Annotated in this window: 36 protein-coding genes (1 of these 36 running past the window's edge); 22 read left to right on the top strand and 14 right to left on the bottom strand. The window is 35.9% G+C overall.

The window, feature by feature from the left end; all coding sequences use genetic code 11:
- The 10 genes from EGI22_RS08275 to EGI22_RS08230 form a co-directional block, all read left to right on the top strand.
- Positions 1 to 899: the 3' portion of a toll/interleukin-1 receptor domain-containing protein gene (locus tag EGI22_RS08275; RefSeq protein ID WP_255067695.1), read on the top strand. 268 nt of this gene lie to the left of the window's left edge; the window shows 899 of its 1,167 coding nt (coding positions 269-1,167); the start codon falls outside the window, past its left edge; it ends in the stop codon at positions 897 to 899.
- Positions 881 to 1,471 carry a hypothetical protein gene (locus EGI22_RS08270; protein ID WP_255067694.1) on the top strand — a complete coding sequence of 197 codons (591 nt, stop codon included), beginning with the start codon at positions 881 to 883 and terminating at the stop codon, positions 1,469 to 1,471. The genes EGI22_RS08275 and EGI22_RS08270 overlap by 19 nt, the downstream gene beginning before the upstream one ends.
- 2 nt (positions 1,472 to 1,473) lie before the next feature.
- On the top strand, positions 1,474 to 2,181 hold the full coding sequence (locus EGI22_RS08265) for a TIR domain-containing protein (RefSeq protein WP_255067693.1): 708 nt from the start codon (positions 1,474 to 1,476) through the stop codon (positions 2,179 to 2,181).
- Positions 2,182 to 2,183: 2 nt separating this feature from the next.
- A complete protein-coding gene (locus EGI22_RS08260; RefSeq protein ID WP_255067691.1) occupies positions 2,184 to 2,756 on the top strand; it encodes a toll/interleukin-1 receptor domain-containing protein in 573 nt (190 codons plus the stop codon).
- 365 nt (positions 2,757 to 3,121) lie between these two features.
- Positions 3,122 to 3,844 (top strand): DUF6088 family protein, encoded by a 723-nt coding sequence (locus EGI22_RS08255; protein WP_255067690.1) that lies wholly within the window; start codon positions 3,122 to 3,124, stop codon positions 3,842 to 3,844.
- Positions 3,841 to 4,824 (top strand): nucleotidyl transferase AbiEii/AbiGii toxin family protein, encoded by a 984-nt coding sequence (locus EGI22_RS08250; RefSeq protein ID WP_255067689.1) that lies wholly within the window; start codon positions 3,841 to 3,843, stop codon positions 4,822 to 4,824. The genes EGI22_RS08255 and EGI22_RS08250 overlap by 4 nt, the downstream gene beginning before the upstream one ends.
- A gap of 2 nt (positions 4,825 to 4,826) precedes the next feature.
- Positions 4,827 to 8,030 (top strand): type I restriction endonuclease subunit R, encoded by a 3,204-nt coding sequence (locus EGI22_RS08245; RefSeq protein WP_255067688.1) that lies wholly within the window; start codon positions 4,827 to 4,829, stop codon positions 8,028 to 8,030.
- A gap of 39 nt (positions 8,031 to 8,069) precedes the next feature.
- The gene (locus EGI22_RS08240) at positions 8,070 to 8,330 is read left to right on the top strand and encodes a hypothetical protein (RefSeq protein WP_255067687.1); all 261 of its coding nucleotides are present in this window, start codon (positions 8,070 to 8,072) and stop codon (positions 8,328 to 8,330) included.
- A 77-nt stretch (positions 8,331 to 8,407) separates the two neighbouring features.
- The gene (locus EGI22_RS08235) at positions 8,408 to 10,168 is read left to right on the top strand and encodes a hypothetical protein (protein WP_255067685.1); all 1,761 of its coding nucleotides are present in this window, start codon (positions 8,408 to 8,410) and stop codon (positions 10,166 to 10,168) included.
- A 619-nt stretch (positions 10,169 to 10,787) separates the two neighbouring features.
- Entirely contained in the window at positions 10,788 to 11,384 is a 597-nt protein-coding gene (locus tag EGI22_RS08230; RefSeq protein WP_255067684.1) for a hypothetical protein, read from the top strand.
- Positions 11,385 to 11,470: 86 nt separating this feature from the next.
- Here EGI22_RS08230 and EGI22_RS08225 read toward each other — a convergent pair whose 3' ends face one another.
- From EGI22_RS08225 to EGI22_RS08200, 6 genes are all read right to left on the bottom strand, one after another.
- Positions 11,471 to 14,455 (bottom strand): CARDB domain-containing protein, encoded by a 2,985-nt coding sequence (locus EGI22_RS08225; protein ID WP_255067683.1) that lies wholly within the window; start codon positions 14,453 to 14,455, stop codon positions 11,471 to 11,473.
- A gap of 11 nt (positions 14,456 to 14,466) precedes the next feature.
- On the bottom strand, positions 14,467 to 16,758 hold the full coding sequence (locus EGI22_RS08220) for a 3-coathanger stack domain-containing protein (RefSeq protein WP_255067681.1): 2,292 nt from the start codon (positions 16,756 to 16,758) through the stop codon (positions 14,467 to 14,469).
- Positions 16,755 to 19,835, bottom strand: coding sequence for a glycosyl hydrolase family 18 protein (locus tag EGI22_RS08215; RefSeq protein WP_255067680.1), 3,081 nt, complete (start codon positions 19,833 to 19,835; stop codon positions 16,755 to 16,757). The genes EGI22_RS08220 and EGI22_RS08215 overlap by 4 nt, the downstream gene beginning before the upstream one ends.
- Before the next feature lie 18 nt (positions 19,836 to 19,853).
- The gene (locus EGI22_RS08210) at positions 19,854 to 21,458 is read right to left on the bottom strand and encodes a hypothetical protein (protein WP_255067679.1); all 1,605 of its coding nucleotides are present in this window, start codon (positions 21,456 to 21,458) and stop codon (positions 19,854 to 19,856) included.
- A gap of 96 nt (positions 21,459 to 21,554) precedes the next feature.
- The gene (locus EGI22_RS08205) at positions 21,555 to 28,562 is read right to left on the bottom strand and encodes an RHS repeat-associated core domain-containing protein (protein WP_255067678.1); all 7,008 of its coding nucleotides are present in this window, start codon (positions 28,560 to 28,562) and stop codon (positions 21,555 to 21,557) included.
- A gap of 128 nt (positions 28,563 to 28,690) precedes the next feature.
- Complete coding sequence (locus tag EGI22_RS08200; RefSeq protein ID WP_255067677.1) at positions 28,691 to 28,957, bottom strand: LytTR family DNA-binding domain-containing protein; 267 nt, start codon at positions 28,955 to 28,957, stop codon at positions 28,691 to 28,693.
- Positions 28,958 to 29,041: 84 nt separating this feature from the next.
- On the opposite strand from EGI22_RS08200, the gene EGI22_RS08195 reads away from it, so the two are divergent.
- On the top strand, positions 29,042 to 29,869 hold the full coding sequence (locus EGI22_RS08195) for a hypothetical protein (protein ID WP_255067676.1): 828 nt from the start codon (positions 29,042 to 29,044) through the stop codon (positions 29,867 to 29,869).
- Between the two features lie 4 nt (positions 29,870 to 29,873).
- Here EGI22_RS08195 and EGI22_RS08190 read toward each other — a convergent pair whose 3' ends face one another.
- From EGI22_RS08190 to EGI22_RS08175, 4 genes are all read right to left on the bottom strand, one after another.
- Entirely contained in the window at positions 29,874 to 31,100 is a 1,227-nt protein-coding gene (locus tag EGI22_RS08190) for a site-specific integrase (protein WP_255067675.1), read from the bottom strand.
- Between the two features lie 469 nt (positions 31,101 to 31,569).
- Complete coding sequence (locus tag EGI22_RS08185) at positions 31,570 to 32,085, bottom strand: hypothetical protein (RefSeq protein ID WP_255067674.1); 516 nt, start codon at positions 32,083 to 32,085, stop codon at positions 31,570 to 31,572.
- Positions 32,086 to 32,368: 283 nt separating this feature from the next.
- Positions 32,369 to 35,236 carry a PVC-type heme-binding CxxCH protein gene (locus EGI22_RS08180; protein WP_255067673.1) on the bottom strand — a complete coding sequence of 956 codons (2,868 nt, stop codon included), beginning with the start codon at positions 35,234 to 35,236 and terminating at the stop codon, positions 32,369 to 32,371.
- A 104-nt stretch (positions 35,237 to 35,340) separates the two neighbouring features.
- Positions 35,341 to 35,970 carry a DUF1080 domain-containing protein gene (locus EGI22_RS08175; RefSeq protein WP_255067672.1) on the bottom strand — a complete coding sequence of 210 codons (630 nt, stop codon included), beginning with the start codon at positions 35,968 to 35,970 and terminating at the stop codon, positions 35,341 to 35,343.
- Between the two features lie 303 nt (positions 35,971 to 36,273).
- Here EGI22_RS08175 and EGI22_RS08170 point away from each other — a divergent pair, with 303 nt between their 5' ends.
- Entirely contained in the window at positions 36,274 to 37,554 is a 1,281-nt protein-coding gene (locus tag EGI22_RS08170) for an Hsp70 family protein (protein WP_255067670.1), read from the top strand.
- Between the two features lie 40 nt (positions 37,555 to 37,594).
- Here EGI22_RS08170 and can read toward each other — a convergent pair whose 3' ends face one another.
- The 4 genes from can to EGI22_RS08150 form a co-directional block, all read right to left on the bottom strand.
- The gene (gene can / locus EGI22_RS08165) at positions 37,595 to 38,242 is read right to left on the bottom strand and encodes a carbonate dehydratase (protein ID WP_255067669.1); all 648 of its coding nucleotides are present in this window, start codon (positions 38,240 to 38,242) and stop codon (positions 37,595 to 37,597) included.
- Complete coding sequence (locus EGI22_RS08160; RefSeq protein WP_255067668.1) at positions 38,208 to 39,773, bottom strand: SulP family inorganic anion transporter; 1,566 nt, start codon at positions 39,771 to 39,773, stop codon at positions 38,208 to 38,210. The genes can and EGI22_RS08160 overlap by 35 nt, the downstream gene beginning before the upstream one ends.
- Before the next feature lie 97 nt (positions 39,774 to 39,870).
- Positions 39,871 to 40,170, bottom strand: a complete 300-nt coding sequence (locus EGI22_RS08155; RefSeq protein ID WP_255067666.1) for a hypothetical protein — start codon at positions 40,168 to 40,170, stop codon at positions 39,871 to 39,873.
- 103 nt (positions 40,171 to 40,273) lie between these two features.
- The gene (locus EGI22_RS08150; protein ID WP_255067665.1) at positions 40,274 to 41,806 is read right to left on the bottom strand and encodes a peptidase; all 1,533 of its coding nucleotides are present in this window, start codon (positions 41,804 to 41,806) and stop codon (positions 40,274 to 40,276) included.
- Between the two features lie 389 nt (positions 41,807 to 42,195).
- Between EGI22_RS08150 and EGI22_RS08145 the strand changes: the two genes are divergently transcribed.
- The 10 genes from EGI22_RS08145 to EGI22_RS08100 form a co-directional block, all read left to right on the top strand.
- Entirely contained in the window at positions 42,196 to 42,774 is a 579-nt protein-coding gene (locus tag EGI22_RS08145) for a hypothetical protein (protein WP_255067664.1), read from the top strand.
- 62 nt (positions 42,775 to 42,836) lie between these two features.
- Positions 42,837 to 43,622 carry a hypothetical protein gene (locus EGI22_RS08140; protein ID WP_255067663.1) on the top strand — a complete coding sequence of 262 codons (786 nt, stop codon included), beginning with the start codon at positions 42,837 to 42,839 and terminating at the stop codon, positions 43,620 to 43,622.
- 3 nt (positions 43,623 to 43,625) lie between these two features.
- Positions 43,626 to 46,310: a collagen binding domain-containing protein gene (locus EGI22_RS08135; RefSeq protein WP_255067662.1), complete on the top strand. Its 2,685-nt coding sequence runs from the start codon at positions 43,626 to 43,628 to the stop codon at positions 46,308 to 46,310.
- Positions 46,307 to 46,849 (top strand): hypothetical protein, encoded by a 543-nt coding sequence (locus tag EGI22_RS08130; RefSeq protein WP_255067661.1) that lies wholly within the window; start codon positions 46,307 to 46,309, stop codon positions 46,847 to 46,849. Before EGI22_RS08135 ends, EGI22_RS08130 begins: the two co-directional genes overlap by 4 nt.
- 2 nt (positions 46,850 to 46,851) lie before the next feature.
- Positions 46,852 to 47,340, top strand: a complete 489-nt coding sequence (locus EGI22_RS08125) for a hypothetical protein (protein WP_255067660.1) — start codon at positions 46,852 to 46,854, stop codon at positions 47,338 to 47,340.
- Positions 47,341 to 47,710: 370 nt separating this feature from the next.
- On the top strand, positions 47,711 to 50,794 hold the full coding sequence (gene ccsA, locus EGI22_RS08120; RefSeq protein ID WP_255067656.1) for a cytochrome c biogenesis protein: 3,084 nt from the start codon (positions 47,711 to 47,713) through the stop codon (positions 50,792 to 50,794).
- Positions 50,795 to 50,899: 105 nt separating this feature from the next.
- Positions 50,900 to 51,745, top strand: a complete 846-nt coding sequence (locus tag EGI22_RS08115; protein WP_255067654.1) for a hypothetical protein — start codon at positions 50,900 to 50,902, stop codon at positions 51,743 to 51,745.
- A gap of 7 nt (positions 51,746 to 51,752) precedes the next feature.
- Positions 51,753 to 53,078 carry an NAD(P)-binding domain-containing protein gene (locus EGI22_RS08110; protein ID WP_255067652.1) on the top strand — a complete coding sequence of 442 codons (1,326 nt, stop codon included), beginning with the start codon at positions 51,753 to 51,755 and terminating at the stop codon, positions 53,076 to 53,078.
- Positions 53,075 to 54,994, top strand: coding sequence for a cytochrome c family protein (locus EGI22_RS08105; protein WP_255067651.1), 1,920 nt, complete (start codon positions 53,075 to 53,077; stop codon positions 54,992 to 54,994). The genes EGI22_RS08110 and EGI22_RS08105 overlap by 4 nt, the downstream gene beginning before the upstream one ends.
- Positions 54,970 to 57,671: hypothetical protein (locus tag EGI22_RS08100; RefSeq protein WP_255067650.1), on the top strand; the 2,702-nt coding region annotated here is incomplete at its 3' end. The genes EGI22_RS08105 and EGI22_RS08100, both read left to right, overlap by 25 nt.

Below are 57,671 nucleotides of genomic sequence, written 5' to 3'. Positions count from 1 at the left end.
ATTCATTTAGTAAAGAAATTCCCAAGTCCTTAGAAAACCAAAATGGGCTGCTGTATGATTCAACTAAGAACGCTAAAATCGTTAATTTAGCTTTGGAATCTTTTGGGAAACTAAGAAATACACGAAAAGTGTTTATTAGTTACAAAAGAGATGAATCTTCATCGGTGGCAATTCAATTATTTGAAGCATTAGAAAAAAATAATTTTGATGTTTTCTTAGATACCCATTCTATCAAACAAGGGGAACCATTTCAACAAGAGCTGTGGCATCGAATGGCAGATTGTGATGTAATTGTACTGTTGAATACCCCTGGCTTTTTAACAAGTAGATGGTGTAAAGAAGAGATTGCAGAAGCAAGTGCCACCCAAATTGGAGTTATTCATCTTATATGGCCCAATCATAAACTCGAAAATACCTCTGAGGTTTGTTTTCCGATTCTATTGAAGGAATTAGACTTTGAACCAAATACATTTATAAATAAAGATATATCCAAATTAGTATCAGGTATAGTTAATCAAATAGTTGAAGAAGTTGAATCTGTAAGAGCAAGAAACTTAGCAGCAAGGCAAGATAATTTGATAACAGAATTTATAAGCATTGCTCAAAAACACAAAAAAACACTTAATCTACAACCAGAAAGATTTATTACGGAGGATTTAGATAATGATACCCGACGAATATTCTTCCCTTTAGTTGGTATTCCTCAGTCAATAGATTGTAATCAATCAGCAAATTTAAAACATGAAATTACGGAGTTTAATGTTGAAGAAGTTTACCTGATTTATGATGATGTTAGAATAAGAGAAAAATGGGTAAAACATTTAGATTGGTTGAATGAATATTTAGTCGTTAAAACAATAAAAAAACAAGAATTTGACAAATGGCTACAAATGAATTGAAAAACATATTTCTTTCAGCAAGCATTCCACTTCAAGAAAGAAATCCTAAATACTACGGCTCTGCCGATGTAATCGCCATAAGAGATGCTGTTATTGCTTTGACAACAGCCGTTTTACCGTATCATCGAATTGTGTGGGGTGGGCATCCATCTATTACACCATTGATTAATTATGTGATGCAAAAGATTAGTTTAAATATTCAAGAACATGTAACAATTTATCAATCTAGGCTTTTTGAAAAGCATTTTCCTGAAGATAATAATAAGTTTGAAAATGTGATTCTCACGCCAAATATTGCAAATGATAGAGAAATGAGCTTAAATGTTATGCGTAACGAAATGCTTAGTTCATGCAGTTTTAGTGCTGGAATATTTATTGGAGGAATGGAAGGTGTTGAAGACGAGTTCGAGATTTTTAACGCAAAGTTTCCAAATGCTGTTATTATTCCATTGGCAAGCACGGGTGCAGCATCTAAGATAATCTATGATAGATTAGATGAAAAAAATGAAGCATTTTTAACGGACTACGCTTATATGTCAGTTTTTCAGAAATATTTATTAGATAAAATATAATTATGGGGAAGAATATTTTTGTCTCTTACAAGTATAAAGACACTTTAGTAAATGACTTGAATAAGAAAAAAATAGTTTATGAAGGTGGTCAATTTCGTACGGTTTCAAGGCAAACATTAGTGAGAGACTATGTAGATGAACTCCAAAAAATCATAGACAATGAAGACCACATTAACTTGGGCGAAAAGGACGGTGAAAGTTTGAAAGACTTCTCTGATGGCTATATCGAATCCAGTTTGAAGAACAAAATATTTCGAAGTAGTATAACAATTGTTATGATTTCTAAAGGAATGAAAGTTTCATATTTGCCAGAAAAAGACCAATGGATTCCATGGGAAATTGCTTACTCATTGAGAGAGGTAACAAGGGAAGACCGAACAAGTAGAATGAATGCTATTTTGGGTATTGTATTACCTGATGAGAATAACTCTTATGAGTGGTATTTTACACTGGATTCGGTTTGTAATTGTACAAACCATAAAACAGGTCAATTATTTGAAATTTTGAAAGGCAATATGTTTAATTTGAAAAATCCAGTGAAAACTTATTGTGGAACAATGGAAATTCATAATGGTGAATTTTCATATATAAAAACAGTAAAATGGGATGATTTTAAAAATTATTCAAATTCTCCAAGTTTTTATTTAAACGCTGCGATAGAAATCAGAAAATATCATGAACACTACAACATTAAGAAAAACGTAAATTAAAAATGAGTATAATAACCGAGGCACAATTAAGGCAGTTTCAACGACCATTTAAAAAAGGATTACAGGAAAGTTTAATTGAGTATAGAAACCAAGAAAAGTACCTTAAAACAACAATATTTTTGTCTCATAAACATAATGAGCTTGAATTTTTAGCTAATACAGTAGAATTATTGAAATCACTGAATACAAATATTTACGTTGATTGGTTGGATGAAGGGATGCCAAAAAATACTAGTGGAGAAACTGCTAAAAGGATTAAAAAGAAGATAGTTGAATGTGATAAGTTCATTCTTTTGGCCACAGAAGCAGCTATAAGTTCAAAATGGTGTAATTGGGAGTTAGGATTAGGTGATGCAGCAAAATTTGATAAAAACATAGCAATATTTCCTATTAGAAAAGAAGGCCAAACATTCACTGGTTCAGAGTATTTCCAGATATACCCTTCCATTCAATATGAAAATGGATTAACTAAATATTTTAACGGCAATTATATTCCAGAAGGATATTATGTTGAGAGATACAATAATGATAATACCAAATCAATCGAGCCTCTAGGTCTTTGGCTTTTCAAATAAAATTATTCGATTCAAAAGAAGTAAAATAACACACTCAATGAATCTTTAGCAGCTAGTCTGCTAAATTTTTAAACAGAAATCGTTTTATCTACCTTCTTTTGTTGTTCTAAATATAAACCATTGGTGAAGAGCTCTTTGTTAAACTATTGAATATTACAAAACCATAGATGCCGAAAGGCTGAGTTTTATTGGAATGAATATGATAAAGAAGAGGAATGAAATGAAGTTTTATATTAGCGATTATTGAATACCTTCCACTTAAAAGCAATCAGGACAGCTATTTAGTATATGTTGGAGCAGGTTAAAATGTCAAGTTTTTTACACCAAAAACTTGACATTTGTGTAAAAAAAACTACCTTTGTAATATGAAAGTAGCAGAGCAAATACGCAAAACCATAGTAGAGCTACCCGAAGACAAAACCTTTGGGTATGCTGATTTACCTATAGCCAAAGGCGATTATCAAACTGCTGCCAAAGCCTTGGAGCGAATGCAAGTCAAGGGGCTTATAAAAAAAATGTCGAAGGGTATTTTTTATAAACCTGTAAAAACAATATTTGGTGAATTGTTACCTAACGATAGCGAGCAGATTAAGCCCTATTTGTTTAAAAATGGTAAGCGTGTAGCCTATATAACTGGTGAATCGCTTTACAACCAAATGAATCTTACAACTCAAATGGCATTTAGAATAAAGATAGCCAGCAACAAAAGAATAAAAATAGACAAAGGAGCTATTAAAGCAAGATCTGTAAAAAGTTATGCCGAAGTAACGGAAGCCAATTATCAGTTATTGGGATTTTTAGATGCCATAAAAGATATTAAAATAATACCAGATTGTACTGTGGCAAACGCAGTTAAAATTTTAAGCAAGAAAATAGCATCATTTGATGATAAATCAGTAGGCGACTTAATAAAATATGCTCTTTTGTATCCACCAAGAGTCAGGGCATTATTGGGGGCTATGTTGCAAAATATAGATAAAAGTATTAATACGGAAAAGTTAAAAGAAAGTCTAAACCCAATAACAACATTTGAATTAGGCCTAAAAGAAAACGATTTGCCAACAATTAAAAACTGGTTTATCGTATGAAATTGCACCTAAATAAAGAGCTTTTTGTAAACTATATTAGGATTACAGCACAGCAAATGGCAATCCCTGCCATCTACGTAGAAAAAGACTATTGGCTTACCTATGCTTTGTTTACCATTTTTAATAATGAAATTGGCAAAGACACCATATTTAAAGGCGGAACGGCCCTGTCTAAGTGTTATAATATGATAGAACGCTTTTCCGAAGATATTGATTTGGTAGTATTGAGGCGAAAAGGAGAAACAGACAGCAAGTTAAAATCAAAATTAAAAGCAGTAAGCACAATCGTAGAAACCGTATTGCCCGAAGTAACTATTGAAGGAATTTCTCACAAGATGGGTATGAACCGAAAAACGGCACACACCTACAACAAAGAATTCAATGGTGATTTTGGACAAGTAAGAGATGTGATAATATTGGAATCAACTTGGTTGGGATACTACGAACCATATACTACTAAAAGTATAGTTTCCTTTGTTGGTAAAATGATGCTGGATAATAAACAGTTTGATATAGCCAAAGAAACCGGACTACTTCCTTTTGACTTGTTGGCATTAGAACCCATTAGAACCATTTGCGAAAAGATAATGAGCTTGGTGCGTTTTTCTTATACCAATGACCCTATTGGCGATCTAAAGAATAAGATTAGGCATCTGTATGATTTGCACCAGTTACTACTTCAGGAAGAGTATGCCCAATTTTTTAATTCGAAAGCGTTCGATGAAATGCTCCTAAAAGTAGCAAACGATGACATCGAGAGTTTTAAAAATAATAACGCTTGGCTCAAATACCATCCATTGGAAGCATTGATATTTAGAAATGCAGATAAGGTTTGGCTTGAGTTGTCTCCAATCTATTCAGGCCAATTTAAAAATCTGGTTTATGGTGAATTTCCGATGGAGGGAGCTATATTTGAAACGTTGAACAAGATAAAGGAAAGGTTACAGACCATAACCTGGACCATAAAACTAGATTCTTAATCATGAAATTCACAGAAGCAAAACTTGAGCAAGTATTTCAGGAACTATTAGCCAGTGAAGGGTTTTCGCATCAATTGGGCATTACGCTCATACGTAAACCCGAGGAAGTATTGATTGAGGAAGATTTGGCTTCATTTTTATTATCACACTATGCTTCCGACGGTATCACTCCTTCAGAAGTCAAGTCCATCATTCTACAACTAAAGTCACTCCCTTCATCAGACATTTATGAAAGCAACAAAACCTTCTTAAAAATGCTTTCGGATGGTTTTATACTAAAGCGAGAAGACCGTAGCAAAAAGGACATTTATATAGAGCTGATAGACTACAAAGGCCTTAATAAACACAAGCAACCCAAGGAAGAACACCTGCTGACAATTGTAGCTGAAGAAGAACAAGAATATGGTAAGGATAGCAATATTTACAAATTTGTAACACAGCTCGAAATATTGGGAACCGAGAAACGGATTCCTGATGGGATAGTTTATATCAATGGCATGCCTTTGGTGGTTTTGGAATTTAAAAGTGCCATAAGAGAAGAAGCCACAATACATGATGCATTTAAGCAACTGAGCATTAGGTACCGTAGGGATATTCCTGAGCTTTTTAAATACAATGCTTTTTGTGTCATTAGCGATGGGGTCAATAATAGGGCAGGGTCTTTCTTTGCACCCTACGATTTTTTCTATGCATGGCGGAGAGTAGCTGGTTTGGCCAGAGACGTTGATGGTATAGATAGCATGTACACGCTTATTCAAGGCATGTTCAATAAAAACCGTTTACGTGATATCATTCGCAACTTCATATACATACCAGATTCCTCGAAGAAAAACGAGAAAATAGTGTGCCGATATCCACAATACTATGCCGCAAGGGCATTGTTTGACAACATAAAAAAAGCCCAAAAACCTAATGGTGATGGCAAAGGCGGCACATACTTTGGGGCCACAGGCTGTGGTAAAAGCTTTACGATGCTGTACCTCACTAGGTTACTGATGAAAAGCGAATATTTTGAAAGCCCGACCATTGTCCTTATTACAGATAGAACCGACTTGGACGACCAACTTTCTGGTCAGTTTACCAATGCAAAGAAGTTTATTGGTGACGATACCATAGTAAGTGTAGAAAGCAGGGCAGATCTACGAGCATTGATACAAGGCAGGCAAAGTGGGGGTGTTTTCTTGACAACCATTCACAAGTTTACGGAGGATACCCAACTATTGAGCAACAGAACCAATGTGATTTGTATTTCAGATGAAGCACATAGAAGCCAGACAAACTTAGACCAAAAGATAAAAATTACGGAAGAGGGGGTTTCTAAAACCTTTGGATTCGCCAAATATCTGCACGATTCTTTGCCCAATGCCACTTTTGTTGGTTTCACTGGTACGCCCATAGATGCTACGCTTGATGTTTTTGGAAAAGTTGTAGATGCCTATACCATGACTGAATCCGTAAAAGATGAAATCACGGTCAGGATTGTTTATGAAGGTAGAGCGGCCAAAGTGGTATTGAACAATAGCGAATTAGAAAAAATAGAAAAATACTATCAAAAAGTAGCTGAAGAGGGAGCAAACGAATATCAAGTAGAACAAAGCAAGGAAGAGTCTGCCAAGATGAATACTATTTTGGCAGATCCACAGGTATTAAAAGATTTAGCCTTAGACTTTGTAAACCATTATGAAAACAGAATTTCGGAAGGAGCAACTGTAAAAGGAAAAGCCTTGTTTGTATGCAGTACCAGAGGAATCGCTTATGAATTCTATAAAAATGTTATCGACCTACGGCCTGAATGGAATGAAATAAAAGTAGCGGCTGACAATGAGATCCTAAGCGAAGAAGAGCAGAAGCAAATAAAACCTATGGAAAGAATCAAGATGATTATGACCAGAGGAAAGGATGACGACGAAATGCTTTATAAGCTTTTAGGAACCTCCGATTACAGAAAAATGCTTGACACTGAATTTAAGAACGAGAAATCTAACTTTAAGATTGCCATTGTAGTAGACATGTGGCTTACGGGTTTTGATGTTCCTTTTTTAGATAGTATCTATATTTATAAACCTATCCAGCAACATAATTTAATTCAGACCATTTCTAGGGTAAACCGCAAGTTTGAAGGCAAAAACAAGGGTTTGGTGGTCGATTACATAGGCATTAAGAAGCAAATGAACTTGGCCTTGGCCAAGTATAACAAAGGTGATGAAAACAACTTTGAAGATATAGCCGAGTCCTTGATTATTGTTAGGAATCATCTGGATTTATTGGCTAAGCTTTTCCATGGTTTTGATAGTTCAAAATATTTTAAAGGAACCACCATAGAGGCTTTGAATACTTTGAATCTGGCATCAGAATATGTCCAAAAAACTAAAGAATTCGAAACCCGATTTATGGGTATGGTAAAACGCTTAAAGGCTGCTTATGATATCTGTGCAGGAAGCGAAAAATTGAGCCAAAGCGAAAGAGATTACACGCATTTTTATCTCGCAGTGCGTTCGATAGTATTTAAGCTAACCAAAGGAGAAGCCCCAGATACTGCCCAAATGAATGCTAAAGTAAAAGAAATGATAAAAAATGCTTTAGAAAGTGACGGTGTTCAGGAGATTTTTAAAATGGGAGAAGAAACAGAGCATGACCTTTTTGATGAAGATTATTTGGCCAAGATAGATAAGATAAAACTGCCCAACACCAAGATAAAATTGTTGCAACTACTGCTCGCCAAAGTAATAGGAGAAATCAAGAAAGTCAACAAAGTAAAAGGCATTGATTTCTCTAAAAAAATGCAGGCATTGGTTGAAAAGTACAATCAGCGAGATGAAAACGATGTATTAAGGAGCGAAGTATATGAAGAAATGGCTGAGCATCTAACCAATTTAATTTGGGAAGTTCATAAGGAATTTAGAGCAGGAGATATTTTAGGAATCGACTTTGAGGAAAAGGCTTTTTATGACATACTGAAAGAGCTGTGTGCAAAATATGACTTCAACTACCCTGACGAAAAACTAATAGAACTTGCCAAAGCCGTTAAGGACGTGGTCGATACCCAAGCCAAATTTCCTGACTGGAACAAACGTGACGATATAAAATCCGCATTGAAAGTGGAACTTATCCTGCTTTTAGATGAGTTTGGTTATCCACCTGTAGAACGTGATGAAGTATATGTCGAGATTTTTGAGCAGGCAGAGAATTTTAAGAAGAATAGGTAGATATTTATGTTTTGAGAATATACAATTCTGTTACAAAAGATGGTTCTAAAGAAAAAATCAAGTTTAAAGTCAAGAAAAAACGAGCCTATTACTTGGAAAAAAAAATGGCATCATTCCCAAACCAATCACTTGGAATTAGAGGATTCCACTTCCATGACCTTTTCTCTGAGAGTAATTCCAAATCGTGAATTCTGGGCCAAAGTTATGGAGCATGTTGAGGATATCGGAATCCTGGAGCCTGAGTGGATGGTGAAGGAGTTTAGGGAAAGGGTTAGTAGGGTTTGGGAGAAGCTTGGCTAGAATATTTAGAATATATCTTGATCAGACATTTCCTTCTGAGATTGGAAATACTTAATTTAGAGAAAAATACAGTTGATATGAGATTGATATTCTTTATTTTTCTTTCATTTCTTAATGCAAGTTTCGTTTTTGGACAAACAACTTATTACCTTTCTCCCGTTGGTAATGATAATTCATTATTCCCAAACAATATAAATACTCCTTGGAAATCTTTTAAAAAAGCATGTGATAATGCACAACCTGGTGATTTGATATATTTTAGAGGGAATGCAGGAGTTTATTCCGAGAAGAATATAAATTGTTCATGCAACGGTTCTACTACCTCTCCTATAGTTTTTAAAGCCTACAATAATGAGATTCCAATTTTTAATGGGGGAGGTGTAACCCCAGAAGGTAGCTACTTTTTGTCGATTAATGGCAGTTCAAATGTTAGATTGGAGGGCTTACGATTTGAGAATATGATTAATAAGAAAGGATTTGCCTTGAAAATCACTGGGGAGTCAACAAATATTGTGTTATCCCAGTTAAGTTTAGAAAACTTATTTTTCAGTCCTATTGCAAACGATACTCCTAATGTTTTTAGTGATACTTTTAACCCTCTCGTGGTTTTTGGTAATTCATTAAATTCTCCCATTACTGGTATAGAAATTAGCAATTGCGAAATCAAAAATTGCAGGACTGGCCAAAGTGAAGCTATATCTGTGGTTGGAAATGTTCAAAATTACAGCATTGTTGGAAATCACATAAATAATACAGGAAACATAGGAATAGTTGCGGTTGGCTATTACAATTGGGGAATTCCTAACTTAGAGAATTTTCAAACTAGTAATGGATTAATCAAAGGAAACCTAGTTGAATATTGTAAAAGTAAAAAGGCTCTTGCAGCAGGCATTTACATAGATGGTGCACGAGATGTAATAGTTGAGGGAAATACTTGCAGATATGGACAAAGAGGGTTTGCCGTAAATTGTGAAAACCATTTATCTGTTAATGGAGCAGCAGCTATTGGAAATATAATTAGAAATAATCAAGCCTATGGCAATTCCAGAGGGGGCTTTAGTATTGGGGCTTGCAAAGGTCAAGCTTGGTGTACGAATGGCAACGTAATCAATACAACTTTGATAAATAATACATCAGTAAATAATTGGGATCCAATTGTTTTTGAGCCAGGAGAAACCAGTGTACACCAAGATTTTGGGGAGCTTACATTGGATAAGTCAGAAAATACCAATATCCGAAATAATATATTTTTTTCTAGCATTGATTCAAGATATAAATTACTTGGAAGTTATCAATTACAAATTCCATTTGTTTCGAATCTGAGTTCTGACTGGAACATCTGGTTTAATTCATTTACTCCACTATCAGTATTTCAGTTAAATAATGATTTTAAAAACGGTCTTGGACTTTTCAAACAAGATTTTAATCAAGACCCAAATTCTGTTGATTCTAATCCAAATTTTAAAAATGTATTAAATAATGACTATCAGTTGAACAATTTACAATCTGTGGGTATTGGTTTAAGTGATCCTTCCATAACTTTTGTAGAATTAGCGGGAGCCAAAGACTTTAACAATCGAGATAGATTAGTAAATCAAAAGATAGATGCTGGTGCGTTTGAATACGGCTGTGTTAGCAATGATTTAAACTTAAATGCTCCATTGCAGTATAGTAACCAAACGTTTCAAACAAAGGGTACTATCAACTTACAGAATTCGATTTTAGCCCCAAACAGACTTATATTAAATTCGGAAAAGGCAATAATTCTCGAACCTACCTCCAATTTGACATTGGGATCTAATGTATTGATTGAGGTAAGAGTTTGCCCTGATAACTAATGTTTATTTTTCTTAATTTCTGCTAATATAATTTACTCTTTTCTTTAGGTTTAAATTAAATAGTAGAAAAAAGATTTGGATAACTCAAAATAACCAAGGTTTACGATGATTAATTTGGGTTAATTTGAATTAATTGTTTCGGAATGTTTTTCCATTATCAATGTGTGTTCTTATATTTATTTATATTAAAACTATTTTTAAGCTTCGGTAATAAACACTAAAACAACCTTCTAAAACATATAAATATTCCAAGAAAACAATCTAAATTTTCTTAAAGCCATTGTCAGGAGCCATGAATTGATTTCGTTATAATTCTTGTTTTCAGTCGGTTGTATTAATTTTTGATTCTCCTACAAACTCTATAAAAACCCTACAATTTGCCGCTTATCCTTATTTTGAATATTGTTCTTTCTTGAGATAAGCCATTCGTCCATTCCAAATTTGTTAGGTAAGTTTTTTTGAAAATAACTTCGCAAAACTTAAAACAAACCGCTTTATGATTTTTCACTTGTCAAACATTTCAAATCGAAGCCCATAAATATGGCAGTTTACCTCATATTTTTTCACATTCACCAAATTTATTTCAATTAATTATTAGCAAAAATTTACTCACAAAAACATGGAAAATTTATCTGAAAACGATGATGAGGTACATAGTTGTACCTCACTAAAATCAAAAATACTCAAAACTCCAGAAGAACTTGAACAGTTCAACAAATTCTACACCTCTAAAAATGATACAGTTCCCATTCCATTTCAATACCTTTATTTAGCTGACAAGGTAAAGGTTTTTATTGATGAGGAAGGTAACTGGATAGCAGGCTACGTGATAAACTCAACCAACAACCTTCGCTATTTAGATCCATTTGATAACCTTGTCAAAAATACCATTTACCGAGACAAAAATATTAAAGAAGGAGAAAGTTCAGAGATTACTTGTATCAAAATAGAGCCATCCCTTACAAAAAAGGATAAAACGGCAAGACTTAGAATTTATGCCGAAGCTGTGAATGATGCCTATGAAACCAAAAAAAAGTATATTTTAGGAGGCTCGAAATTATTCATGGTTTGGAAAGTTTTTGAACAAATTCTACCGAAAACACTCTATTTTGGCTTGGTTCCTTTTGAAGGAGGCATGGAAATGGGTAAAATTGTTTACAACGACGCTAAAGCCTCAAAAGAGGCAATGGATAGGTATATGAGGGTAGCTTCTTAAATACCGATTATAAAACTCTCCCTCTAGATTGAAAATGGGGGAGTTTTTTACTTTTAAGAGTATTATTTAAAAATAATAAAGTCATTTCACCACTCCACAACCAATACATCCAATACTCCTCCTTTGTCTAAATGAATCAAATATTTGTTGCCTTTTTCCCAAGAAGAAGTATCAATGTTTTGAGTGTATAACCCTGGCAATTGTATGCTGTTTGTTAAAATACTTGATTGTAAGTTCTTTTCTGAATCACTCCATACGGAAATAGAAATATTTTGCTCAACTGCCAAGTTGTATTTTAAGACATAATTTCCATTCTCATTTTCAAATTCCAAAACGCTAATATGCTCCTCTGTTTTGGAATTTATTCCTTGATTAATCTTCTGCTTTTCTTTATCAACTTTGGTTTTGTCGTAAGCAGATGTACCATCTACATTAAATAAACTGGTATTTGAAGTTGGTAGACATTGACCTGTTTGCATTGTGAAATATTGACCTGTGAAGTTTGGCAATGTAGTAATCGCTCTACCCAAAATAAAGGTTTTATCAGTAGAAGTTGCGTTTCCAGTTATTTGTACAACGCCGTTAGTACTGTAAAAACCTGGTGCTATAATGCCAGTTAGATTCAAATTGGAGGCTGTACATGGTGTCACAAGCTTCGAAAATGTGTTATTCGTTTCAATACATTCGGTGAGTAGTCCGTGGTAGTCAATTACTCCGATCAAATAATAATGGTTGTCGTATTTGAAACTTCCAGACCAATTTAAATTCATGGTTTGACCTGCCGCCAAATTCCCTCCAATAAATAAGCCATTTATGAATCTATCATTGGTGCTATTATAAGTAGCATCTATGGAAGTATAAGTGTACAAAGACACCGAACCTAAGCTTGCCGAAACACCTCCATTATTCTTAATTTTTACTATATATTTTATTTGGTTGCTTTGGTATTCTGTAATGGGGATGTCTGTAATTTGTAGATCTGGTTTATCAGCACAAGAAACTGGAAACGAATAAGCTATTTTAGAAAAATAACTCCATGGGTCACCTCCAATATCATCATTTGAAGCAATCAAAGTGCTAGCATCGGAATCGTAGAAAAAAACATGGGTGTCTATTAGGTTGCTTCCAGCCATTGGTTTCGTTTCAAAAACCAAGTCGTTACCATTCAAACTTAATTGAAATTTATAATTTCCAGCCGTTGCATTAGCATAAGATTGCACCTTGAAATAATAGTTTTTACCTGCAAACGACCATTTGTACCAATCGACATCGCTAATTACATCCAAACATAAATCTGGGCTTACGTATGAGTTTCCTAAAATAACTGTAGCTGTAGCTGGTGAGTCATTACCCTCATTTGGGTCACAACCTACTGTCGTATTTACTGTGACTACGGCACTGCCTGAAGTCGTTCCTGCCCCACAACTATTGGATAGATTAGTTACTGTATATGTAGTAGTTGTGGAAGGTGATACATTTATTAAATAGGGACTATTACCGATGTTCGAATAGGTTTGTCCATTTACTTTGAAAGAATAAGGACTGTTCCCCGTTAGGGCAATACTGAGTGTAGCAGATTGACCGATGTTAATCGTTTGAGTTCCAGAAATTGTTGCTGTAGCAGGATTACAGACTGTAACTATGGCACTTCCGCTCGACGTTCCATTTCCACAGGCATTACTTACACTACTTACGGTATAGGTTGTGGTTGTAGTAGGTGTCACTGTTATGACTTTGGGCGAAGACGTAATATTTGAATAGGTTTGACCATTGACCATAATACTCCAAGGGCTATCTCCTGTAAGTGCTACTGGTAAACTTGCACTTTGTCCTTGATTTATAGTTTGAGTACCTATAATACTTGCAGTCGCTGGATTGCATATGGTTACTACCGCACTACCACTTGCTGTTCCATTGCCGCAAGGGTTGCTTACACTACTTACCGTATAAGTGGTTGTTGTATTTGGACTTACTGATATAACCTTGGGTGAGGTAGTAATATTCGAATATGTTTGCCCATTAACGACAATACTCCATGGACTTGTGCCAGTTAAAGCCACTGAAATATTAGCACTTTGACCATTATTTATTGCTTGTGTTCCTGTTATAGTCGCGGTAGCCGGTTTACAAACGGTAACTGCTGCCATACCTTGAGCCACACCCCCTCCACAAGCATTCGAAACACTTATTAAAGCATAGTTTGTGGTATTATTTGGCGTTACTGAGACCACAAAAGGACTTGTAACTATGTTGGAATAGGTTTGCCCATTTATTTGAATAGTCCATGGGCTGTCACCTGTTAAGGCCACAGATAAATCTGCCGACTGCCCCAAGTTTATAGTTTGAGTTCCAGTTAACATACCAGTCGGCTTATTACATACTGTTACTTCCGCACTTCCGCTAGCTGTACCTGTTCCGCATGAATTACTAACGCTGCTTACAGAATAGGTTGTAGTAGTAGTTGGGCTAACAGTAATTATTTTGGGAGAAGTTGTAATATTTGCATACGTCTGTCCATTTACCACAATGCTCCAAGGGCTTGTACCTGTTAAAGCAACTGAAATATTGGCACTTTGTCCATTGTTAATGGTTTGAGTGCCTGAAATAGTCGCAGTAGCGGGGATACAGACTGACACAATAGCACTACCTGAAAATGTTCCAGCTCCACATTTATTTGTTACCGAGCTTATCGAATACGTGGTCGTGGCTGACGGTGTAACGCTTATTACATGCGGTGAACTAACGATATTACTGTAAGTTTGTCCATTGACCACCACCGTCCATGGTGCTGCTCCAGTTAATGTTAAAGTCAGATTGGCGGATTGACCTTGATTGATAGATTGTGTTCCCGAAATAGAGGCAGTTGGTGCAGGACATTCACCAGTTACATCTTTTACTAAGCGATTGCCAACTTCATCATACGTGTATTCAACAGAACTTACAATGACATTGCCTTGCCAGTAATTGGTGACTTTTAGTCGCTGCAGCTCATCATAAACATAAGTACGCTTTTGAGAGAAGCTGTTTAAGCTAATCAAAAACAAAATAGTAAGTAGAATATTATTTCTCATTTTAATGTAATTTATTCTTGTACTAGAAGCTGTATTTCCGTATCAGACAATTCTCGATTATATATCCTCAAATCATCTATTAAAAAGCCTCCTTGATAATTAGAGAAAAAGTCTCCCAAACTCAATCTCCCTAAAGCATCACTAAATCCATGAGAGCCTTGTATAGATTTTAACTGAGCATCAAAAAATATTTTTTCATGCCCTGCAAACAATTCATTTGTTATCGTAAAGCAATAAAAGTGAAAATTGTTATCTATAAATGATTCCAAATTATAGATGCCGATTCCACCATAACCACTTCCTGATGTTACTAATCCTTGATAGTTAATGCTGTGCGTACCATAGCTATTTCCAACACTGTTATAGTCAATGTTAAATTTGAATTCATTTGTCCCGGCAGCATGTTTGCTTAATATATTGGCGTTCATTACAATGCTGGTATCCACCTTCATCCAAAAGCAAATGGAAAAAGGAGAACCTTGTAATGAGGGGAAATTGTCGAAAACTACTTGAGAACCTCCATTTAATAAGGAAATGGCTTTGTTAGGTACTCCCTGCCTATTGACTGCAAAAGTTCCGCCCTGATTCGTTCCATGATGGTTATTTCCACTTAAATCTTGAACAGTTCCATCAAAAGAATAATGTGCTATTAAACCCGAAGTAGGTAATTCAAATTGGCAACCATTTAGTTTTGTGCTAAAGTTTTTGCCAGATTCAGCCTTAAAGCCAGGTTCAAGTAAAATATAATTTTTGGCATCAAAAACTGTCTCAATTGCTTGGGTTTGACTACTGCTTTTGATATATGATGAAGCTTTGTAGATACTTTGAGTTACATCGTTTGGTCCAATTGAAATTGATTTATTACAAGGCAAGTCAGGAATTTGATATATGATTCGTGAATAAAGTGTCCCGCCATAATCATCATTGTATGCCAGTTGAGTTTGACCATCGGAGTCATATAACTCTATATAAGTATCTGAGCCAGATGCACCAGATTGCATTGTTGTGACCGTTAGCGTTTTATTGGTATAGGTCAGAGTAAACTTGTAGTTCGAACTGGAAGCATAATTGAATGAATGAAATAATATAAAGTATGTCTTGTCATTTACACGCCACTTATACCAGTCTTGGTCTGCGTTGGTATTAAAGCAATGGTCTAAACTTGAATAGGCATTTGAATTTATTAATCGAGCTTTTTGTGGCGTATCATTGTTTTCAAATGGGTCGCAGCCCGCTGCGTAAACGGTTACCAGTGCTTGGCCGCTTACCGTTCCGTTTCCACAGCTATTGGAAACGCTGTTTAAGCTATAAGTTGTTGTTTCAATTGGGTTAACACTGACTATTTTAGGACTCACCGTGACATTACTATACACCTGACCGTTAAGGCTAAAACTCCAAGGACTTGTACCTGTAAGGCTCACCGATAAATTGGCACTTTGGCTTTGGGTAATTGTTTGCGTTCCCGATATTGTGGCAGTTGCCGGCGAACATACCGAAACCACTGCCGCCCCACTGGAAGTACCTGCTCCGCAGGCATTACTTAAATTAGTAATGGTATAGGTAGTGTTTGCGGTTGGACTAACAGCAATTATTTTGGGTGATGTTGAAACGTTGGTGTAGGACTGCCCATTTAGGGTAAAGCTCCAAGGGCCATCTCCAGTTAATGCCACTGATAAGTTAGCACTTTGACCGACTGCGATAGTTTGAGTACCTGTAATACTTGCCGTGGCGGGATGACAAACCGAAACGACAGCCGAACCACTTTTAGTACCTACACCACAGGGATTCGAAATACTACTAATGGTATAAGTTGTATTACTTGAAGGGCTTACCGAAATTATTTTTGGAGAGGTGGTAATATTGGAATAGGTTTGCCCATTTACCATAATACTCCAAGGACTGTTACCTGTCAATGCTACAGACAAGTTTGCACTTTGCCCTTGATTTATGGTTTGTGTACCAGTGATTACAGCAGTAGCTGGAATACAAACAGAGACCGTAGCCGAACCACTAAAGGTGCCATTTCCGCACTTATTGCTTACCGTACTAATGCTGTAGGTAGTGGTGGTGGCAGGACTTACTGAAAGCTGATGGGGCGAACTAGTGATATTATTGTACACTTGTCCATTTACTGTAATGCTCCACGGGGCAGCACCAGTGAGCGTAATAGTCAAAGTAGCAGACTGGCCTTGGGTGATACTTTGTGTACCACTTATATTAGCTGTAGGAGCAGGGCATTGTGCAAAACCCTTAAAAGTCAAGAATAAGCAAATGGTCCAAATTATGAATTTTTGTTTTCTCATTTATTCTCTAATTTAAGATTTCCTAAAATCTGACTATTACTTACAGTACTTGAAGCCTGATCGCAAGCCTTAATCTGAGCCTTAAATACTGTCTGACTTTGTGTTTGGAATGGAGGATTAAGTTCTATGCTATTTTCGGCATTAAATTGTATGTTTTGTCCAGCTTGAATGGTGGCATTGGACACTATAAATTGGCCTTGATAAGGATTATTAGCTGATGAATTAATTACACCGCTGATATTGACGTTTTGGTCACAGGCACTTTTATACAAAGGCCCCAATAATGCCTGATTTTTGTCTTCCCAAATATCGTTACCAATAGCCCAAAACATTTTACCGCCCAGATTATTCGTATTTACAAAATCATATTTCTGCTGTAAAGTGCCTCGGCCGTTTTGATATACTGTAAGTACTGACGGCTTTTGGCTATAACCCGCTCCATAATAGCAATACCTTACCGATACTTGGTCATTGTCCCTCAAGGCCAAATCTGGATTGTACCAAGCAGGCACCTCCTTACATTTAAGGTCTCGATAAGCTATTTCACCCCCTGTTCCACCTGATTCGTGACCAAAAAGTGGTATTCCACATACAATTTTATTAGATGGTAAGCCTCTCGTGGTATTCCAATAGATATAGTCTCTTTGTACAAGTGTGTAAGGCGAATGACTAAGGCCTAAGGAGTTTCCTGATAAATCATTGGCAGATGTATAATCATAGCTCATCATATTTAACCAATCGATTTTGGTTAAAGATAAATTGTCTATCATACTTCCTAATACCTTTTGAGAGGTGGTACCGTTATCGTTTTGAATATATACTCCAACTGGGTATTTGTACTCTGCTGCTACAGAGAGTTTAAAGCTGTTTAGGTGTAGATTATCTGCAAGTGATTGTACAAATGCATTGTAACCACCTATGTTCATAGCGGTATATTCTAAGTCCATGTCTATGCCTTTGATTTTGTAGCTGGTATCGAAATTTGCCATGAACTTATTAAGACCATTTATTAGTTTTGTTCGGTTGGTAGATGAATTTAGGGCTGTTCTATAAGCCGATAATAATGAACCCGACGCCTCAGCACCGCCAATTGATAGAAAAAAATCACCTGAAAAACCCTTGCTTATCCAGTTACTCATTTTGGCTTTGGCATCGGCTAAAGATTTAGCATCACTGAATGACCAGATATAATCTCCCTGAGCGTCTGTTTGAAAAACTCCACCTGAGATTGTCGGATTGATAAAAGAAAGATTGATGTGCGTAAATATGCCCAAAAAACCTGCATTGAAGTTTGCCCCCCACTGATAGGTTGGTAGATAGCCAATTGTTTTTTCTGTGAATGGCGTATTGTTTACAATATTAAAAACACCCGAATAGCCAACATAAGTGGGATTACTACCTTCACCAGCACCTGTATTGAATATCTTTATGCGATATTGACCAGATGCCAAGTCTGTAGGAACCATCCAGTTTTCTGTACCATCATTGGTAGTTGGGTCATACAATACCTTCACTGGTATAGTACTGCTTGGGCCTGCTGTGAGCTCAATAGAAATGCGACCTGAAAAATTGGTAAACGACCAATTTATAGGATATTCTTGGCCAACATTCAAGTTTGCATTGGTTTGCGGACTGCTTATGGAAATAACTGGCGTATTGTTTACAATATTAAAGACTCCCGAATAGCCCACATAAGTAGGATTCCCGTTTTCGCCAGCACCCGTATTGTAAATTTTTATACGGTATTGACCCGCAGGCAAGTCCGTAGGAACAGTCCAGTTTTCTGTGCCATCATTGGTAGTTGGGTCGTACAATACTCTCACTGGTGCGGTACTGCTTGTGCCAGCTGTTAATTCAATTGAAATTGGGCTTGTATAATTGGGAAAACTCCATGCAATAGAAGTCATTTGCCCAAGCGTAAGATTAGCTCCAGCACTTGGAGAAGTAACCAAAGGATTATTTACAGTGGCACCAGTAACCGTGAAACTTGCCATAGCAGTTGTTGCAGCGGTTCGGTTAAGTTGATTGGCTACAAATCGATATTGATAAGTTCCAGCCTGAGAAAAACTCTGTGAATGCGAAAAATTAAGCTCTGAGGTGTTGGTTATATTGCTCTCGGTAAAGGTGCTACCATCGGGCCTCGTAAATTCAATATTAACCGTTGGGGCTGGGTAGGGTGATTTGATAATATTCCTTACGCTGGTATTGAATATGAAATTAGTTGAGGTAGAACCAGAACTGGCACTTATGGAATTAAGGTTCAGGTTCAAGTTAGAATTGTTGAAAAAGAAATTACGCGTAGTTGATTCTGCTGAAGTATACCCGTCTTTTACGGCTCTCACACTCCAACTGGCATAATTACCTGGACTATTACCTACACTTTGGGTTGATTGACTAACATCATTAACAGATGAATAATTTTTTAGTACAGTTTGTGTAGTTTGGTCATAGACATATACTTGATAATCAGTGCCCGCCGGATTTCCATTTTTATTCCATTGTAAATAGAATCCACCTAAGTATGTCAAATCGTCTTGTGCTGGCGAAGTTAAAGTAGGGGCATTTAAGGTTAAACCGGTAGGTGTGCCTGCAATAGATACAACACTTGTAGCAAAACGTGGTCCTGCTGCCGAAAAAATGCCTTGGTAATTAGGAATATAGACTCCGTAATAGTCTCTACTGTTTTGAGAAGGGTCTACAGGTACTGCTACCTCATAGTACCATCCAGCTAAAGGCACGTTAATTTGGCTCTGTATAATACCGCAAGGTGAATTTCGCATGATAAAAAAACCTCCACTTGCTACGCCCAATGAACCAAAGTTGATTTGATTTGATGTGGTAGTGGCACAATTTACTATTCTAAAATAGGCAGTGTTATTCTCTATTCTATCAATGTACATTTTGATACCCCCTGCCTCGCTGTATTGTCCACAGTTTTGTGTAGTGCCGCAACCACTAAAATTAGCATCATTAAAACCTATAGGAATGGAAGTTATATACTGCCCACAAACAGGCAACAAGCCCATTAACCATAAAAGAACTGTACTTAATATTTTAATACGGAAATGTCTATTCATAAAGTCTGGTGTTAAAACTCAATCATCTTTTCTTTTTAAAATATAGGTGCCAATAAAATTTGCTGGGTATCCTATCAATTCTGTTCCTATTGTGGCACTGTTTTCTATTTCTCCTGTGGTGTAGATAAGCCCATTGGGAGCAATATTAACTATTCTGCCATAGTCAAAATCTGCCCCTCCGTGGCTTTCAGCCCACTTTCTGTTTCCAAGGCCATCGTATTTAGTTAGAAATATATCTGTTCTCCCCCTCAAGCCTAAATCTCCAGTGAGGGCATCGGCATAATTATACCATCCTGTGGCAATCACTTCATCATTGTCATTAGAAGCGACTGAGGAAATTCTTTCGTTTCGAGTACCTCCTAATATTCTTACCCAGAATAGATTACCATAATCAATTCCATCTAATCTAATAAGGTATGCTTGCTCACCAACAGGGTTAAAGGAGTCTTGGGGGAAATTATAATAGGCGTTGAAATAGGCTGACCTGGTATATTGACCGCCGACAAATACGTGTCGATACTTATTTACTGAAATGCTTTTGTGTAGTATTGAAAAATCCATAGAAAGTGAACCATAGGTCTCCCACGTTCTAACCCAAACCCTTGAACCTGCATTACTAAAGCAAGCAACAAAGTTTAAAAAGGCATTTGAGGCATATTCATCCAATTCATATTCAAAATGCCCTATAAAGCCTCTTTCAAAAATAGAGCCTGCGAAATATACATTACCCAAGTGGTCAATTTTTAAGTCATGTCCAAAATCATAGGAGCTACCTCCAGCGTTGACATGCCAAATGTATGTACCATTATTATCGAATTTTATAACACTCATATCAGTGCCGCCTCTTGAGCTTAATGTTATGCCCTCTACATTATAAGCTGAGTTGATGCCCGTGAGTAAAAAAACATTGTCATTTTGGTCAGTTTCTAAGTCTGTTATGCCCTCATCCATGGTGGAGGAACCATAACTCTTTGCCCAGATGTATTCTCCTTGCGGATTAAGTTTGGCGAAAAACATATCCGAACGGCCATTGGCTGTTAGATTGGTATTGCCAAAAGCCACTGTGCCTTTAAATGAACCTCCAATAAAAATATTCCCCTGGCTATCTCTAGCCAGTGCCGTTACATTATCATTCTCTTCTGTGTTTGCTATGGTTACAGCCCATTCGGTATGTCCTGTACTATTAACTTTGGCTACAAAGGCATCGTCATATCCAAAATAATTTGGAAGCGTGTAGTCCCCAACTTTCAATGGCCCCCTGTATCTGCCTGCCAAATACATCGTACCGGCTGCATCTACTTCAAAATCATTTATCCAGCAGCGGGTGGTATATTCTCCTAAGGAAGTGGTGGCATACTCTGGTGTTTTGGCATCTTGAAAAGTAGCCATCAAAAGCCACTGTTTACCATCATAAATACGTGGCCGCTTAAAGCTCATATCCACCACCATATCTCCCACTTGCGGATTTGGCAGGGCTTGTATCTCCTCATAGCTCAGTTTTGCCATGCCAGCACCTTGGTTTGGGCTAATACCAGTGGGTACTATGGTTACATTTTGTCCCACCGCCAACTGAACGGTTAGAAACAGAAACCAAGCTGATAGTAGTACGTTTTTATTTATCATTTTTTAATCAAATTTTAGTGTGCGAGTAAAAATCGCTGAACACGCCAAGGTTGGTGCATGGTGGTGAGAAAACCAGCATGGACTAAAATTTTATTTTCATCTAATTATAGTTGGCTTGAATTGAGATGTTAATATATTTAGATCTATGCTCCTTTCACGATTATAATCTCTCATTGTAGAATTCATAACATTTAAATTATTTGCAGGACTTGTTGAGTTTTGAGGCAAATTATTAGGGTTAAAAATATCTACTAAATCATTTATTGAATTTGCGTTATTGTATACATTGTTGACATTATTTATTACGTTGTCAGCCTTTTGAAGAGCAACTCTTCCTTCTATTAATGAAACAGTATTCGTTATCGTATTGGCAATTCTAAAATTCTCTTCAATTTTATCAGGTCTAATTATAGACAAAGGAACTGCTAATGCTTGATTTGACGGGATGACAATGTTACTTGCTAAACCTATTGCTCTTTCAGCTCCTTTCGCTTCATTTTCATCCATTGGCATCATCGAAATAATCACCGATGTAAACCCAACAGTTCCTGTATTTATTGCACCAAATAACGCCAATCCTGAATATATTCCTAAAGCAGCTGGTGCTGCTAAAATGCTAACAACACCAATCGCAGCACCCGCAAGTAATATTCCACCAGTTACTAAAAGTTTTTTGTTTATCTTCCCCGAGGGATCCACATTCATTACCCCATTATTATTGGCGTAAGGATATAAATTGTTACTCCAAATAGGGTCCGCCCCATTAAAACGGCCAGTTTCGGGGTCATAATAGCGAGCACGCATATAGGCGAGGTCTGGGCCTTCGTGCATAATGCCGTAAAGGCCTACGTATTTAAAGGGGTTGGCATCGGCTTCTATTTCATTGAGCAGTTTGCCAAAATCATCGTATTGGTATTTGTGGGTGATGGCTTGGCTGTCATTGGTCATGGCTACCACAGAGCCTCGGTAGTCGCCGTGGTAATAGTGTAAGGTGCCATCGGCTTTTACCCTTGCCACCAAGCCCATGCCATGTATGTAGTAGTTTTGTATGGCGTTGGAGGTATTAGTTTCTGCCAATACATCGGCCAAGCCCAGCAGGTCAAGCACATAGCGGGTTTCGGTACTGCCTCTCTTTGCCCAGCGGCGGTTGCCAAAGGCATCGTATTCGTATTGGGCTATCACCACACCATTTTCTTCTATTTTAGTGAGGTTGTCTTCCAAGTCGTAAGTAAAGCTTCTGCTGCCTTTGGTTTTTACGTTTCCGTCGCCATCGTGCGTAAAAGTCACATTGTTCATGGTGAGTATGCGGTTGCCATCGTCATAGCTATAACTAATAGTTTCGGCTGGCAAAGTAGGTTGCTGGTAAGGCTCTGTTATGTTTTCGGTCAGGTGGTTGCCCACATTGTCAAACTCAAAGGTATAAGCTGCTATAACGGCACCTGTGCCGCTGTTTTTATTGGTACTAAACCCTGCTAATCGTCCGGCGTTGTCGTAACTGTAGGTGGTGCGTACGCCATTACCGTACTGCACATAGTGGAGGCGGGAGCCGGTGTAAAAATACTTTGCCACTTCAACGGTGCTGTTCCATTTGACAATACTCAGCCTACCACCTCTGTCATAAAAATAATCTACAAATTTATTGTCTGGATAAGTGATGCGAGTAACGTTCCCGTTATTGTCGTAGCTGTATTTTACGGTGTTTAGGTAATAATCTGTGTATTCATTAAGTCTTACGAGGTCATCGTATTTAAAGCCGCTAAGTAGATGGGCGGGGTTATTACCACCCTGTATGCTAAGCATGGTGTTTTCTTCGGGCGTATTAGTGGCACTTGGGCTTCCTCTTTTGTAGGTAATATTTTGTATATAAGCATTAGACTTCAGAAAACCTTCGGCGTCATATTGGTACAAAAAGGCTCGTGTAGCGTTCCAGCCTGAGCTGAGATTGGCCCATGGTTTTCTTATTTCTTTCATTTTGCCAAAATCTGCAGAGCTTTCATTGTCAAAATAAAAATACTTTTGCGTTGCTCCTTCAAAAGTTATGGTACTGTCTCTGTCGTATTTGTCGTATTTTAGATAAGTGCTTTTGCCTCGGGCGTTTTTTATTTGTTCTACGTTGTCATTGTCATCAAAAAAATACTCCGTCACATAACTCAGTGGCGTAGGACTTATGGACTTCACCACATTGTCGTTTTTATCATAAAAAACCTCTGATGTTTGGTTTTTGGCATTAGTGCTGGTTTTTACTCTACTCGAAAAATCATACGTAGCGGTAGCGTGTAAGTCAAGCGGCACAAAATGCACATCATTTACATTGCCATAATTATTATAAGAGAAGTTAGTCCTAAGTCCCTCGGGGTCTATGACATAATCCAACAATCCATTTGTTTGTTGATGGAATATCTGCGTAAGTGTAGTGCTGCTACTTACCCGCTGAATTACATTTAGCAGGTATTTTTTGTCCGCTGAATAATTATATTCTATGAATGCAGACCCAGTACTATTGGAGTTTGGTTCCCAGTATTTCCAAAGATTGTTAGCATCGTCATATTGCCAAGTTTGAATATGTTTCACTTGGCCATTTTTGTCATAAGTGGTGTCCGTTTTCATAAGCCCCTTGGCGTTGTAGCTGTAGCCATGTCTAAGACCATTTACCGAAAACCAAGCAGGGTTAGATGGATTTACATCATTTTCAGGCCTGCGGAGGGTAACCGTAGGAGAATTTATTTCATAAATAACCTCCTTATCATTTACCAGTTGGGTATATGTGATGCCATCGGTTCCAGTTACTTTGGCACATTTTATTCCTGCTGGGCAGCCTGTTCTATCGTATAGAGTCTTATCAACCAAGGCTGTGGTATTTTCATTGCCTTGCTCTACTTGAGTGACACGGTTATCTCTGTCATAATTTACTTTTATACGGTTGCCTTTAGGTCTTATAACCTCCTTTAGCATGTAGATATGCTTTTGGGCTTTTTGATTAGAGCCAGCATTTCCTTGCTGATTTATACCATAAATATATCGGGTAGATTTGATGCCGTTTCCTGCATGTTTAGGGCTAAAATATCGCTGTAGTCGCTCAGATTGTGGGGCATCCCAAGCGAGATAGTAATCAAAACGAAGCTCTCGGTCATAAACATTCTCTCCAGGAAATATCACTTTGGTGAGCTTATCCGTACTATTATATTGAAAAGTAAGGTATCTACCTGATGGTGCTGTGACTTTATCTAAAAGTACTTTTAGGTCACTTTGTGAAGCTGTGGTGGCTGCTTTATAGGTAAGTGTGAGTTGGTTGTTGTATCGGTCACGTATTTGGGTAAGTCTAAAAACCTTTTCGTCAATATTTACTTTTTGATAAGTGAAAACCACTTGGTCAGGCCTTTTTACCTCATATTTGCTTACCACACCCCCAGCTTGCGTTACGATGATATCATTAAATGTATCGATACTTTTTACAATGGGGCTGGCATTATTGGTATTGTCAAACGTATGGAAAGTTCCGTCGCCATTAGCCAAAAGTAAGAGTGCTCTACCTTCAAGCACATTTTCTGGTGTTTCGGATTTCTCCGTAGGCAAAATATAACTGTTGAAATTATGTGTCCAGCCTACTCCCAGCGGCTCAATTTTTCTGTAAACATCGGGCCAATCGGTTATTGTAGAACTGTAAGTAAAGCCAAAACTGAGCGGAAAGCCAATGTCTGGAATGGCGAAACCGTTTTCACTGTAGGCAAAATTTCCGCTGGCCATGCTTCGCATGACACTTACATTGTCATAAGTTACGTTTTGCTCGAACTGATAGTTGGCACCGTTTTCTAAAGCCAGTTTACCGGGTATTAATTCAGGATGCTCCGCTCTGAGTCGCTTCAGCATTAAGAAAGCTTCTTCACGGGTAATGTCATCATTAGGTCTGAATAAACTTTGGTTACTAATTATTTGCAGCTGAAGTGCTTTTTTTAGATAATCAATATTTCTACCGTTGAGCTCTGTAATATCTGTATAAGGTAGAGTGACCGCACCTGCATCAAGCACCAAATTGTAAGATTCACAAAGAAGCTTTAAATAGTCAATTCTTTGAATGAAACCACCTGGGTAAAAGTTAACCCCTGATTTTCGGAATGGCGTCACACTTTTTTCGTCAGAAGCGTATGATAAATAAATCAAGACCTTGGCTGATTGGTGATAGTTATTGGCATCACTGGAATTATTGAGGTCTTCGAAAGGCGTAACATATCCCCGAGTAGGCAACTGAACATTTAGTGGGTTTTGGTTATAACCGGGTATTTGAGCATCAGTAAATAGGGATGTGACCAATATTTTGGCAGCATCTTGTCTGATTAGCTTTGCCGTCGGGAGGCTTGAAGCCACGCTTTGGTTTGCATTTATAATTCCTACTGAACACAAATATTGTGTAGCACAAAGCCCTTCAATACCTGTCAAAGGAAAACTTGATACCGTTAAAGAAGGATTTAAGCAAACAGGACATGCTGGGTCTGGTCCAATATTAAAAACATCAGAATAACCTACGATAGTGGGGTTGCCTCCTTGCCCTGCTCCAACATTATATATTTTTACTCGATATTGGCCAGAAGTTAGTGTATCGGGAAGGTTCAGATAAGTCTCATTTCCATCATTAGTGATATTATTGAATAATACAAGATGACTAACAGAACTGGTGGGTCCCTTTGTAAGCTCAATGGTCACATTCCCCGAATACCCACCTGCAAAATTCCAAGTAATAGGAAGGTTAGCACCATAATAATAAGTGCTGTTTATTGCTGGTGATGGTACAGAAACTGATTGGTTGGCTACGGTGAAGGTGGGGCTGTAGTTAAAAGCAGGGCTACCACCACTTGTCACGAAAGCATATACTTTCATTTTATATTGCCCCGGAGGCAAGTTATTTGGAATCGTGACCGTGTGCGGACCATTTGTGGGGATTTGACTGGCCAATGGAGTACCTACGGTTGCTCCATCAGGGACAATTTCAATGGAAATGGTATTGCAAAAGTTGTTTACAGACCAATTAACAGCAACTTGTTGGCCATTATAAACAGTTTGTGCGACTGGACTTGAAACACTTAAACTTGGATTATTAAAAGTAAAGGTATTACTCCACGAAGCTTTTCCAGTAGTACCAGTCTGGTACATTTTAAGTTTGTAAGTGCCGTTGGTCTGAAAATCTGGAATATCTAATGCATTAGCTGCAAGCGTAGTTGGGTCAACTTTCTTGCCGGTCATCCAAGTGAATGGACTGCTGTTAGCTATTCCATCTGCCAATGTAGCGACAAAAGCGTCTCCATCAAATGCAACTTTATAGAGTTCAACAGAAACATTACCCGTAATCCCTATTGATGACCAGGTAATATCCTTATTGCAATGCCAGTTTAGAGGCGATGTTATATTGCCAATGGTAATGGGTGGGGAGACAACTAAATATTGTGGGTCTGAGATTGAACTGACACCATTTTGGTAAATTATATATCGGTATCTGTAGGTGCCACTTTCAAGCATAGTTTTGGTTAAACTCCAAGTTTTTGTAGTTGGATTATACGTGACATCTGTTGGTGCTTGGTCTGTGATTATTTCTTCAGAACCTCCTGACGGCTTCAAGAATCGAAATTCAATTCCGGGTGTTGTGTTATTGCCGCCTGAGTAGCTTGCTTGGAATGTAAAAGATGTAAATTGTTGCGTACCAGTGCTTGGAGTAACGGTGTATGGAATAACCGTAAGTGGTTGAGGATTGACAGTTAATGTTGCCCAAGTATTAGAATCACTTGAATGAGAAGTTGCGGAAATTCTACCTGATTGTTTTCCAACATAGCGATATCTATAAACCCCTAATTGTTGAAGTTTTTCAATATTCGAGAATGAATATCCACTTGTATTATTTATTCCATATCTGTAATAAATATTTCCATCTGGTGCTTTCAACTCCAAATCAACTGATGGAAATGGTGATGGAGCTACATTGGATAAAGTAGCACTGAAAGTAAAATCTGTTTGATTAACTACCCCTGATACAGGTGAAACGACATTTCCGTTTATCGCTAAATCACCAACTAAAGAAAGTGTTGGTGGAGATTGCCCCGGTACAGTTATTCCAGAACCCGTTCCCCCAGTTTGATATTTTGCGGTAAGTGTAACTGAGCCTGATCCTGAAGGAGAATAGGTAAAATTATAAGTTCTTGTGGTTCCAGCTGCAATTGTATAATATCCCAAATCTATAGAAGTTGGACTATTAGAAAGTGAAACATACATCGAGCCTGTCCACGAAGCAGTACCTGTATTAGAAACTGAAAAAGATCCAGCGTAAGAAAGACCAGAGTATAAAGTACTTGCTCCTAGGCTTATATTGGTGTTCATTGTTAGATTAGGTTGTGCAGTGAGAGTTGTAGGCGTACCAATCTCATTCCAAGACCCCCAGATGCCGTTATTACATTTTACTCTTACGCGACAGCGGTATTGGGTACCGGCTACTAAATCAATTAAGACTCTAGAAGTGGAAGTCTGAGTATAGGTAAGAGCAGCATTGTAATTAACATCTGAGAAAGTTGTTCGACTCACTTGATACTCCGTTGCTCCAGAAACAGGATTCCAATTAGCTGTAAAACTATTAGTAGTAATAGTTGAAATAGACCCTGAAGTAGTAGAATTACAAGAAGGCTGGGTTGCAGTTACAGCAACTATACCAGTATAATATCTCGCAGTACCTGAGGTTCGAGTAACACAAAAGTATCTTGTACCAGAGGTAAATATATTTGCCAAATTTACTGATAAATCTACTGATGTAGCTGATGAAACATCCTTTACATCATATGGGTTTCCACAACCCAAATTAATCATTGAGTTAGATGTGGATTCTTTAATGGCCATTGTGCCTGTGGTCGCCAGATTTGTCGCACATCTTCGGGCAGAAAGGTTTAAGGTTGAGCCATTACTAATGAAAGCACTAAGGAGCTTCATATTATTCCCAAATAAACTACCACAAGTTCCAGTATAAGTATTACTACTCGGACAATTTAAATCCGAAGAAGTAATTGTATAAACAGTTTGGGCACTTAATATTTTAGAAATAAAAAGTATAGTTAAGAGTAAAATTTTCTTCATTTATGAAAAAATATAATGGTTATAATTAAATAGCGATTTAAGAGGCTATTGTATTGGATTTTTAGGGTTTGGCTATTTTGTAGAGTTTCAAATATAAGACAATAGATATATAAGTAAAAATTAATTTATTATTCGGTTTTGACTACAAATCGCCTTCTCCTTGATAAAGGTAATTGCTTACCAGAAGTAAGAAAAACCTCAGTCGAAGAATGCGAAGCAATAAAAGCACGATTGACCAAAAAGCGGCGGTGGATACGGGAAAAGGCATGATGGGCAATTAAAAGTTTTTCGTAATGTTTGAGCGTATAAGAATGTAATTGTTTCACGCCATCTTGGAAGTGGAATATTGTGTAATTAGAAGAAGCCTCTAAGTATTGGATGTCAGTGTAGTTCATATAGATTTTTTGCTATTTTTTCCAAAAATATCAACTATTACTTATTAAATTTGACTGTCAATCAGTCAAGTCCCTAAAATTACAATGGAAGATAAATCCTTTTTACAAATCGCACTGGAACAGCTAGAAATACTATATCCTTCTGATGTAGAGTATAATCCTATTGTCGAAGAAAAGGCACAGGTGGCAGAAATCAAAATACTTAAAAATACTATAAAGTATGAGCAGTTTTTTTTCGTCTTAAATTTAACAAATCGAAAAATCGAACATGCACATGGTTTATCAGACTGGCTAGGGTATGCCGACTCCCAATTTGGTTTATTTGATTATTTTAAAATCATACATCCTCGGCATTTGCAATCATTAAACATAAATGCTACATCTGCTTTCGACACTGCTAATTCTGATGAATTCAACCTTAAGTTTATGCATCAAAAAATAGTGGTTCAGCTACCTCTTTTACATAAGAATGGAAAATATTATCTCACTAAAAGGACGCTGTATCCTTTCCAAATAGATAAAAGTGGGAAAGTGTTGTCTTATTTGAATCATTTTGTTTTACTAAAGGAATATCAAGCGTTTGATGTGTTGGATATTAGAGTTGGAAAGGACAATCAATTGAATGCCTCAAAAGAAGAAAATGCTTTAAAGAAAAAGCAAAGTGAGAGTTTAGATAAAATCCTGCAAGAGCTGGGCTTAAAGGATAGAGAGTTTGCGATTCTTAAACTATTATCAGAAAAGCCAAATCTTAAGCACAAGGAAATTGCTGAAATATTGGGCGAAAATATTATCACTATTCAAAAGACGGATAGTAAACGAATATTAAACAAAGCAAGAGATTATTTCCAGATAGAAGCCTTTTCCAACCTTAAAGAGGTTGCAATGTTTATGAAACGTGAAGGTCTATTATAATTGCCTACAAATTCAAACTAGCCTCATACTTTACAGAATCATCAAATGAGTCAAGATATATTTGAGTAATCGCCTCTGATTTATGACCCATCATTTCGCTAATTATGGCAGTAGTGACATTAGACTTTTTTAAGGCTGTTGCAAAAGAATGCCTCGCAACGTACGTCGAAATGTTCAAACTGGCATCGATTTCTGCTAAAACGCAGAGCTCTTTTAATTTTAAATTTACCATTCTTTGAGTTTTTTTTAGCCTATTGGCAATAGTCATGGGTTTTATATGTGTGTTTTTATCTAAAAAAGGAAAAATATAGTTTTCAGTACCATAAGTAAGGCTTTTATATTTGTTTATAATTTCCACAGCTTTTGGAGGGAGTTTTATAGTCATTTTTTTGCCTGTTTTGCTGCGAACATATTCCATAATAATATCTTCTTGTATTATTTTGAGGTTTTTCCACTTAAGCAAAGCCACATCTTTAAAATTCGTTCCTGAACTGTAATAGCTAAACATGAAGAAATCTTGAGCATGCGAAAGTTGAGAATTAAACAAAGTCTCTATGTTTTCTATTTTTCGAATATCTTCTTTCGAGATGGCTCTTTTTTCAGTTTCATTTTTTAAATGCGATATAGAATACTCAATAAATGGATTTTCGCCTTTACCTAAAATTTCTTGGTCAATTGCTTTATTAATTGTAGCTCTAAGGGTACGAAAGTATACACTCATTGTGTTTGGATTAAGCCCTTCCGATTTTAGATGTTGCTCAAACTTTGTCAAATAGCTTTTTTTGATATCAGTGAATGCTAACTTTTTATCGCCCATATAAAGTTTCAAAACTCTTCTAAGGTCATAATAGACCCTAGAGTTACCAATTTTCCCAGCCTCTTTTTGCTCTTTTATTATTTGATCTAAAAAGTCAAAAACAGAAAATTTTAAGACTTGTTTTACGAGTTTGGCTTTAACATCTTGAGATGAAAAACTAATGTTTTCATTTTCTATTTTTAATAGAGCTTTATTGGCTTCGGCTTTTTTGAAATCAATCAAAACACATAGCTCTGTAAACAATGGATGTTTACGTTTTGGTACCTCTTTTTTAAAATCCCAGAGTTCAGGACTACAGCTATGACCAACTGAAATGTATTTGGTTTTTCTATCTTTTATGATTCTAACCATGATTGGATGTTCGCCATTTTTCAAAGTTTTTGACGTAAATAATACTACACTTGCTGATGCCATTTGGATATTTGTTTTATTTCTGGTTTAAACATGGTTTAAACAAATGTATAAAAAAGCGAAATATTATCCAAATTATTAAAAAATTAAAATTTATAAAATACTGATAATTAATAATTTATAAAATATCAAAAAATATCAAAAAACAATAAGGTACTGCCTTACAAGCAGAGGGTCGGGGGTTCGAATCCCTCAACTCCCACAGAAACCTCAACGAAAGTTGAGGTTTTTTTTGTGCTTAAAAATCCTTCCTTTAGAGCTATCTTATTTTTTAGGTGCTTATTTCAGTCCTTAGTAATCATTACGCTTCCTATATTTTATTTAACTTTAAATATTAATTTAAGTCTTTTTAGTTCATTTACAATAAGATTGAGTTTCTTTTAATATTATAGCTTAATCTTGTCAGCTTAAATTGGAAAACGCTTCTAAAATGCAGTAAAAGCCAAAAAAACAAACCAAATGAAGGGTTAATTTACTCCACAATTCCCCCTTCTATCCAGTAATTTCTAGATAGTGGCAACGGAACATCTTTTATAGTGTATTTAAATAAATTTCTGTCTAAGGCATCGAAAAAGATTGAACCATATTTATATTTTTCAGTACATTGGGCACATTCTACACCCAAATACTTGATCTTATCGCCATTCCGCTTAGCCAAAGAAAAAAATATTACAAATCCTGTCAGAAAAAAAACAGCAATAAAAATTGTTAAAATCTGAAATTCAATTCCATTAGACATTAAGTAATAGAGTAATGCCCATATCACAGTGATCGCGATAAAAAAAACAAAAGCCCAAAAACAAAAACCGGCTATTCTGTCAAATTTTTCTCTTCTTTTCGCTAAAGTTTCGTGATTTTCAGGTTCTACCCAAAGCTTTAAATCAAAAGATCCGCACCTGTCACAATACATATAATGTCGAAAATACTTTCTAGGGTATATATCGGCATCATTATCCCCAGTGGCAGTTAAATGTTTTACATTTCCCATGGCTTAAAATTAATTTTACTAATATAAGTTACTAGGTTAATATAATTGTAAAAACAGCTTTTAAAATATTACTAAGTATCTTTAGTTTACATGAGCTTTAATAATTGTTCATGGACAAATTCGGTAACATAGACGATTGCAAAAAGTGAAGCAAAAGAATAATCATATCCCTTTGTGTTTAACAAAATAGGTTAAATACTTTACTACATTTGAAATATTCAAATTGTTATATTTTGGTTTCAATCTCAAAAACAACACAATTTAAATCTTATTATGTTTTTATTTAATGTTTCATTTCTAACAATTTCTCAATCAACATCTTATTTTCATGATTTTGATGGTCGTGTCCTAGTCGCATTCCAAGGGCTTTTAAGGCTCTTTTTGAATCTTCGGTATTTATGGCTCCAACTTTTTGAATCATATAATTCAGCATTTTGGGCATTTTAGATTTTTCAGCTAAAATTATTGCTCTATTTACATCAATATCCACTAAAGGTTCTGTGGCATACCAAAGCATTAAAGGCATATTATGGTCTGTAGCGTCATCTTCATTTTGGATTAAGGTTTCCAAAACGTTCCATCGCTTAGACGGATCTAAACGTAACATTCCTGATGTCAAATATAATCTTACCAAAGGTGATTTCTCGGTTTTGGCTATTGTTTCAAAACTTACCATTGTTTCGTCAGAAACTGTTTTTTTCTCTGTTAAAAATTGAATGGCCCAACTTCTAATATTTTCGTCAGGATGACTTAGCAAATCTCTCAATTCTTTCTCCGATATGCCTTTCATAACTTGTAAAGTCCATAAAGCACGTAGTTTTCTGGTAACGTCAGGGTTTTTATTTAAAATATCCTTCAAAGCCGCATTTACTGCAGGACTTCCGCCTCTTTCTTGCAAGATAGTTCTGGCCTGACGCACGTAAAATTCGTTTCTGTTTAAGTGATAATTCACCAATTCCAAATCTGTGGCTTTCCACAAATCTACTTTTACAAACTTGTCGTTTTCGTTTGTGATTTTAAAAATCCTGCCCATAGTTTTGTCGTGCACATCTGGATTTGGGCTATGGCATTGGTTTTTATCGTACCAGTCTATTGCGAAAACAGAGCCATTTTGGTCGTACTTCATATTGAGCCATTGGCTCCAAGAGTCGTTCATAGCCAAGAAATCTTTATCGTGCGAGGCCACATAACCAGAGCCTTCTCTCGTCAAAAGGTCATTGTTGAGTTTCGCACCATTTATGTTGTTCATAAATATAGTGTTGCGATATTCTTTTGGCCAATTATCTCCGCCCAAATATATCATTGCTCCTGCATGTGCATGACCGCCACCTGCAGAGGCAGAACGGAAGTTCCCGGCATGAGGTCCTCTTTCGCCCACATAATGTTTATGATCTGCAATGGTCTTAATTTCATCATAAGTGTAAGGGTTAAAGCTTTTGCCCGCCTGACGCTGATAGCGAGCACCTTGAATGACATGGTACATGTGTGGAATAACGCAAACGGTGATGAACGGATGCCCCCAATCGTTGAAATCTATACCCCATGGATTACTTGTGCCTTCTGCAAAGACCTCAAACTTGTGTTCGGTAGGGTGGTAACGCCACACGCCAGCGTTGAATTTGATTCTTTCATTTTCAGGGGTTCCTGGTTTGCCTACTAGTGAGTGTGTAAAAACGCCATGCACACCATAAAGCCAACCGTCTGGCCCCCAGCGGAGGTTGTTTAGCACTTCGTGGGTATCTTCTAATCCCCATCCGTCAAGAAGTTTCTGTGGTGGACCGAGTGGTTTATCATTTTGGAGGTCTGCGGGTATGAACAATAGATAAGGTGCTGCACCTAACCAAACCCCACCCATGCCTACCTCGATTCCACTTACCAAGTTTAGGTTTTCCATAAAGATCTTTCTGGAATCTAAAGTGCCATCGCCGTCTGTATCTTCAAATATCAAGATGCGGTCCTTGCCTTCTCCTTCAGCGGCAGGAATTGGATAAGTGCGGCCTTCGACTACCCAAAGTCTGCCTCGGGCATCGATGGTGAAACTAATCGGCCTGACAATATCTGGTTCGGAAGCGGCAAGAGTTATTTTAAAACCTTTTGGCAAAGACATGGCTTTAGCAGCTTCAATGCCAGAAAGGCCAGCGTTAAGCACTGGGTCTAATGGTGGCAAAATGATCACGTCTTTTTGGAACAATTCATTTTCAAAATGAGGTCGCTCTGGGTAAAAAAGGAAATTATCAAAATTGATATGTGCCCATTTATCGTTTTGAATGTACGGAATCTGCGAAATGCCTGTTTCATTATCGATAATTCTGATGAAAATATATTTTCCTAAGTATTTTTTCAAATTGGCAACTACAGGTTGCATAGTAGCCCTACCTTGGCCAGTGGATTGGAAAACAACTTTATTGTTTTCGGCTAAAACAAGTTCAACTCGTGTATCAACCAATGCTCCGCCAGACACTAAAAAGCTAGCAAACGGTTGGGCGACTTTGAATGTTGTGGATTTTAATGTTCCCGTAAGCTTATAATTTACTGTTCCGCCACTGCTTAAAAAATTCTTACCTTCGAAACCGATTTTCATTTCTTTTTCATGAAGGGGAGAAGGGTCTTCGCTTATTATTGGGGTTTTGAATGCATCGCCCGTTGCGGTCCAGTCTTGTAAGTTTCCTGTTTCAAAGTTCAAATTGAGTGGTTTTCCGTTTTTCATTGGCACTTTTCCTATAACAATCTTGGGAGCGAGCGATCCTTCTACTATTTCGAATTTCCCGACCATACCTGCTGCTCTATGCCCAGGTATCGAACAAAAATAGGTATCGTTGTTTTGAGCAACAAAAGTGATACTTGTGCTTGAGCCTTTTTCAAGAATTGTTTTACTTTTTAAACCCAATTTTTCCATCGAAATGTCATGGGTCATCACTTCACCATTGGTAATTGTAATTCGTATTCTCATGCCTTTGTTGGCTTTTAAAACAGGATTTCTTGTACCGTCTTTGGCAAAATATCCCAACATTGTAGCTTCTAGATAATACTCTTTATCGATTTTGGTAGTGTCTTCTGTAGTATATCTTTTTGGTAAAGAAGTTTCTGGTTTTCCTGAAAACCAAAAGCCTAAAAAAGCAAATAAAGCTACTGAAATACGAATTAAAGTCATTTTTTATATTTTGGTTGAATATTGTTTTCGGTTAAAATGAATAACAATTAGAACATATAAATTCAATAAAAACCTGTTCAATCATTTTCATCAGCGTTCAAAAATCATGGCAATTCAGTAATGTAAATGTCTTTAAAAGCTACTTGTGCTTTCCCACCTCCGTGGATTTGGACTCCTATCAGCCCTGATTGGGGGATATTTGCATTAGGTTCAGTATAGTCAACCGTTTGGTGGCCGTTGATGTACAATCTAATTCTTCGGTTTTCGGCAATTATTTGGTAATCGTTCCAATCGTTTATTTTTACCCATTTCAGGACTTCGGAAGAGTCAGGCTTGGCTATGGTTTTGTTTCTTCTTGACTCGTCGTAAAGGCTGGCCCAATACCCTTCACCCCAATCTGCCTGATATCCAGTCATTTCGTGGGCTGGTTCGGTTAATCTTTTACTTCGAAATTGAATTCCTGAGTTTATAAATCCCTCAGAGCCAGTGAGTTTTATTTTAAGTTTAAGGTCAAAATTGACGTAAGTTTGGGCGGTACACAGAAAATCATTTTTGGGTACGGTCTCGTTTAAAGAACCTCCAATTATACATCCATCTTCAATTCTCCAAGTGTTTTTGGTATCTCCTTCCCAGCCATTAAAGGTTTTACCATCAAATAGCGGTATTTCTTTTTGAAAATTTATAGCAATAATACTATTAAAAACAATCCATAGACTGAGCAGCGTTATATTCATTTTTATTTAAGGTTTTTGAGGCTAACAAATTTCGAAATTCAAGTTAAAGAAAATTTTATTTTTTCAAGAAGCATCTCTGTTTTATTTTGGTTTTCAGAGTATTACGAAGAACATTTAGATACTTCCAGAGAAAGAATTATTTTTTTATGAAAAGTAATTCCTACTTAAACCTTAATACTTCAGATTAAACTTGTTTAAAAGTCTAATAAACCTAACCGACCCCTGTCATTTTCTCCCTATCTTTACACCCCTTTTGGTGAATTTCCTGCGGGGAGTTCTGGCTTAAAATATCATTATTTTTACATGCAAAAATACATTTACGGCATAGATTTCGGTACTTCTAATTCGGCTTTGGCTATTTTGGATTTAGAAACCCGAGAATGCATCAAACTTTTTACCATTCCATCGCTTTTGTTTTTTCAAGAACCCAAAGTCAAGGGCGAGTTTACACAAGTATCTGTAGGTCAAGAGGCTATAGATAAATATGTAGAAAATAGAATGAATGGCCGTTTTATGAAATCGATAAAGAAAGTATTGCCTAATAAAAGTTTCATCGATACGCGTATTGGCAATAAAATGTACAAAGCCGAAGATCTGGTTTCTTTTATTTTGATTTATTTGAAGAAATCTGCGGATGAGTTTTTGGGTGAAAATATAAAAACAGCAGTAATAGGCAGACCGGTTGTATTTGATGAAAACCCTGAAAAAGATACTTTAGCCCAGACTCGACTCGATAAAGCGGCAAAGATTGCAGGTTTCGAGAATATTCATTTTCAGTTAGAACCTATGGGTGCTGCCCATACTTATGAGCGGGAAATAGCGAACAGTGAGCTTGTGCTTGTGGCTGACTTTGGAGGTGGTACTTCTGACTTTTCTTTGATAAAACTCAAATCTGATGGACTGGGTTTGTCAAATGAAAACCAAGAGATTATTGGTCAAGGGGGTATTTACATAGGTGGCGACAATTTTGATTCGGATATCATGTGGTCCAAGGGAACGCCGCATTTTGGAAGAGGTGTAAAAGAGGAATTTACACCTGGTAAGCCATTAGATTTGCCATTATCGTATTTTCAGAATATCTGTTCATGGGATAAAATGAACTTCTTGGATACCCTCCGAATGAAGCTCAGCATTGAGAAATCTTATCAGTTTTCTGGTAAAAATCAGCGGGTTAAAAATCTTCAAATTTTGATTTCTGAGAATCTTGGATATTCGTTTTTTAAAGAAATAGAGAAAGCCAAAATTGGGCTAACCAAAGAAGAAGAAGTTAATCTAAAGTTTCAAAGCAATGGGATAAATATAGAAGAAAATATAAGTTTGGAGATTTTTGAAAATGAAATAATAAAAGAAAACCTTTCAAAAATCGAAGGTTATTTAGAACAGTTTTTAAAGGATAAAAAAGTTGATTTTAAGGATATTGATGTTGTGTTTATGACGGGTGGCACATCCATGGTAAAACCTTTGAAAGCTATCTTTGAGAAAAATTTCGGAATAGAAAAGCTAAAGTCTGGAGATAATTTTAATAGTGTGGCCATTGGCCTTGCGTATAGTTATTTGTCCCTTTCGACAGTTGAAATAGCTTAAAAAAGTACCCTTTTCCTTAAAAAAAAGGCACTTTTCTTTATCAGTGATCTTTGGTAAAATCAAATCTATAAATAGGATTTATAAAAGAAGAATCATTATGCGTAACATCAGAGACGGAATTGATAAGGCCGGTGTTTAGGTTGAGGACCCATCCGTGTAGATATGGGTGTTCACCATTCTGCCAGGCTTTCTGAATAATGGTAGTTTTAGCAAGGTTTTTTACTTGCTCCATTACGTTTAGCTCTACCATTCGGTCGAACCTCTCCTCAAAGTTATTTATTGCCAAAAGTTCATTTTCATGTTTTTCATGTACGTCTTTGATATTTCTTAACCATTTGTTTATCAAGCCAAGATCCAAGTTTGACATGGCGGCTTTCACTCCGCCACATTGGTAGTGCCCTACCACCATTATATGCTTCACTTTTAAAACTTCCACTGCATATTGTAATACACTCAACATGTTGAGGTCAGTATGTACTACCATATTGGCAACATTTCTGTGTACAAACATTTCACCAGGATCAGTTCCAGTTATTTCATTTGCGGGGACTCTGCTATCGGCACAACCAATCCAAAGGAATTCAGGCGTTTGTGTTTTAGCTAAATTTACAAAATATGATGGATCTTCCTCTTTTTTGTCTTCTGCCCAAATCTTATTGGCCAGTAAGAGTTTCTGATACGATTGCATTGCTTTTTCTATAGTTTAATTTTTTTCTAGTAATTGATTTGTATTCTGTAGTAATGTTTCTTTTTTGAGCTGAATCTTTGAAATCTTTCAAAGTTAAATAAATATCATGGTCAATAAAGCTGGCTTTGCTTGCATCAATAAAAACGGTTTCTCCATCTTTTATTTCTGCTAAAATCTCGACCAATTTTGCTTTGTTATAAAAAAACACATCTTTGTTGAATTTAATCATTCGGTGGTCGCCATTATGAGCTGTCGAAATAGAACTGCGGAAGTTCGTATATAAAACATACATTAAGCCTACTGCTAAGCCAATTCCGATTCCCATCAGAAGGTCAGTAAGAACAATACCAATAACGGTTACAACAAACGGAACAAATTGGTCTTGGCCTTCTTTGTACATTTGTTTAAACAAGGCTGGTTTGGCCAATTTATATCCTACCATTATTAATATAACAGCCAAAGCCGAAAGTGGAATCATATTAAGATATTTGGCAATGGTTAGTACACTTAACAATAATATCACACCATGCAAAATGGCAGAAATTTTAGTTTTTCCTCCTGAAAATACATTTGCAGTACTTCTAACTATTACTTGAGTTATTGGTATTCCGCCGATTAATCCCGAAGTCATGTTGCCTATTCCTTGGGCTAAAAGTTCCCTATTGGTAGGTGTGAAGTTTTTCTCTGGATCTATTTTGTCAGTTGCTTCAACAGATAGCAGTGTTTCTATACTTCCTATTATTGCTATAATTAAACCGATTTTCCAAACATTTGGATTTGTTATGGCCTCCCATTTTGGAAAACTTAAAAGACTTCCTATTGATGAAATATTATCTAAAATAGGTAAAGATACAAGGTGTTCTTGGGCAATCTCTAAGTTGGTGTTTTTAAATAAAAAATTGCAAAAGATGGAGACAATAACCGCTATCAAGGCACCTGGAATTTTAGACAAGAAAGTCTTTTTTAAGAAATTGCTTTCCCAAGCCAAAAGTATAATTAAAGAAATGATACCAATAAGTAATGGACCTGTCGTGAAATTTAAGTAAGCATTTATAAGCTCTGAAAAAGTATTCTGTCCGTCGTTTTGAAAAAACGACTCATCTCCTTCAAAGTCTTTGTCAAAGCCTATAGCATGTGGAATTTGTTTTAAAATTATGAGTATTCCAATGGCCGTTAGCATTCCTTTAATTACGGAAGTAGGTAAAAAATAGGCTAGCTTTCCAGCTCCAATAATACTGAACAAAATCTGAAAGATGCCAGAGATTACTACTGCTAAAAGGAAGATTTCATAAACCTGTAGTTCTGTGATTGCGTTTAATACTACCACCGCTAAACCTGCAGCAGGACCCGAAACACCAAGATTAGACTTACTCACAAAACCTACTACTATTCCTCCCACTATTCCGGCAATAATTCCCGCAAAAAGCGGTGCACCTGAAGCAAGGGCAATTCCTAAACAGAGAGGAAGTGCTACTAAAAACACAACGACGCTCGCATTGACGTCATTTTTTAAATATTTTGTATTTAACATATACTGAATTTTAAGATGTATAGTGCAAAAACGAAAATTTTTTGTTTTTGACAAAAAGAATTCCGAGAAACGTTTTTCTACGTTTCAGAAAGAAGAATTAAACTTCGGGAGGAATAAATGCAGTGTCGAGCATGGTGATAATATGCTCCTTGTCTTTTATAGAAAGATTTTTTTTGAATATTTGATAAAAACCTAAATGGAAATTAGAAATGTTGAAAATTTCAGTATCTTCCATGTCAAAACTGTCGAATTCTTCTAAATCATCAGAATCTTCTACAGCAACATCTGATGCCTCAGAATCTTCCAAAACAAAGCCAGCTCTGTCTATTTGTAATGTTGAAGCCAACAAAAATAGAATCAGTAGTTTACTTAATATGTTTTGAAGACTTTTTCTCATTCGGTTAACAACGAATATAGTATAAGAAAGGTTTAGCAATGTTAAATTAGTAGAATTTTGGAAGAAATCAAAATTCTATTTCTTCCAAAACTATTGTATTTTTTTACTTAACCTCCATATTTTTACTCCAAGCCTCAAACAACATTTTCTGCGAATTGCTAGGGTTTTCTATTGGAGTTATTTCAACTTTGTTTTTAGCAACTCGGTTATATTTCAATCCTATTTTTGCCAAATATTCCTCATGAGGTAGGTCTTCACTTTTCAATATATATTTATTAGCAAAGTCTTTAATTTCAGGAAAAGTCATTTTGGCTAAATCATCAAAAAAAGTTTCTTCTGAGAACGGATTTCCTTTTCCATATTTTTTAATCAAATCTAGTAAAACCTCTCTAAGACCAAACGTTCCACCCGAAAGCTCAAGTAATCTAATGTCAAGGTAAGAAGCGGTTAAAGAACCTTTGTAATATATGTTGCCATATTGTTTTGCTCCTTCGCCTCCATTAAACGACTCGTCTGCTATTTTCTTTAAACTCCATTCTGGTTTAAAATAGAGTTCGCTTACGATTATCTTTTGTTTTAATCCATTGGCGATATATTGGTCTAAATTGGTCACCCCACCTCTAAAAAGTTGTATGTGCGATGCCCACTCTGTTACGCCTTCATAAAGCCACAAATGCTGTGAAGCGGTTGGTTTTTCGAAGTTAAAGCTCTCGATTATTTCTGAATGAATGTTTAAAGGCGTTATCACATGGAAAAATTCATGCGAAGCTATGTCAATAACTTGTTTTAAGAATGCTGGAGTAGGTTCGCCTTCTTCTATAACATACTCAGAGCTGTAAGAATGTTCCCACGCACCTGTAACTCCACTTGGGTTTTCAACGAAATAAAACAAAAACGTATAATGATCTACGGGTAATTTCACAAGAAACTTCTCGGCAGAGTTCAGCATTTGTGTCATTTCTTTTAAAAGCATCTCAGAATTTACTTTACCGTTTTCCGAAAAAGTATAAATTTGAATTGGTGCACCTGCCAAGGTTGTCTCAGCAAAACTTAGCTTGCCAGACATTATGGGAGAATCCACCAATTCATCAAAATTTTCTGCAATAAAATAGCCATCTTTTACTTTAAGTGCTGAGCCTGTCTTCCAATCAGACTTTCCGTTTACTCTTATGCCCACTGGTGTTTTTTGCATACCACTAAAATACCCACTTAAGGTATGTGCATTTACCAAAACATTTTCTCGTTCAATAGAGCTTCCCGCCATCATATAAATAGGCAAGTCCTTTAGTTGCGTGTCAAAAGTCTCCGCTACTTTATAATGTAGGCTTTTGAGTTTTTTAGGTTTGGCTATTATATATTGGTTTGGAGCACTAAAAGTCGTTTTTAATCTTTTCCCTTTTTTATCATAAGCTTGAAAATCACTTACCAATCGGCCGATGTTCATGGTTTGATAGGTACCGGGGGCAGTGGCTGGAAATTGGAATACGTTATTTTTTTTAGAAAGTTTTTGAGGTACTTCTAATTTTACAAAAAACGTATCGGGATTTGAAAGTGGATCTACATTGATTAAAATAGGCTGTTGAGCCATAGAACTAAAACAAACCAAAAGGAGGATAAGGATATTTATGCTTTTCATTAAGATTTTTAAAATTGTTAACAAAGGTAGTTTAAATAGTTTTTAGTTCGAATTGTCATTTTACCATTTTTTATTTTATAAATAACTACGGATTTGCTTAAAATTAAAAATTTTTCCAAAAAATGGAATTTTGACGTACCAAAAAAAAGATAATAATATAGGTTTCTAAAAATTTTAAAAAAAGAGGTTCAAAACCTATTAAATATCTAACAGGAGTTGCTTTTTTGGCCAAAAAAATCAAAAAAGGTTAATAGAAACTTTGAATATTCATATCCATTTAATAAGAGTTTTAATGATTTAACGGCTACATTTTCAATGCATTGGCACAAATTTTGCTGATTGTTAACCGTACTACTTAACAATTTAACAATCAAATTTTTTTTAAGAAAATGAAACAATTTAATTATTTTAAATTTTCAGTATTCGCATTAGCAATGAATGGTTTTGCAGCAATGGCTCAAGATACAAATGTTGACAAACACACTATTGACATCAAAATTCCAGAAGTAGCAATTCTTGACTTAGAAACTACCGGAAAATCGAGTGCTATTTCACTCGCTGCTGAAGCACCAAAAGAAGCCGGTAATGCTTTAGATTTTACAAACGCAGTTAACACAGAAATTTGGATTAACTACTCTTCAATTATCGGGAGTAAGACCGAGCCTTCGAGAGAAGTAACTGTTCAAATAACAAGTGGGGATGTGCCATCAGGAATGGAAATTTCTGTTGAAGCTGCCAAGGATGCAGGTCTTGGCGAAGGTACAGTTGGTTCACCTGCTGGAGTATTATCCCTTTCTACTTCGGCTCAAAAGATCATTACTGGAGTTGGAAGTGCCTACACTGGAGACGGTGCTAAAAGTGGTCATAATCTTACTTACAAGTTAAAAGCCGCTTCAGGAGCTTATGGTGATATTGATTTTGACCAAAGTGGTAGCATTACTGTTACGTATACTTTAAGTGACAATTAATTTTTTAAAATTAAACTGAATTTCCTCTCTAAATGGGAGGAAATTCCTTTTTTATGTGCACTATGAAAAACCTAATAATAGCTATCTTTTTTTTGACTTTTTTAAGTTTTAAAACTTTTGCTTCTGTGATTGTAAAAAATGGCTTAACCCAGATTCACGAACTTTCTACGCATAGTCAAAAAGAGGGGAAGGTAGTTTTGCAAAATATTGGTACAAAACCAGAAAATATCAAGGTATATTTCAATGACCTTACATCAAATTGTGCGGGAACAGTAAACTATGCTTCACCAGGGCAAAACATTCGCTCGCTTTATCCCTTTATGGATGTAGCTACTACAGATTATACACTACAACCAGGTGAGGAGTATGAACTTACCTATCAAATAGATTTAAATAGAAATCAATTTGAAAGCGGTTCATTGTGGGTATTGATGATGATTGAGATAGTTGATCCTATTTCAAAAAATACTTCAAGCTCGGGTTTAGAAATTGGATCCAAAATTAGGTATGCTGTTCAGATTATTGCCAATATAGGCCAAAAAAATGCCGAATTAATAAATTTTTCAAATGTAAAATTAGGTAAAGATATCAATGAAAATAGAGTGTTGGAAGCATCGCTAGAAAACGGCGGGAAGTATTTAGTGATTCCAAACGTAAACATTCAAATTTTTGATGCTCAGGGTATTAAAGTCAAAGATGTTGCTGTCCCTGCCAAAAAGATTTATCCATTAAACTGTCAAAATTTCTCACTTCCCATAGCCGATTTACCAAAAGGTAAATATCAGGCCGTGCTTTTAGCTGATTATCTTGAGGAAAGCATAGGAGTAAACTTAGATTTGGAATTATAAGAATTGAAGTTATTAATTAAAATATCGTTTTTCCTATTTCTATTTAGCAAATTAAATCCATTGTTTGCTCAAGAATTCTTTACCCAAAATTATGAAAACAATAATATAGACATCAAAGTCGGAGAGAAAAAAGTTGTTTTTTATAATATAATTGGCTCAGATAGAGATTTATACAAATCCAATATAAATGTTAAATTACCTGAAGGATTTAAACTCTTAACCAATACCTCATTTTTAGATTCACTAAAAATAGGTGAACTAAAAAAGTTATTCTTCACGCTTTCAGTTGATCCTTCTACTCCCTTTGGAAAATATTCTATTGATATTCAACTTCTAGAAAAAGGAGAAATTCTTGCAGATTATACTTTGTTTTTAAACCTAACGAAAAACCGTAAAATTGATATTTTACCTTTAGAAAAACCAGATAAGCTAAGCCAAAAAGCACAAGAAGAAATAAAATATTTAGTAAAAAACGCAGGAAATGCTCCTGAATTGATAAAGCTTTCTTCGAGAAGCGGTAGGATAATTGGGGATCAGAAAATCAATCTTCAAGCTGGTGAAAGTCAGACTATTAGAACGATAAATGATTTGCCAGTTTCTAATCAATCCATAAGGCTCATTTCATTTGATTTAGTCTGTCATTTAGACGAAGAAGAAAAGCCATTTGTAGCACTTTTTACTGTTCCTATTATGTCTTTTGCTACTTCAAAAAGCGACCCTTATCAAAGATTCCCGATTCAAGCAAGTTTGGTTTATAATAGATTTAGTTCAGGAAGTGAAAATATAGGAGCTATGTTTTTTGATATTACTGGGAAGGGTTTTGTAGACAACAAAAACAAACATTTAGTTGAGTTTATAGCTCGTGGCCCTAATAGGTTCAGTATGCCAAGATTTGGAAGTATCGATCAATATTTTTTAGGATACCAAAATGATAAATGGAAAGTTGAGCTAGGAGACAAAATGTTTGTGGTTTCAAATCTTGTTGAGAATTCTCGTTTTGCCAAAGGGCTGAACTTAAAAAGGACATTTGGAAAAAACGAAGCATCAATTTTCTATATTAAACCTAGATTCATAAAGACCATTTATAACGAATTTGGGTCGATATATACACATCATTTTTCAGATAATTTCAAAACTTCGGCTATTTATATGCATAAATATCATGAAGAAAATAAACAAAATATAGGAAGTGATTTTTTGAGTATTTACGGCGAATTTGCGAAGTCAAGATATCAAGCCAAAAGTGAAATAAGTCTTTCTAAAACAGCAAATTTGGTCTCTTCTGGCGTGTTTTATAATTCTAGCCTTGATTTGCAAAAGTTCAAGATGTATTCAAATTTTATTTTTACAGGCAAAAATTACTTTGGATTTTATAACAATAGCCTTCAATTAAATAATTCGGCTCTTTATTATTTCAATAAAAAAACGTCTGTAGGCTATTCCAAAAATATTAGCCAAATAAATCCAAGTTTAGATTTGTTCTATTATACAGTTTCTCCCTATATGGATAATAATAGTTTCAATTTCAACTTCGATGTTAACAAAAAAAACAGATTTAAATTTTATCTAATTTCGGGTAAGAGAGAAGATAAAATGGAAATTAAAACATACCATTATAAGGAGCAATTGTTTAGATATTTATATGAAAAGACATCTGGAAAGTTGAATTTTAAAATGGACGGGGATTTTGGAAAATCTCTAAACTTGCTAGAAGAAAAAGACCAGCAAAAATATAATGATGTACGTAGAATTAGAGGGTATGTTGGATTAAATACTTATAAAAACTTTAGCGTATCGGTTTTTTTAGAGAATCTTAAAACCACCAAATACTCGGCGATAATCAATAGTGGTAATTTTTGGTTTTATGGAGTTAATACCCAAATTGTATTAAAAAATAGTTTGTATTTTAATTTAAACTATAGAAACAATTATGCTCCTGATGAGCTATATCAAAGTCAGAGCTATTTGGATGCATCCATAAATTTACGTCTAAAAAATCAAGAATTTAGCATGTCAGGAAGTTATGGTTACATTCCTCCCCCTATTAACGACAAAAACATGTTTTTTACTGTAAAATACACTATCAATATTAATACTCCAATTAGGAAAAAGAAAGGGTTGGGGGCGGTTTCGGGAAAACTATCTGGGATGAAATCGGCAGGTGTGGTGTTAAACCTAAACGGTAAAAATGTAATGACTGATATGAATGGTAACTTTGCATTTAATGATTTGGTACCTGGTAAATACTATTTAGGGGCGAACAAATCAACTTTGGGTTTTGGAAATATTCTTGATGCAGAAATGCCATATTTGGTTGAAATTTTGCCAAACGAAAAGAAAAATGTTGAACTTGAAGTAATAAACACAGGAAAAATAGTTGGAGATATAAGCTTAAAAAATTCGGAAGAGAAAGATCTTGAAAATATTGTAGTTGAGGTTTATAGTGATGGTTTTTCAAAAGTTACTACTACTAATAAACTAGGTAATTTTCAGTTTTCGGAGTTAAGAGAAGGTGAATATAGGGTTCGAATAATTTCTGAAAACATTAAAAAGCAATACTTTATAAAAGATGCTGAGATAGATGTGAAAGTGAAGAAAGGAACTGAGACGCTTTATACTTTTGAAATGGAGCAGAAAAAGAAAAAAATAAATTTTCAGAAAGAACACATTATATTATCAGATATATGAGAATACTTGGAGTTTTACTTTTTTTGGTATTATTAAGTAAATTTACTCTTGCTCAAACAGTAGCAAGCGGAAGCGTTGGAGTTAATTTAACCCTGCCAGAAATTGCCCTTTTAGACATAGAGCCTAATAATTCTGCTGTTAGTCTTGCTTTAAAAGCTCCAAATGAAGCTGGTAGTTTTGTAAAAACGGCTTCAAATACCAATGCCAAATGGTTAAATTATACTTCTGCAGTCAGACAAGGCCAATTTAGAAATGTAACCGTGCAGATAGAATATGGAAGTGTTCCACCAGGGACAAAAATTTCTCTTTCGGCTAATTCGCCTTCTGGAGGAGGAGGTACTTTAGGAACCTCAAACGGTACAATAGCTTTGTCTTATACCCCTCAAAAAATAATTAATCTTATAGGTGGAGCATATACTGGTAATGGTGCAAATTCCGGTCATGCATTAAGTTACACTTTGGAAGTTACCCAAGTGGCAGATTTGGACTTTAATTCATCGGGTACCTTAGGTTTAATTTACACACTTATTGACAATTGAGTATGAAAAAATACATCTTTATATTTTTATTATTTATGAGCAAAAAAGGTGTTTCTCAATATCTCAATACTTCAGGTTCATGGTATCCAAATGTAGCATCAAACGTTATAGCGGAGGCAGGTTTAAACTACAATACTACTTACAAAATCCAAAGCCAAACCAATCAAACGATGTTAAATTTATCTCTTGGAGGTGGTATTTTTAATACGCTATTTAATGGTTGGCAAGTAGATGTAAGCAGATCAGATATTCATTGGAATTCTAATTTAAAACTAGAGGTAAAAAGAACCTCAAATGGGACTGGTTCTATCTTTAGTTCCATTTCAGGCGGAACTATCGACCAACAAGTTTTAACATCAAATTCTTCTTTTTTTAACGGTGTTGGAAATTTTTCAAATATTAGTGTTCAGTACCAAATATCTGGATTTAGTGTACTTATTCCTGTAGATACTTATTCTACCACGGTCATTTTTACATTAATAGATAATTGAAATCGGTTTTGTCTCAGTTTGTTTTTTTAATCTCCTTTTAAGGTCGCATTAATTCCTTTTTAATATTTTTTATTAACCTTTGGAAGCAATTTATAAAAAGCCACGTAGCTTATAATATAGTGATAGAACTATGTCTCCTATAGACACCTTATAAAATTATTTTATTGCTCTTTTTTGTGGTTTTTACAGCTTTAAAATTGAGTATTTTGACAATCAGAAATGAAAGTCAAGACTAAACCGAAATACATCATATTGACAAAAAAATGAATTTCTCAAAGATGAGCTATGAATAGTCTTTTCTTGCAAGAAAAGGTGATTCATCAAACTTGTTTTGAAATTTGTAATTTTGGTCAATAATTAGAAATAAAACATGATACCCCAGAAAATCTTAAAAATTATTAATCAAGTTACATCTACTCGCTCAGCGGGAATGTATATGCTCTTGTTTGCTATTGCAATTGGAGGTGCTACATTCGTTGAAAACGATTTTGGAACGAGTTCTGCTCAAGATGTCATCTTCAAAAGTTGGTGGTTTGAGCTCCTTTTGGTTTTGTTCAGCATTACCATTTTGATGAACATTTGGCGTTTTAAACTCATCAAACAAAAAAAATGGGCTTCGGTAAGTTTTCACTTAGCGATAGTTATTATAGTAATAGGAGCGGGTATTACGAGATACATAGGTACCGAGGGTATGATGCACATACGTGAAGGGGAAACTACCAACAAATATCTTTCTTCTGAGAACTTCTTAAAATTTCAGGTTTTAAAAGGTGGTAAAACTTACTCGTTCGACGAGTCTGTTTATTTTTCAAGTTTAGGTAGCAATAAGTTCAGCAATTCTTACCAAATCGGCAATAGCTTAATCGATGTTAACCTTGATAATTTTATTCCCAATCCAACTGAGCTAGCTACTTCAGACCCGAACGGTTTGCCTATGATGAAAGTGGTAATAGGTGGTGCTGGTGGTAGAGAGGAATATTATGTAAAGCAGGGTGATAAAGTTAGTATCAATGGTGTGAATTTCAATTTCACCAATGAGCAAGTTCCTAATGCTTTCAACGTAATGGTTGACGGAGATTCTTTGCTTTTTATTACGCAACAAACAGTCAACCAAAGAGTAATGGCTACGCAAAAAAGCGATAGCCTTTTAGGTGGTTTACCACATAGGTTGATGTTGAGATCATTGTATACTTTGGGTAGCTCTAATTTTGTGATAGGTGATTATATTCAAAAAGGAATTGTTACCTCAGCTTCAGGAGATCCAAAAATCAAAAATGAAAGTTTGGTTGGTTTGAATCTTTCTGTTAGCGTAAATGGTAAAACTCAAAAAACCATGGTTACTGGAAGAAAAAGTGACGAAGGACAAGCCAAAGTCTTGGTTTTTGATGATACTCAAGTTGCTATAAGTTATGGTTCTAGAGTCGAGAGTCTACCTTTTTCATTGACTTGCCGTGATTTTATTTTAGAAAAATACCCGGGAACAGAGAATCCTTCTTCTTATGCAAGTGAAGTTACACTTATAGACCCACTGAATGCGGTAAACAGAGAACAAAGAATATTTATGAACAATATACTTGAATACCAAGGATATAGATTTTTCCAATCTTCTTTTGATCAAGATGAGCTAGGGACATATTTGAGTGTTAACCACGATTATTGGGGTTCATTGATTTCATATATTGGATATGCGATTTTAACCATTGGATTGATCCTAACGTTTATTGATAAGAAAAGTAGATTTTCTTTTTTAATGAAAAGGTTACAGACTTTTCAAACCCAATCGGCCATTTTGATTTTCACACTGGGTTTTTCTTTTAGTGCATTCGCAATTGAAACTTCACCTATCACAAAAGAACACGCTAAAGCTTTCGGAAAACTTGTTGTACAGGATCACAATGGACGAGTAAAGCCTGTAAATACTTTCACTAGTGAGCTTTTAAGAAAAATAGCTAGAAATGAAACTTTGTTTGATTTAAATTCAGATCAATTGGTATTGGCTATGATGCTAAACCCAGAACAATGGAGTAAGGCCAGTTTAATTCAGATTCCTAATCAGCCTGATATAAAACGCAAACTAAACACGCAGGAAAGCATGGTTAGCTATGCCTCATTTTTTGGTCCAGACGGGAGTTACATTTTGCAAGAAGATGTAAGAGCAGCTCAAGCTATGATGCCCAAAGACCAAGGGACTTATGAAAAAGCCATTATTAAGTTAGACGAAAAAGTAAATATTGTAAACATGATATTTTCTGGAAGTCTTCTTAGAATATTTCCTCAAAAAAATGATCCATCTAACACCTGGGTTTCTCCAGCTGAAGTTATGCATGGACATGATCCAATGATTGATAATTCAGATGCAAAAAATCTGTTTTTGCAATATCTTCAATCATTAAGTGATGGTGCAAATACAAAAAACTTCCAGAATGCGGATGTGGCTTTATCTCAAATAGCCATGTTTCAAAACATCAATGGAAGTGCTATTATGCCATCAGGTACCAAAATAGGAGCAGAGTTAATGATGAATAAGCTAGATGTTTTTAATAGGTTAAAAAACTATTATGGCATTTTAACTTTATTGCTTACTGGCTTATTCCTATATATAACTATCAAGAAAAAAGTGAGTATTGAAAAATGGACAAAATATGCATTCTATGCTATGGCCGCTGGTTTTGTTTTTCATACCATAGGTTTAGGTCTTAGGTGGTATATATCAGGAAGAGCACCTTGGAGTAATGGCTACGAATCAATGATATACATAGGTTGGACAACAATGTTGGCAGGTACTCTCATATCTCGGAAGTCTTTAGGTGGCTTAGCTGCTACAGCTACTTTGGCTGCCACTATTCTTTTAGTAGCTAGTATGAGCTGGTTAGATCCAGAAATTACACCTTTGGTGCCGGTTTTAAAATCTTATTGGTTGACTATCCACGTTTCATTAGAAGCAGGTAGTTATGGGTTTTTGATGTTAGGGGCAGTAATCGGAATGCTAAATTTGGTCCTAATGATTTTGATAAATGAAAAGAATAAAGAGAACGTAATCAGAGCAATCAAAGAACTAACAATCATAAGTGAAATCACGCTATTGGCGGGTTTAACAATGATAAGTATTGGTACTTATTTAGGTGGTGTTTGGGCCAACGAATCATGGGGTAGATATTGGGGTTGGGATGCTAAAGAGACCTGGGCTTTGGTGACTATTCTGGTTTATGCTTTTATTTTACACATGAGGTTTATTCCAAAGTTGCAAAGTATTTATGCATTCAATTTTGCGTCTTTATTTGGTTTTGCCACAGTTATCATGACCTATTTTGGTGTAAATTATTACTTATCTGGTTTACACTCATATGCCGCTGGAGACCCTGTGCCAATTCCTTCGGGAGTATATTATACTGCCACTATTTTGGCTCTATTAAGTACGGGGGCATATTTGAAATACAAAAAGAACATGGCATAAAAATTGCAAAAAGTTGTGATTAAAAGGTGACAATTGGTACCTATAAAAACAAAATGAATTTTGAATAAATGGCGAAAGCATTTATTCCACGGTTAAAAAGGAAATATGAGTAAAACAGCACACAGGATTTATATTGGTACGATGGTTTTGATTGTGATTTTGGTAACTATCTATTTGTTCTACATTGGCTTGCCGTATTATAGAACGTCTATCGAAGAGAGATTTTATCATGCAGATCATAAAAGCTTAAAACCCAGTGGAGCTCTTGGGCATGGATTAGGAATATTTGGTACTTTATTAATACTTATTGGGGTGTTCGGTTATCAAGCCCGAAAGTATATAAAGGCCTTGTCAAAAATATGGTTGTTGAAGCATTGGCTCGAGTTTCATATTTTTTTATGTACAATCGGCCCGATAATGGTGCTTTTTCATACATCTTTTAAGTTTGGTGGATTGGTGTCTATTAGTTTTTGGAGTATGGTGGCGGTGGTTGCCAGCGGAGTAGTTGGAAGATTCATTTATCTTCAGATTCCGCGAACAATCCAAGGCCGAGAGTTGAGTTTGAATGAAATACGAGACATGAAGTCTGAAATCTCTGAAAAGATTGAAGATGAAGTTGGCCAAGAAAGTATTGATGAAATACTGGCCTTGACAAAAAGGACTGAAAGTAAACATAGTATGCTAAAGCAGTATATGTTAGATTGGAAACTAAAAGGTCAAATCAGAAAACAATTGATAAACTCACATGTGAAAGGCAAAAAACTGAAAGGTATAATGAGCATGGTTGGAGAGGAATTAAACATGAACAGAAAAATCGAAAGATTGGTATTGATGCAGCGATTGTTTCATTACTGGCATGTTATCCACCTTCCATTTGCCATTATTATGTTAGTGATAATGATTATACACGTAGGTGTTACTTTGGCTTTTGGATATAAATGGATTTTCTAATAAAAATATGACTGCAGAAGAAATTTTGATTTATGGAATAGGACTGTTGCTTTGTGCAATGGTCATGTTTTTGTATTTATTTATCAAGAACAAAAAGTCTAAAAAAGTCCAGAAAAAAATTGAGAAGGCTAAAGAGGAGGGGATATATGAGCCCGTTTCTCTTTATCCGTTTATTGATCCTAATATTTGTATTGGTGGTGCTGCGTGCGTACATGCATGTCCTGAAAAAGACATAATTGGTATTGTAGACGGAAGAGGCGAGCTTATTAATGCCTCAAATTGTGTTGGTCACGGAGCCTGTTTTCATGCTTGTCCAATCGAGGCAATTTCTTTGAAAATAGGAACTGAAAAAAGAGGGGTGGATTTGCCCCATGTAAACCAAAATTTCGAAACCAATATTAAAGGAATATTTATTGCTGGTGAGTTAGGTGGTATGGGTTTGATTAAAAACAGTGTTGAACAAGGTCGCCAAGCCTTAGATAATATTAATTCTTCGATTGATAAAAACCATAAGGGTGAATTTGATATTGTAATAATTGGTGCTGGTCCGGCGGGGATTTCGGCTTCTTTAAGGGCAAAAGAGTTAGGTCTTAGAGCTGTGGTATTAGAGCAAGACTCATTAGGAGGTACCGTATATAATTTTCCAAGAAAGAAAATTGTGATGACATCACCAATGAACTTACCCCTTTATGGCAAAGTCAAGCTTTTTGAAACTAGTAAAACTGAACTATTGACACTCTGGAAAAAAGTGATAGGGGAAAATAATATTGACGTTAGAGAAAACATAAAAGTAGGCGAAATCAAAAAAGACGGTGATTCTTTTGTGGTCGTTTCTGATATGGGAAATAGTTATAGTACCAATAAAGTGCTTCTTGCTATCGGTAGAAGGGGAAGTCCAAGAAAATTAAATGCCAAAGGTGAAGAGACTGAAAAAGTTGCCTATAGATTGCTAGAGCCGGAACTGATTGAAGAGAAAGAAGTCTTGGTAGTTGGCGGTGGAGATTCGGCAATAGAAAACGCACTTCTTTTGGCTCCACAAAATCGAGTAACACTTTCATATAGAAGTGAGAATTTTAACAGATTAAAGCCCAAAAATCTAACAAAAATAAAAGAAGCAATTGACACAAAACTTATCCGAATGGAGTTTAGCACGACAGTGGATAGGATAGAAGAAGAAGAGGTGATTTTAGAAAGAAACAATGAGCAAATTAGGATAAAGAATGACTTGGTATACATTTTTGCAGGGGGAGAATTACCTACGCAATTTTTGCAAAAATCAGGAATAGAAATTACAAAAAGGTTTGGTTACACCATAAAATCTCATAATAATTGACATGGAATAATTTACATATTACTTCCTTTAATATTTTTAGAGAAAAGGTTTCAAATTGTAAAATATACAATGTGGCTGGAAATACTATGACTGTGTTTTCGGCCTTTTTGTTTTTATTATTATTAACTTTAAACAGTTACGCTCAATTATCTCCAGGTAAACTTGCAAAGTCGCATTCTAATCTTGAAGGATTATCAAATTGTACAAAATGCCATACGATTGGCAGCAAAGTTGACAATCAAAAATGCTTGACTTGTCATAAGGATTTAAATGCTAGAGTATCGGCAAACAAAGGATTCCATGTTTCTTCAGCTGTAAAAAATAAACAATGTATCACATGCCATAGTGAGCATAACGGACTTAACTTCGATATGGTGAGGTTTGATAAAAAGACTTTTAATCATAATCTAACCGGATATGAGTTGAAAGGTGCTCACAAAACCAAAGTCAAAAGCTGCGATGAATGCCATAAAGCGAGTAACATTGCAAGCCCGACTTTAAGAAAAAACCCTAAGACATTTTTAGGGTTAGACACGAAATGCCTTTCATGTCATGAGGATTATCATCAAAAAACTTTGTCAAACGATTGTGCCTCATGTCACGATTTCAACGATTTCAAACCAGCCAGTTTATTTAATCATGCAAAGGCGGATTTTCCATTGCTTGGTGCTCACAAAAAAGTAGATTGTAAAGAATGTCACAAGTCGGAGGTAAGAAGTGGAAAAGAATTTGTAAAATATACAGATATAAGTTTTAACAATTGCAATAGCTGTCATAAAGACCCTCATAAGGGAGATTATGGTACAAATTGTAAGTCTTGTCATAATGAGGAATCATTTAGCAAAGTGAGTCCATCGAGCAATTTCAATCATAGCGTTACTGGTTTTGATTTAGAAGGAAAACATAAGCAATTGAATTGTAAAAAATGCCACGATAAAACGGTTGGTAATTCTGGTTCTTTTAAAGAGTTTGATAAAGTTAAGGACATCAATTGTTTGACATGTCATGAAGATATTCACAAAGGTAGACTGGGTACTGATTGTAAATCTTGCCATAACCAAAACTCATTTTTGGTAAAAAACACCAACACTTTAGATAAGTTTGATCATGCTAAAACATTATATCCATTAGAAGGTAAACATGAAGTAGTTGATTGTAGGAAATGTCATACAAAAGATTTGACAGATCCGCTTCCGCACAATACGTGTATGAGTTGTCATAAAGACGAACACAATAAAGACTTTGATACCAAAAAAGATAAATATCCAGACTGTGCAACTTGTCATGTAGTGGATGGTTTTTCACCTTCATTGTTTACTATCGATCAACATAATAAAAGTAAATTTAAACTTAAAGGAGCACATATAGCTCAACCTTGTTTTTCTTGCCATTTAACTGATAAAAAATGGAAGTTTAATAATTTAGGAATGGAGTGTATTAGCTGTCATAAAGATATCCATGAGGGCAAAATAGACAAGAAATATTATGGTACTAAATCTTGTAGTACCTGTCATAATGTTGATTCTTGGCAAGAAGTTGACTTTGACCATAAAAATACAAAATTCGAGTTAACGGGCGGACACTTAGAAGTGAGTTGTGGAGAGTGCCACATGGATTATAAAACCAAACCTATTACCCAAAAATTCAAAGATATTTCGACAGAATGTTATAGCTGTCATAAAGATGTACATGGTAAACAATTTGAAAAAAATGGAATAACAAACTGTAAAGAATGTCATACTACTAAAATATGGGATTCTGCTAGTTTTAACCATGACAACACAAAATTTAAATTAGACGGAGAGCATAAAGAAGTGGCTTGTAATGAATGCCATAAGGCAACGTTGAGTGGCGATAATAAGATTAAATTATTTAAGATTGAAAAATACAAATGTGTAGATTGTCACTTAAAATAATAATATTGGTCTTTGTTGCATTCGGCCTGAATGCACAATCACCCCATGGCAAAGGCTTTGTCATGGATTGTGCGAATTGTCATAATTCGGGCAGTTGGGATTTTAATGCCGTAAACCCTAAATTCAAACATGAAAGTACTGGTTTTGAGTTAACTGGCCAACACAAAACCATAGATTGTAAGTCTTGCCATACATCTTTGGAATTTAAAACTACAAGCTCTTCATGTGTTTCATGTCACACTGATATGCACAATCAAACAGTCGGAACTGATTGTGCTAGATGCCATACCACACAATCTTGGATAGTTGAAAACATTACGGCTTTACATGAGCAAACATCATTTCCTTTGATAGGAGTACATGCCAGTGTTGATTGTAACCAATGCCATTTGACAGAAACCAATATAAGATTCAAACCCATTGGACTTACATGTACCGATTGCCATACCAAAGATTTTCAAGCTACAAAAAATCCTAATCACGTTGCTTTAAATTTGTCAACTGATTGTGCAACATGTCATACTGCAACACCAAATTGGACCACAACTAGGTTCCCTAATCATAATGAATTTTATCCTTTAACTGGTGCTCATGCTTCAATTGCCAATGATTGTGAAAAATGCCATATTGGTGGGAATTATGCTAATACATCAACCGAGTGTTCAGGATGTCACAACTTGGATTTTAATAAGACTGTAAATCCGAATCACATTGCATTGGGAATGTCTAAAGATTGTGCTACTTGTCATACTACTGCTCCAGGTTGGTCTCCTGCATCATTTCCAATACATGATAATTTTTATCCTTTGACTGGAGCCCATTCGGCAATTGTAAATAATTGTGCTGAATGTCACGTTAGTGGGAATTTTAATAATACGCCAAACGATTGTAACTCTTGCCATAATAAAAACTTTAATGCAACCATTGATCCTAATCACAAAACCCTAGGTTTTTCAACTGATTGCGTTTCTTGTCATACAACAGCACCAGGTTGGTCGCCAGCAAAATTTGCCGATCACGACGCCTATTTTCCATTAAGAGATGCTCATACAACAGTAAATTGTCAAGAGTGTCACAAAGGAGGAACTTATACAAATACCCCTTCTGATTGTTTTTCATGCCATAGTGCAAATTATAACTCGGCAGTTAATCCAAATCATAAGGTTCTTGATTTTCCTACTGATTGTGCTACCTGCCATACGGCTGCACCTGGTTGGAGTCCTGCAAAATTCGTATTGCACGATAATTTTTATCCATTGACAGGAGCACATACAACGGTAAGTTGTACTGAGTGCCACAAAGGTGGAGATTATAATAATACGCCAACGGATTGTAACTCTTGCCATAATAGCAATTACCAATCAAGCAAAAGTCCTAATCACGCTGAAATAGGAATGTCTACTGATTGTGCGACTTGTCATACCACAGCTCCAGGTTGGAGGCCAACTAGTTTCGACCACAGCACATTTTATCCACTTACGGGTGCTCATGCGGACATTCAGAATAATTGTGCTAAATGTCATACTAGTGGAAACACTAGTAATACGCCCACAGATTGTAATGCTTGTCACAATAAAGATTATCAATCGAGTAAAAGTCCAAACCATGCTGCTATAGGTATGTCAACAGATTGTGCTACATGTCATACTACTACACCAGGATGGAGACCTACTAGTTTTGACCATAATGTGTTTTATCCTTTAACTGGCGGACATGCAAATATTGCAATGGATTGTGCAAAATGCCACTCAAATGGAAGTACAAAAAACACCCCAACAGATTGTAATTCTTGTCATAATGTAAATTATAAAAATAGTGTAAATCCCAATCATGCCAAGGTAGGGTTGTCAACTGATTGTGCCACTTGCCATACCACAACACCAGGTTGGAGGCCTACAAGTTTTGATCATAATGCATTTTATCCTTTAACTGGAGCTCATGCTGAAATAGCATCAAATTGCGTAAAATGTCACAATAATGGCTTGGCAAGTAATACTCCTACAGATTGTAATGCATGTCATAATGGGGATTATAAATCTAGTGTAAATCCAAATCACGCTGCTATAGGACTTTCAACTGATTGTGCTACTTGCCATACCACGACGCGTGGCTGGAGGCCAACTTCATTTGATCATAATACTTTTTATCCTTTAACTGGAGGACATGCTGTTATTTCGTCGAATTGTACGGCTTGTCATACCACAGGGAATATTAGTAATACACCGACAGATTGTAATTCATGTCACAATTCTAATTATAAAGGCACTACAAATCCAAACCATGAGAAATTAGGATTTGCTACTGATTGTGGGACATGCCATACAACGGCACCAGGTTGGTCACCAGCTACATTTACTATTCACGATAATTTTTATCCTTTAACTGGAGCACATGCCGCTGTTGGATGTGCAGAGTGCCATAGTGGAGGACGATATACAAATACTCCAACTGATTGTAACAGTTGCCATAATGCAAACTACAAAGCAGCGAAGAATCCTGATCATGCTGTCATTGGAATATCAACCGATTGTGCAACATGCCATACTACGAATCCTGGATGGAAACCAACATCGTTTAACCATAATAGTTTCTATGAACTAACAGGAGCTCATGCCAATGTAAGCAACTGTATGGCTTGCCATAAAGGACCAGCCAATCAAACGCCAACTGATTGTAA

This window comes from Lacihabitans sp. LS3-19 (assembly GCF_024343575.1).
Lineage (GTDB): Bacteria > Bacteroidota > Bacteroidia > Cytophagales > Spirosomataceae > Leadbetterella.
Note: the sequence above shows the minus strand (reverse complement) of the source record. Positions and strands in the feature narration are given on the sequence as shown.

What these genes read in the sequence shown, in the direction of transcription:
- EGI22_RS08270 (WP_255067694.1), top strand. Translation starts at nt 881, where the DNA reads ATGGCTACAAATGAATTGAAAAACATATTTCTTTCAGCAAGCATTCCA.
- EGI22_RS08265 (WP_255067693.1), top strand. Translation starts at nt 1,474, where the DNA reads ATGGGGAAGAATATTTTTGTCTCTTACAAGTATAAAGACACTTTAGTA.
- EGI22_RS08260 (WP_255067691.1), top strand. Translation starts at nt 2,184, where the DNA reads ATGAGTATAATAACCGAGGCACAATTAAGGCAGTTTCAACGACCATTT.
- EGI22_RS08255 (WP_255067690.1), top strand. Translation starts at nt 3,122, where the DNA reads ATGAAAGTAGCAGAGCAAATACGCAAAACCATAGTAGAGCTACCCGAA.
- EGI22_RS08250 (WP_255067689.1), top strand. Translation starts at nt 3,841, where the DNA reads ATGAAATTGCACCTAAATAAAGAGCTTTTTGTAAACTATATTAGGATT.
- EGI22_RS08245 (WP_255067688.1), top strand. Translation starts at nt 4,827, where the DNA reads ATGAAATTCACAGAAGCAAAACTTGAGCAAGTATTTCAGGAACTATTA.
- EGI22_RS08240 (WP_255067687.1), top strand. Translation starts at nt 8,070, where the DNA reads ATGGTTCTAAAGAAAAAATCAAGTTTAAAGTCAAGAAAAAACGAGCCT.
- EGI22_RS08235 (WP_255067685.1), top strand. Translation starts at nt 8,408, where the DNA reads ATGAGATTGATATTCTTTATTTTTCTTTCATTTCTTAATGCAAGTTTC.
- EGI22_RS08230 (WP_255067684.1), top strand. Translation starts at nt 10,788, where the DNA reads ATGGAAAATTTATCTGAAAACGATGATGAGGTACATAGTTGTACCTCA.
- EGI22_RS08225 (WP_255067683.1), bottom strand. Translation starts at nt 14,455, where the DNA reads ATGAGAAATAATATTCTACTTACTATTTTGTTTTTGATTAGCTTAAAC.
- EGI22_RS08220 (WP_255067681.1), bottom strand. Translation starts at nt 16,758, where the DNA reads ATGAGAAAACAAAAATTCATAATTTGGACCATTTGCTTATTCTTGACT.
- EGI22_RS08215 (WP_255067680.1), bottom strand. Translation starts at nt 19,835, where the DNA reads ATGAATAGACATTTCCGTATTAAAATATTAAGTACAGTTCTTTTATGG.
- EGI22_RS08210 (WP_255067679.1), bottom strand. Translation starts at nt 21,458, where the DNA reads ATGATAAATAAAAACGTACTACTATCAGCTTGGTTTCTGTTTCTAACC.
- EGI22_RS08205 (WP_255067678.1), bottom strand. Translation starts at nt 28,562, where the DNA reads ATGAAGAAAATTTTACTCTTAACTATACTTTTTATTTCTAAAATATTA.
- EGI22_RS08200 (WP_255067677.1), bottom strand. Translation starts at nt 28,957, where the DNA reads ATGAACTACACTGACATCCAATACTTAGAGGCTTCTTCTAATTACACA.
- EGI22_RS08195 (WP_255067676.1), top strand. Translation starts at nt 29,042, where the DNA reads ATGGAAGATAAATCCTTTTTACAAATCGCACTGGAACAGCTAGAAATA.
- EGI22_RS08190 (WP_255067675.1), bottom strand. Translation starts at nt 31,100, where the DNA reads ATGGCATCAGCAAGTGTAGTATTATTTACGTCAAAAACTTTGAAAAAT.
- EGI22_RS08185 (WP_255067674.1), bottom strand. Translation starts at nt 32,085, where the DNA reads ATGGGAAATGTAAAACATTTAACTGCCACTGGGGATAATGATGCCGAT.
- EGI22_RS08180 (WP_255067673.1), bottom strand. Translation starts at nt 35,236, where the DNA reads ATGACTTTAATTCGTATTTCAGTAGCTTTATTTGCTTTTTTAGGCTTT.
- EGI22_RS08175 (WP_255067672.1), bottom strand. Translation starts at nt 35,970, where the DNA reads ATGAATATAACGCTGCTCAGTCTATGGATTGTTTTTAATAGTATTATT.
- EGI22_RS08170 (WP_255067670.1), top strand. Translation starts at nt 36,274, where the DNA reads ATGCAAAAATACATTTACGGCATAGATTTCGGTACTTCTAATTCGGCT.
- can (WP_255067669.1), bottom strand. Translation starts at nt 38,242, where the DNA reads ATGCAATCGTATCAGAAACTCTTACTGGCCAATAAGATTTGGGCAGAA.
- EGI22_RS08160 (WP_255067668.1), bottom strand. Translation starts at nt 39,773, where the DNA reads ATGTTAAATACAAAATATTTAAAAAATGACGTCAATGCGAGCGTCGTT.
- EGI22_RS08155 (WP_255067666.1), bottom strand. Translation starts at nt 40,170, where the DNA reads ATGAGAAAAAGTCTTCAAAACATATTAAGTAAACTACTGATTCTATTT.
- EGI22_RS08150 (WP_255067665.1), bottom strand. Translation starts at nt 41,806, where the DNA reads ATGAAAAGCATAAATATCCTTATCCTCCTTTTGGTTTGTTTTAGTTCT.
- EGI22_RS08145 (WP_255067664.1), top strand. Translation starts at nt 42,196, where the DNA reads ATGAAACAATTTAATTATTTTAAATTTTCAGTATTCGCATTAGCAATG.
- EGI22_RS08140 (WP_255067663.1), top strand. Translation starts at nt 42,837, where the DNA reads ATGAAAAACCTAATAATAGCTATCTTTTTTTTGACTTTTTTAAGTTTT.
- EGI22_RS08130 (WP_255067661.1), top strand. Translation starts at nt 46,307, where the DNA reads ATGAGAATACTTGGAGTTTTACTTTTTTTGGTATTATTAAGTAAATTT.
- EGI22_RS08125 (WP_255067660.1), top strand. Translation starts at nt 46,852, where the DNA reads ATGAAAAAATACATCTTTATATTTTTATTATTTATGAGCAAAAAAGGT.
- ccsA (WP_255067656.1), top strand. Translation starts at nt 47,711, where the DNA reads ATGATACCCCAGAAAATCTTAAAAATTATTAATCAAGTTACATCTACT.
- EGI22_RS08115 (WP_255067654.1), top strand. Translation starts at nt 50,900, where the DNA reads ATGAGTAAAACAGCACACAGGATTTATATTGGTACGATGGTTTTGATT.
- EGI22_RS08110 (WP_255067652.1), top strand. Translation starts at nt 51,753, where the DNA reads ATGACTGCAGAAGAAATTTTGATTTATGGAATAGGACTGTTGCTTTGT.